Source organism: Paenibacillus sp. Y301 (assembly GCF_059445505.1).
Genome location: NZ_JCAIUL010000002.1, coordinates 1 through 57,671, shown reverse-complemented (window position 1 = coordinate 57,671; position 57,671 = coordinate 1). Strand labels below are relative to the sequence as shown.

The window sequence follows — 57,671 nt, the reverse complement described above, 5'->3', positions numbered from 1 at the left end:
CAGAGACAGTGTATTGCCAAGTCGAATGTTCCTTCTCATTCTGACTTAACAGCTGGGTCCGAGTAAAGAATAGTTCTTTGGGGGGATTGAGCTTAGCGTTAACCTCGGTCGTTATGTTCTTTTCCACAACTGTTTCCGTTACTTGTTTCTTATTCAAGGTTGCATGGTCTGAAGCAGTCTTTACTCCCTTAGGTGTTACAACCGATTGTGGTTCTGGTGTATTAACTAACGTATAGAATGGCTTACTATGTTCTATCGTATATGTTAACAATGGTTGAAAACCATGAATCTGTGTTGCATTCATAGATACCTGCTTGTACAATTCGCCTCTATCTTGTTTACTTTCTGTCTGCAACAGCAGATATATCGCAGAGAAACACACTAAAATAACACCGATTAAGAGTGTAAACCAGCGGTTTTGTCTAATGATATTCATATATACCTCCTAAAATTCCGGCGTTCCCCTAAACATGTAATCGAAAATATAGATTTTAAATAACCCTTTTGATCATTTTCGAAACATTATTGTTGTAGGGTGAACCTTTCCACCACTTCATACATCGGTTGAGAACCCATTCTAGTAGAGAATAGAACAAATTCATTGATGTGCCAAGGTGAAGACTCCAAGGAAGGGATTGCGGCTTGCAATAACTGTCCTTGAAATGCTGTTTCCCCATCGTATTTACGTGCTAAAGTGATGTGGGGCCGGTACTCACGTGCCTCTTTATGAAATCCATGTACTGATGTAGCTTCAGTTACTACTTGTTGAAGTCGTAGAAGTGGGTCTAGATTACCTGTGACACTTGCCCACAACACTCTTGGTGATTCAGTCAATCCAAACGTGGACCAAGGTCCAATTCCAAGTATAAAGGGAGCAACTTGAGTTGCACTTTGTCGCAAAGAATCACATAGAGCTGGAATTTTCTCTACCTCCACATCCCCTAGAAATTGCAAGGTGATATGATAGTCTTCCGAATAGGTCCATTTGCGAAAAGAAGTAGTTTCTTTCCAATCACTACACTCAGCCTCTAACATTCGTCGTAGTGATTCCGATACCCTTACAGCTACAAATAACCTTTGTGCGTTATTATTCGTTAAATTTGTTCTCATTTTATCAGACCCCTATACCATGTCAATCACCCATTTAATCATCGGGAAATGACTAACATTTGTAATTATAGCTGTTTCAGTTCTAATGCTCAAGCCGTCAAATTCATGGGTGTCGGTAAAAAACCCTAGCAACTTCGGCAAAAATATGTGACCTAAATAATTACATTTTTTAACGAAGTCCAATAAACTCAAGGCTTCGGAGTGTTCGTATTTTTTGATAATTTACCATTTAAATGTAACCTTTTAGAATAAATTGGACTAAGATAATATTTTTTATTACTCCTATTATGACCCTTTACGAGGAGTTAATTCTGAATATATCCCAGATAATATGCGATTTACGATGTAATCTGTTATTCTTTTTATGTGATATGTTCATGATCTATTCTTAGGAGGTTGAAACCATGCATCAAATAGTCAGTCTGCATAACTTATCAACCGAGCAACTTGAGCGAATTCAGCGTATTGCTCCGGGTTATACCGTCACCGTAGGAAAGAGTAAGGACCTGGATCCAGAACTTCTGAGGAATGCTGAAGTATTACTAGGTTGGTCTAAAGCCATTGAAGAAGACGTTCTCCATGAGGACAGTCCATTAAAGTGGATTCAAGCTTGGTCTGCAGGAGTAGATAAAATGCCTCAGGAACAATTTTCAAACAAAGGTATCTTATTGACAAATTCGAGTGGTGTACATGCGGTACCCATTTCAGAATCTATCTTTGCCATGCTTCTCACCTTCACTCGAGGTATACAACAATCCATCCATAATCAACAAACAAACCTATGGAATTCAAAGGTTGGTCCCGACGGATCAGCGACATTGCCAGAATTACGCGGTAAGACAATCGCCATAGTTGGTGTAGGTGAAATCGGGAGTGAAACGGCGAGAATTGCAAAAGCTTTTGGAATGAATGTACTCGGGGTACGCCGTTCTGGTAAATCCGATCCACATGTAGATACGATGTATACGATAGATAACTTACATGAGGTACTGCAACAAAGCGATTATATTGTTAATATTCTACCCCTGACCGAAGAAACTCATCACATATTTGATATAGCAGCATTTAACAGTGTTAAACCAGGTGCTTGTTTCATTAATGTGGGACGTGGCCCTACGGTAAGAACCGATGCTCTATTAAACGCATTGGAACAAGGAATTCTTCGGTATGCTGGACTCGATGTTTTTGAAGAAGAACCTTTACCCGCAGATCATCCTCTGTGGACTATGAACCAAGTCATTGTAACTTCTCATATTGCGGGCAATACAGAGCATTACGATGAACGGGTCATTGATATTTTTACAGAAAACTTAAAAGCTTATATAGAAGGAAAAGACCTCCCAAGAAATCTAGTGAATTACAAATTAAAATACTAGAAGATGTAAACATACGAATAGCCGATGGGAACCGCCTCCCTTCGGCTATTTATATAGTGATTTCATCTAAATTGAAATTACTTCATCCACCTTTAAGTCCTCTTGCTCTGCCTTTGTGTTCAATTGTGTGGTATAGAGTTGATAGTATCGGTCTCCCTGTCGCATAAGATCTGCATGGTTGCCACTCTCAACAATCTTACCTTTCTCCATGACAAGAATTCGATCTGCATGTGTGATGGTAGACAACCTATGTGCGATGACCAGCGTCGTTCGACCTTTCATTAATGTGAGCAGAGCATCTTGTACAAGACGTTCACTTTCATTATCCAAGGCTGCCGTTGCTTCATCAAGCAATAACACGGGTGCATCGCGTAATATGGCCCGCGCAATTGAGATTCTCTGCTTCTGTCCACCTGACAGACGAGTTCCCCGCTCACCGATTTCTGTATCCAGTCCTTCCTCCATCTCCATAATGAAATCATACGCATTGGCACTTTGAGCTGCAGCTATAATCTCATCTTCCGACGCATCTGCTTTACCATCGGCAATATTGTCCCGAATTGTACCCGTAAATAGATGGTTTTCTTGAGGAACGTACGCGAAGTAACTTCTTAATTCATGTAGCGGCATATTGCTAATAAGATTACCATCTATTGAAATCTCACCATCTGGAATAGGGTAGAACCCAAGTAATAATCTGAATAACGTGGATTTACCTCCACCACTTGGCCCAACAATTGCAATAACTTCGCCCCCACTGGCATCAAAACTAACAGCGTCAAGAATAGGATGACCTGAACTTGAATACTGAAAGGAAACCTCATTTATAGTTAAGTTACGAAATTCTTTATTCACCTTTTTATCCTCGGGTAGATTCTCAACCTCAGTTGGTGCATCCATTAAAGAAAATATGCGATCCGCACTTCCCAAGGAACCTTGAAAAGAAGCCCATTGCCCAGGCAACTGCATAAACGGTCCCACTAAATAATTCATCAATTGTATAAAAGCTAACATGGCTCCTACCTCTAAAGAACCTTTAGCCACCCAAAAAGCTGCAACTAATATAGCAATTAGAAAGGTAAGATTACCAAAAACGCTCGACACGGAAGTCGCTGCACCCTCAATCTTCCCGCCACGAGTTTCCAAATCAACTAGGTTACCATTTTGACGAGTAAATTTACGTAAAAGTTTGCGTTCCAAACCAAATGTTTTGACGACAGATGTTCCCACAAGAACATCTTGTAGAAAAGCTGACATGCGACCTAGTACTTCCTGGAGTTTCCCTGTGTTCGTTCTCATTAATTTACCAAATATGCCACCGATCAATACTGTAAGTGGACCAATAGACAGACAGATTAAGGCTAATTGCCAATGAATTAGTAGTAGATATACAAACGAAGCAACAATCAAAATAGGATTCTTAATTACCGACATCAGTGTATGCCCACATCCGTCTCCAACAGCCTGATTGTCCGTTGTTAGACGAGATAGTAACTCCCCTGAATGATGATCATCTCGATATGGAACATTCACTTTAAGTAAGTGCTCCATGGTATCGTTCCGCATATCTTGACGGATATTCACAGAAACCTTTGTCTTCCAGTAGTGATCCAAATAAGAATTCAATCCTAACAGGAATAGTGCGACAGCCCCTATAACGATAAAGAATGGCCATCGCTCTATGTCTCCCTTCGCGGCAGCATTCGTCACATTCGACAGAAACCAAGCCATCCATAAATCTAGCGCAACACCTAGCAACATCGTGAATGTCAGACCTGCATACAATAGCCGTTGCCTTTTCATATACAAGAATAGCCTATGCATCGTCGAACCTTGATTCATTTCTCGATTCCCCCTTTTCTAGGAAAGATCGCGCAAAGTCTGTAAAAAACTCTTGATGTCTGGTCGCGCTTTAATAATTCCGAATATCTTAACACTCTTGAAAGTTTCCTTTACTAACTCAAGTGGTACGTTCTCATCAATGATTAGCGTACCGATCACCTTCAGTTCCAGTTTCTTATTTCCCTTTTGCAACACTTCTAGTTCATCCAAGGAATATTTGAACACCCCTAGCGCACTATATTTGTACGTTGATGTTTGCTTGATTTCTCCAGAATGAACGATAAGCTGTTGCCGAATAGCCTGGCGGATAAAGTCAGTACGGTTAGAATAAAACCCCTCGTCTACTAATAGATCGATCTGTCCTAGATCCACTGCTCCTAAGTTAATTGTTACTTTCTCAGATTCTGAAATAACACTCGCCTCCATGGGTTAATATCAAATTTCCATCTCTCAAACATCTGTATACCATCCATATAGATGGTATTGTAATATACATTTCATAATATTACCAGTTATTTTTAATCGAAAATAAAATAAGGATACTGCCCTCTTTTAAAAAGGACACTATCCTTACCACTGTTACGTTATAACCACTCACTGTAATTCATTACTCGCCTAACCACACATTTCGCACAAATGTACCTTTTGAGACTGTGCATTGATCTATCACACGGAATCCAGCTTGTTCAACGAGATGTTGCACAGGAAGTGTAGATACGATGATAGCCCGTTTACTGAGTCTACGCAGACTCCTCAGCATACGAAGTTGATCTTCTTCCGATATCACTGAACATAGATTATAGGGCATATCTAATATGGCTGCGTCATATTTTTCCACTAGATTATTCATATCTCCCAATTTAACAACGTCTGGATATCCGAAGTGAGCAAGATTAACTCTCGCTCCTTTTACAGCTAGCGGATTAATATCACAACCCACCATATCGATCCCCATAGATAAAGCTTCAATCAACACATTTCCCATACCACAACAAGGATCAATGGCTCTCACCTCTGTCGGATTCGGAATAACGATGTTCACTAATGCTCTCGCCACATGTACAGGAAGACCCGTAGAATAATTCTGAGGTTTGTCCTTATGCTTAAGACGAATAGACTCCGAAGGGGACTGACACTCCCCCCATACCCATATACCCTGGATCGCCATCAGTCCAAATAGTACATCTGGTGATCGCATATTAACTGTACCTTTAATACGAGCACCCGTCTTTCTCTCTAAAGAACGTTGTTCATCATAAGTAAAGGGATCCCCAGCCTTCATATACACCACTTTAAAAGAAGCATCGCCGATCTCAACTTCCCCTAACTTTTCGCATAACTGATCCAATGAACTTTGTGCATGCGACACATTTATCCGCATCGATATAAATGCGCTTCTGCTAGGATTAATCTCCTTAGAACTCAAGATATACGTAGAAGTGTCCGCATCCTTGCCAAACAGAGAGCGGATCTCCATCTGACATAAATCAAGCTCTGTTTCGTGACAAGCGTAAGTATAAATATATTTATTTGTAAAATCGGTTATGCCATTCATACTATCCAATTCCAACTAGCCTCTCTTCTCCTACTACGTATGCGATGGCCTATTTTGCTGTATTAATCTAAGTCGTAGATTGATCCAACTTTTAGCCCATACAGTTCATTATATATTTTCTCAGCAAAGGCATCCGTCATCCCTGCAATGTAATCAATGACCATGTGCTCCCATGTCCATATCGGTTTATCCTTCAATTGATCTTTCTCATAACGTTGCAACCAGTCCGACGGTATGATCGATTTCGACACTTCTGGATCTAAGAATGCGTCCCATAGACGCTTGATAATCCATTCGCTTCTTTTTTGCAGACGTTGTACACGTAGATCTTTAATCATCGTGACCCATGCAAAACTCTTCAATACACATACGGTTCGTAACATATCCTCATTCTCGGCGTCGTCTTTCACAAACGTGACTTTCTTCCAATTCCCATCCGCTATAACGCCCAGATTACTCACGAAAAGGCTCACCCAATAGGCTTTCACTTCACGTCTTGTTCGTGAATAGTCATTCTCACACAACGGCATCTTCTCTTTCCATACTTGCAAAAAGGAGGTCAACACTTCTTCCACCTTAGGCTGTATTTGTTCTTTCGTCCATCCGTCCCAGAAGAAATCTTCAAGCGTCGTTATCTTCTCAACGATTAGTCGAATAATAGAGGGGTCAAATAAGAAATGCTCGTGTACCTCGATTTTTCCAGCTTTAATCCCATCCTCCAGGTCATGCGCTGAATAAGCAATATCATCACATAAATCCATCAGTTGAGCTTCCAACGTCTTCTTCCCGTCAGGAATGTCCCAACTTTTCCGAATCTGTGAGATATACTCCCACTCATGTTGATACATCCCCTTTTTAAGGACAGTACCTGGATATGGGTATTTGTTAATGCCTAGCAATACAGCATCCGATAAATTTAGCCCATCCACGTTCTCTCTTTTCTCCAAGAACATAATCAGACGGAAGTTGTGTGCATTCCCCTCGAAATGTTCATATTGTTTCTTTAACCCGCTGCGTACTTTCATGAGGTGTTCTGGCGAAGAATGTTTCCCTTTCGTTGCTGCCTTCAGTTTCTCATCGATAAAACGCTCGAGGATCCCATCCAGCACTTCTTCCCCTTTGTGTCCAAACGGAGGATGTCCAAAATCGTGTGCAATAGATGCACATTCAACGACTTCTGAGTCGATCACAAGTCCTGGATTATCCGCCATTTCAAGAGTGACTTCTGGATAGGAACGTAACAGACTCCTGGAGGCTTCACGGGCAATTTGAGCTACTTCAAGTGAATGAGTCAATCTCGTCCGATAATAATCACCTGTTCCCGCACCAAATACTTGTGATTTCCCTTGAAGTCTCCGAAATGTCGGAGAGTGTATGAGTCTTGAATAATCTCGTTCATAGGTGGCACGTGAAGCATCTAGCTTCGTCTGTTCGGGATATTGCCGATGTTCTCTTTTCTCTTTCAGTGTCATAGGTAGTCTCTCCTTACTCCATCATCCATGTAAGTATATATCTCATTATTATGCTCCATTATAAGCTATTTCTTGCATCGTGTATAAGAATATACCCATATTTGGGCTAAAAAAATCTTTTTTCCTTATAAAAAAAGACGCCTAATCGCGCCTCCATTGAAAAACACTATTATAATGTCAGATTGACTGCCATTCTTCTCGCAATAGACCCATTCTTATAGAATCATAATATTCTCCATTATAATACCGACACTTTCTAAGCCTTGCTTCCATCGTCATACCTAGTTTTTCACCGACCTTGATCATCCTATGATTACCTGACCAAGTCGTATAACCTACTCGTACCAAGGGTAATGTATTAAACAAATGATTAATCCACATTTTAAGTGCTCTTGTCCCATAACCTCCACTCCAATACTGAGGACGGTATATTCCAATCCCCATTTCAAGCCAATGAGAAGGTTCATGTTCCCAATAGTAACTAACTATGCCTATAACTTGACCTTCCATTTCTATGACCCAATAATCATCTTGATCTATTACTTTCGGTTTCTTCTTTAGATATTCTTCATATGAGATGGCTTTGTGTTCATAATAGGGCGCATCCCACTTCTTCCATTCGGGTGCTTTCTCTTTGTATATTAACTCCCAAAGCGTATGTAAGTCTTCCTCCTTAACGGGTCTTATACATAATTCATTATCTTTAAGCATCTTTAAAGTCCCTCTTTCCCTTATTCTTTGTTCCAATCCCAAAGTGTAACTTTACCTATACGGATATTGGATACATGTGGATCATCTTTCAATTTCAATAATTCCTTTGTAGGACCAGTCACTACAGCACCGTATAATCTCACGCCATGCTCCTCAATATATGATATACCAACATCGATATCATAAAAAGGTGCCAACTGCCTCGTAATGGATGGATATTGTTGAATTAACTTCAATGTTTTCATAAAATTAGCGTTACGAAGGTCACCGTTCCCGTAAACGTCGACAGATGGGAAGGTCGATGACTGCATCGTTACCTTCATTCCCCATTGTTTCTTGCTTTCCGTACTGCTCGTAACCATCATATCATCCGAATGCCACATAGGACTGCTAGGAAACCCAATCGGCTCAGTAATGATTCCGTTGTTATTTCCTGATTTATTATTTGGTCCAGTATCTACAGCGAACCATACAACTTCTAAATTCTTGTCCTTGAACTGTGACAATAACTCATCTGTGGTGAAGTATTTACGATAGGACACATAGGCTTCAGCTACTGTTCCCTCAGGTAACATGTTCAGACGCTTCCAGTCAGCATCACTATTGAATCCTTCAGATTCAGGTAACTGAAATATCGCGTTACTATATTGTCCCTGCTCATTCCATGCAAAATCATATGTGCGTAAAGAATTGAAAAAGAATGAACCTGAGAACTCCCCCACACTAAGTCGAGCAGCGCCCACCCGCTTCCGAATCTCTCCCGTAAGTTTCATCCCCTCATAAGGTCCAACACTACTGCTTAAATTCACTTCAATATTAGGTTGGGTAATCTTAATTACAGAGCTAACGATATCTCTATATTGTTCCCCACGATCAGGCTCACCCCATTGATAAAACACCATTGTAATGATCGATGTAATCACCGTAAAGATCAAGAACATACTGATCACAGTGAAAGCAGTGCTCCATCTTGCTTTCCATTTGCCTTTTCGTAGAATCCTCGCTTCATTCAAACGAGGTGAATCTGAATTCCATGATGGATGTTTAATTTCAGTCTTTTCCCCGTCACTCATCATTTCTTCCATATAAGAATGATAAAGCTCCATCTTTTCTAATTCCTGCTCCACAGTGCTGCGTTCCTCTTCTGACAGAGTACCCTCCATATAACTTTTCATCTTTCTCTTGAATTCCTCACTCATGTTGGTCGCCCCTTTCACGGTTTCGCCTCAATTTTTCTCTAGCCCGAAACAGCAATATTTTAAAGTGCGATAAAAGGTTTCTTGCACCAAGTCCTCTGTAGTAGCCTCATCCCGGCATAGTAATCGCAAATAACGATAAACATCCATCATATATTTTCTATATACTTCATCTAATGTGTTGGGCTTCATATTCACTCCTCTCACCCTATGAACGTATGACATTCAAAAAAGTTACAACTTCAATAATGCTTACACCCTAAAGATTTCTCAATAAAAAAAGGAACCTCTCCATTTATAGATGGAAAGATTTCCCTTTAACTATCCCTTATTAATTCTTCATCTTCGGATCCATCGCATCTCTTAACCCGTCACCCATCAGATTAAAGCCAAGTACTGTCAACATAATAGAGATACCAGGAAAAATAACGGTCCACGGTGCTTTTTGAATAAATTGGCGTGAATCTGATAATATCTTGCCCCATTCCGGATCAGGGGGTTGTGCTCCTAAGCCTAAGAACCCCAATGCTGCCGCTTCTATAATCGCCATACCAATTCCTAATGTTCCTTGTACGATGATTGGCGTCATACTGTTCGGAAGAATATGACTAATTAGAATACGTCCATTCTTCATCCCGATAGCCTTCGCTGCTGTAATATATTCTTCCGATTTCAGACTAAGCACTTTGGAGCGAACCAGTCGTCCATACGTAGGAATATTAACAATAGCAATCGCGAGCAATGCATTCTGCAAGGATGGTCCTAAGATCGCAACGATGGCTATGGCCAGCAAGATACTTGGAAAGGCAAGCATAATATCAAACATCCGGGAGATGATCATATCCATCCATTTCCCATAGTAACCTGCCAATATCCCAAGTGCTGTTCCTACAATAACTGAACCAATGACCGAGAAGAAGCCAACCCATAGTGAAATACGAGCTCCATACAATACACGTGTAAATAAGTCGCGTCCCAAATCATCGGTTCCGAACCAATGAGTTAACGATGGAGATTGCAGTCGTTCCATCAATTGTTGCTCTTTATAGTCATAGGGTGCAATCCATGGTGCTAGCAATGCTATTAGAATGAAGAACACGATTAGGCCTAACCCTATCATTGCTGTTTTATTCTTTCGAAAAGTCTTCCACGCATCTCTCCAGGGTCCTGATACCTCTTCTTGTGTCGGAATGTTACTACTGGTTTGGGTGCTAACCGTTGCCTGTGTCATGGTACCCCCTTATTTATACTGGATGCGTGGATCAATGACAGAATAAAGAAGATCCACAATCAAGTTAATGATAACAAAGATAAAAGCGATGATCAGAATACCCGATTGAATGACCGGATAATCACGCGAGCTGATAGCCTCAAATACATATCGTCCCACTCCTGGCCATGCAAAGATGGTCTCTGTTAGTACAGCTCCACCTAGCAATGCCCCAGTCTGTAGACCAATCACTGTCAATAAGGGGATTGCTGCATTCTTCAGCGCATGCTTATACACGACAAGGAATTGAGATAACCCTTTGGATCTAGCTGTACGTATGAAGTCTGAACTCATCACTTCTAACATACTAGAACGCGTCATACGTGCAATAACCGCCATTGGAATGGTACCCAACGCAATACTTGGAAGAATTAAATGTTTCATAACGGTCCACACTTGATTCCAATGCCCAGACAATATGGCATCAATCATGTAAAGATTACTCACCGATTCTATGGGGTTACGTTGATCCATCCGCCCGCCTGTAGGGAGCCAATGCAACTTAATTGAGAACACCCATTGTTCCATGAGTCCTAACCAGAAGATCGGCATAGATACACCTACTAAGGCTATGACCATGCTCATGTAATCGAACCAGGAATTTTGTCGCCACGCACTAAGAATGCCAGCATTCACACCTATGATAATAGCAAACAACATACTAGCAAATGTTAACTCGAGCGTTGCCGCCAGATAAGGCAGGATTTCTTTGACAATCGGCTGTTTGGTACGGATAGAACTTCCCAAGTCACCCTTAACTAGATCCCCAAGATAGTTAAAATACTGCTGGAACCAAGGTTTGTTTAGTCCTAGTTGCTCTCTCAATACTTCTTTAGATTGTTCCGTTGCCTTATCCCCTAATATGGTATCCGCGGGGTCACCAGGTATAGCATGAATAATGGAGAATACGATGATGGTCATCCCCAGCAGTACAGGAATAAGGACCATCAATCGCTTTATCATATAAGAGTTCAAAATTGATCACCCACTCAGGTGTATTGTGTATTATTCAAAATAAATGTTACTGTAGGCTTCAGAACCTGTCGGAGAAGGAACATATCCCTTCAAATTCGCCTTTCCTGCAAGGATTGGTGTAGTATGCACCAACGGAATCCAAGGAGCGTCCTCTTTAATAATCACTTGTGCTTCCATATACATTTCAGAACGTTTACCTTGATCTACTTCTTTCTGAGCATTAACTAAGATCTTGTGAAGGTCTTCATTTACATAAAAACTACGGTTGTTACCGGGAATTGTATCTTTGTCCAACAACGTGTAAATAAAGTTATCCGGATCCCCGTTGTCTCCTGTCCAACCTAGCATATAGATATCATCCTTTTCTCCAGCCTTCAAATCATCTAGGTAGGTTGCCCATTCAGGTGATTCAATTTTGACTTTGACACCAATCTTGTCAAAATCAGCTTGGATCGCTTCAGCAACTTTCTTCCCATCTGGCATATAGGGACGAGATACAGGCATCGCATAAATAGTTACTTCCTCAGGCAGTCCATCCGGGTAACCAGCCTCCGCTAGCAATTGCTTAGCTTTCTCTAGATCATACGGATAATCTTGAATGCTGTCATTGTGTCCCCATAGCGTTGGAGGCATAGGGTTAACCGCTGGTTTCGCTTGACCCGCAAAGAAAGCTTCAATAATTCCTTGTTTGTTAACGGCATGGTTCAACGCCTGTCTTACTTTGACATCGTCAAAAGGTTTTTGTTTCAGATTGAACCCAAGATAAGCCACGTTAAATGACGGTCTTTCAATCTTTTGAAGCGCTGAGTTACTTTCCAATACTGATATATCATCCGGATTCAAATCTTCCATAAGATCGATCTCACCATTCTGTAATGCATTGAAACGTGCCGAATTATCCGGAATCGAGCGGACAACGACTTTACTTAATTTAGGTAGCCCTTCTTTCCAGTAGGTCGGATTCTTCTCAAGTGTAATGGAGTCATTTCGTTTCCATTCTTTAAATACAAAAGGTCCTGTTCCTACAGGGTCACTCTTGAAATTTTCTTTTTTCTCCTGGATCGCCTTCGGACTAGCAATACCGAAGCAAGTCATCGCGATATTTTGGAGAAATGGAGCTTGTGGCTGGTTCAAAATAAATTGAATCGTATACGGATCGATCACCTTTATTTCTTTAATGACACGACTGCCTTCAGTACCAAACATGGAATCATAGTAGTCAAATGAGTCACCTTCGAATTTATATTCACTCTTCGGGTCGTCCCAACGTTTAAAGTTAAAGGCAACAGCATCCGCATTAAATTCGGTGCCATCATGGAATGTTACTCCTTGACGTAGTTTAAATGTATAATTCAATCCATCGGGTGTTACTTCCCACGATTCAGCCAAGGCTCCTTGTACTTCTGTCACGCCTTCCTTGTATTCGAGTAGAGAATCGAATACTTGATGTCCAATCTTCAAAGATTCTCCATCGGTTACAATAGCGGGATCTAGTGCTACAGAATCGCCACCTCGTCCAAAAATCATTGTGTCTTGTCCCTTAGAAGCTGTCGGTTCCGTTGGGGCTGGTTCAGGCGTCGTCTGAGAATTACTTGGTGTCGGTGTGCTACTTTTATTACTGCTACTACAACCAGATAATGCAACCACAGTACTGAATGATAATACCAGTGCAAGTGTCATCCATCTCTTCATCTCTATAACGCCCTTTCTGTAGAACACATAGTATGAATCCTATATTCAGCTGAACATGATGCTCAGCATTGAATAACGCTTGAACTAGATCGTATACAAATGACAAGCTGTACGATGGTCACCTTCCACGTTGTTCCTAGTCACCAGATCTGGGCGATGCGTGGTGCACACATCCATCACTTTCGGACAACGTGTGTGAAATGCACACCCGATGGGTGCATTAGCTGGACTCGGCACCTCACCTTGTAAGATGACTCTCTCTTTCTTTATATCAGGATTCGGCTCAGGAACAGCCGATAATAATGCCTGAGTGTATGGATGCTGCGGATTAGAATACAACGACTCCTTGTCTGCCATTTCCACAATTCTACCTAAATACATCACGGCCACACGGTCACAAATATGCCTGACCACACTAAGATCGTGTGCAATAAATATATAGGTTAATCCGAATTCATCCTGTAGATCCTGCATCAGATTGATTACTTGAGATTGGATCGAAACATCTAGTGCAGAGACGGGCTCATCCGCCACAATCAATTTCGGCTGAAGCGAAAGAGCACGAGCGATTCCTATACGTTGCCGTTGACCACCCGAGAATTGATGAGGGTAACGTTGTAAATGGGATGAGGTCAGTCCAACAACATCAATAAGCCTTTGTATAATGGATTGCCTCTCTATTCGGTTGCCTACCCCATGAACAATGAGAGGTTCCTCAAGGATCCGTTGCACGGAATGGCGTGGATCTAATGAGGAGAATGGATCTTGAAATACGATTTGCATATCCCTTCGCTTCCTTCGTAATTCTTCTGAGGAAAGCTGTGAAATATTCTGACCCTCGAACCATATCTGTCCTTCTGTTGGTTCAATTAATCGCAATAACGAGCGTCCCGTAGTTGATTTGCCACAACCACTTTCCCCGACCAACCCAAAGGTCTCTCCCTTTTTTACGTTAAAAGAAATATCATCTACAGCTTTGACATACGCTTGTGTTCTACTAAATAATCGCTTTGGTAATGGATAGTATTTCTTGAGATTATGTACTTCCAATAAGTTCTCACTCATACAGCATCCTCCTGCGGCTCATCATGAAGCCAACACCTACAACGATGTTGAGTTTCTCGTTCTACTAACTCTGGAAGAGATTCGTGGCATTTCTCCATCACATAAGGACAACGTGCAGTAAATCGGCATCCTGTCATATGACTGCTAAGAATGGGTACATTTCCTGGAATGGAGTATAGTCTTTTTCTAGTCTCGTTCATACGTGGAACAGATTGAATTAATCCCTGTGTATATGGGTGAAGTGGATGATTAAATATATCATGCACACTTCCCTCTTCCACGACCTTACCCGCATACATAACCGCAACACGGTGACACATCTCAGCTACCACACCTAGATCATGTGTAATTAACATAACTGCTGTTCCTAACTCCTCATTTAGACCTCGAATTAGATTTAATATTTGCGCTTGTATGGTTACATCTAGTGCTGTTGTTGGTTCATCAGCGATTAGAACCTCAGGCTGACATGCTATCGCCATCGCGATCATAACACGTTGTCTCATTCCACCTGATAGCTGATGTGGATATTCATCAATGACCGCTTCGGGCCTTGATATTCCTACCTTTTGAAGCATCTGAATTGCATGAAGCCTAGCCTCTTTACGGTTGCTATCCCGATGTAGACGTATCGTTTCCGTAATCTGCTGGCCTATCGTGAACAACGGGTTGAGCGATGTCATGGGTTCTTGAAAAATCATAGAAATAGCATCTCCACGAATTTTTCGCATGTCTCGTTCTTTCATTTGGACAATATCTTTCCCTTTAAACAAAATCGATCCGTCAACGATTCTACCAGGTGGCTCAGGAACTAGCTTCAATATAGAAAGAGAAGTCACGCTCTTACCGCAGCCCGATTCACCCACAATACCTAGAACTTCTCCTTTGTTCACGTGAAGATCTATCCCGTCAACAGCCGGAACCTCTCCGCGCTCCATAAAAAAGTGTGTACGTAAATTTTTAATTTGTAGAATAGGTATATTCATAGGCTAGACCCCTTTTCCGATCTAAATGGATACTTCCTATGTCAAATCTAAGATGATATGCAAATGGGTAAATGTTGTGTGTAGTGTGTGTGGTAGAAGTATGTGTGATTAAATATTTGGTGGGAATGCAGATATATTTACCTTTGATGTTATATGCATGTTATTTAAAATATCATTAATAGATTAAAATATATTTATTTTTCCTTATTTAAACAATAACATAGCATTATAATATGAATATACACAAGATTTTTTTAATTATAATTGAAAACTCAGCAAAATTTGTCTATCTATGTTATTTTAATTGACATATTAGTACAAAGTTTTACTTCCTCGACAAAATTCTCTTCTTACCCTAACCTATCATAATTTTCTCTTCTTACAGAAAGAGCATAGCTTAGGTAGCTACACTCTTTCTAATCCTCTTAAGATGAATTTCAATCATTGGTTCATAACTGTACACTTAATGACGATCATTTTTACCTTTGCGCCGAGATAATGAAACTCCACCAAATCCACTAATGATAGCAATGTAAAAACCAAGATCGTACCACCAGCCAATATTAGCTATTTCGTAGATACGAATATCACTTTTGAATAATCCGATGATTAATGAGATCGGTGCAATCCACCCATGCCATATTCCCCAAAAAAATCCTGCTGGATGATCAACGGTGTTCTCTCCATCTCCAGGAACACAGCCAGTTAAGGGTAATATAAGAAGTAAAGTTAACATTATGAGAATCCAGACTTTCCTACTCTTCATCATAAGGTACCTCCAAATTTCTTTGAATGATCATTCATATATGGTTCTAGGTGGACTCCCCATTATCCTTTCATCCCACCCTGCAGTCCGAACCCTTTGGACATATACTGCTGTGAGAGGATATACAAGACTACTGAAGGAACCGCGTATATCACAGAAAATGCCGCTAACTTACCGTAGTCTGCCATACCATATTGTCCAAAGAATTGGTACAATTTCAAAGAAGCTGGGAAATTCTCAGGTGTCTGCAATAGGATATACGGGACAAAAAAGTTTCCCCAACTTCCGGAGAATGTAAAGATGGCTACCGTGCAAATTCCCGGAACCATTAAAGGTGCGATCACCGTTCGAATGCCCACTAAGACAGAGGCACCATCGATCCAAGCCGCTTCTTCCAAGTCACTTGGTACTGCATCCATAAAGTTTTTTAGCATCCAAATACCATAGGGCATAGATGATGCTACAAAGAATAAAATGACGCCAAAAATGTTATCGTATAATTTTATACTTAAGAACAATTGATAGACAGGAACCATAACAGCTGTAATCGGTAAGGATGTCATAAATAATATCGTTAGCATGAAAGACTTTTTATATTTCAATTGATATCGGGACAAAGGATACGCCGCCAGTAATGCTAATATAACCACGATGACAGCTTGGCCAACTGACATAATAAGACCAATAATGAATGCACGTTGATTCACACCATTCGTGATCACATCAATATAGTTGGCTCCAGTAATACGATCGGGTACTTTAAGAGTTTGCATCGCATTGGGGTCGATGGATGCGACAAGGACCCATAGTAGAGGTAATAAGAAACAGATCCCAATCAAGGCTAGAATCATATACGGCATGAGTCGATAAATGATTAAACGTTGTTTCGTATTCATATGAATTCTCCTCAAAGTTTTGTGAGCGTTACTTCTACGATTATTCTTCGAACAAAACTCACTTCGGAAGCATTATCTTTAGTTTTGTGAGCGTTACTTCTACGATTATTCTTCGAACAAAACTCACTTCGGAAGCATTATCTTTAGTTTTGTGAGCATTACTTCTACGATAATTCTTCAAACAAAACTCCCTTCGGAAGCATAATCTTTAGTTTTGTGAGGTTACTTCAGTTTCATTCTTTCATCGAGCGAATATAGAACAAGCTCAACACAATACCAATAAGCAGTAGCAATAAAGATATCGCGGTTCCATATCCTAATTGATAATTAACAAATGCTTGATTATACATAAAGATAGGCAATGTTGTCGTGGAGTTTCCAGGTCCACCACCAGTCATCGCATAGATCAGTCCGAATACTCCCAGCGTCTGCAGTGTCACAAGCATCATATTCGTGGTAATCGTATCTTTAATATATGGAATGATGATCTTCATGAGAATTTGCCATTTAGAAGCACCATCTACAACAGCTGCCTCTTCAATCTCACTTGGCACATCATCTAGTGCAGCTTGAAATATAAGCATAGAAAATGCCGTACCATGCCAGATATTCGCAAGTATGATAGTGACCATAGGAACGGTATATAGCCAAGTGACTTCAGGAATCCCGAAGAATGTAATGATTGAATTAAGCGTGCCATCATCTCCGAAAAAGCTATATAAACATAGAGCACACACAATCTCAGGGGTTACCCAACCTGCTAACACAATCGTACCGATTACACGCCGAAACATCCTATTTTTATGCTTCATCAAGAGCGCAATAAGAAATCCTAATACTTGTTGACCAATAACAGCTGACCCAATCAGGAAGATCAATGTATTCCATATACTAACTCTAACCGTTGGATCTTCGAACATGCGAATATAGTTATCAAACCCGACAAATTTCAGCTCTTTTGCAGCTTCACCAGTTAACGCTAGATTAGTGAAGGAATAGTAAAACGTTAACAAAATAGGATATATAAAAAACACAAGCATGATAGCTACTGATGGTAGTAAAAAATAGAGCCACGTATATGTTTTTCTTTTCTTATAAGAAACATCAACTGTCAAACTACTCATGCAAAGTTCTCCTCCCGCACGCTGAAGATCAATGAGAAAAAACGGCTTACCTAAGCCCCTATTTACTAGGACAGCTTAAGTAAGCTTAGTCATTTATTTTTCCATCACTTGATCGTTGCCAGCAATTCTTGTTACGTCCTGAGCATATTTTTTCATCGCATCCGCTGGAGACGTACCCGTAGCCACAGATTCAACCATGGTTTGTATTTGTGTAGACACTTCAGGGTATTTGTCCTGTGCTGGTCTGAATTCAGCATTCTTTAAGTATTCCGTCGCAATTTCATTAAACGGCATTTTGGTATATTCCGGATCCTTCGCAACATCTGCCCGGACCGTTATATTTCCGGATGCAATCACAAGTTTCTGAGTATTCTCTTTATTGAGTGCATATGTGATGAAATCAAATGCCTCATCTTTGTGTTGGGCGTTACTTGGAACCGACAATGCCCAACCTCCAGCTAAGGTGATAGATCCCGGTTCTTGCCCTTTGCTGGTTGGCATTGGAGCAAATCCTAATACGTCCTTATATTCCGGCCATGGTGCCGCACCATTCTCAAAATAATTACCTGATATCCATGAACCATCTAATGAAATAGCAAGTTTGCCTTTAGGTAAATATTCACGGGCAGAGGTATTTCCTGCTTGCCCATTCAATACTTTAGATAACGGTGGACCAAGTTTTTCTTTATTAACACGCTCAATAAAGCTCAGTGCATCCAATATCCCCTGACTTTTAATAATCCATTTACCACTCGCATCATCATAGAGTCGATCCCCTGTTCCATAGAGCAACATTTCGTAGGTCTGCATGGAAGTAGCCTCTCCTGTAGCCTTGCCCATGTTCATCCAGATCGGAACAATATCCTGACCTGCCCTTTCCTTGATTGTTCTTGCTGTATTTAAGACATCATCCCATGACTTGGGTTGCCAATCTTCCGGAAGACCTGCTTGTTTAAAAATCTCTTTGTTATACCAGAGTCCTCTGGAATCCGTATTATAAGGCACACCGTATACTTTGCCGTCACTCGCCGTGACTCCCTTTTTCATAGCCTCAATAAAGGAACCATTCGTCCAATCTTCCCAAGCCTTTAATCGTTCATCCAAGGGTTCAAGGAATCCTGCGCTTGCATCCGAATTCAAAATAAAGGTGTCTTCCGTTACAATATCTGGCGCCGTATCCTTCGATTTCAGTGCTAACGCGATCTTCGCGAAATAATCTCCTTCAGATGCCTGAATAGGTGTCGGCTTAATTTCGACATCTTTGTTAGGATAACTGGCCGAGAGTTCTTTAATCCATTTATAGAACACTCCCTCTTCTCCAATTCCGTCATCTCTATATGTAATCGTGATGGTTTTCTTTGTCGTTGTGCTACTCTTCTCCCCTGTCCCTGTATTACCTTCTGCTGTCTTTTCCTTGGTGTTCGTACAGCCAAATAATAAAGAAGTACACAACAAAGTAGTTGCGATAAGTACAAACTTCCTTTTACCGTTTGACATGATATTCCCCTCCTTTTTTGGCTGTTACTAATCGTAAATATGAACACTATCTTTGTATTCGCTTTCTTTATGTGTTATTTAACATATTTATATATCGATACCTTTATTCAAACTATTTATCAGACAACGTATAATTTAGAATTACTCCTCCCTATTCATACAGAGAAATACTATCTAAACAAAAAAAGAGAACCACCTTAATTAAGGCAATTCTCTTGATTATCGCAAATATGAAGTTGGTGTTCTTACAAAGCTGAATATTTGATTATAATGTCTGTTCCTCCACATGACTCTCGGCAAACTTAGGAGGATTGAACCAATTCCCACTTTTTGCCCAAGTAGGGTCTAGAGGGATCCACTGGTTCTTATCCGTTATAAACACTTCATTCCATGCATGTGGTCCATAACCACCTTGCCCATTATACCCAAGCCCAGTAACCACTTTGACTTTGAGACCTTGTGATCGTGCCATCACAGCATACAATCTCGCATAATCGATACATACACCTAGTTTCGTATCAAACGTATCCTTGGGTGTCTGTTCATGCCATATTCCTTTTTGTTCATAATCATCCACTTTACTATAATCATAGGTAACTCTTGTGCCTACCCATTCATATAACAGTCGAGCTTTCTCTTCTTCATTCTTAGACTGACCTGCGATCTTCTCAGCAGCTTGTTCGACATCTGCCGGAACGGATCGATCGATAATGTCATACTTTTGCTGTAGAATGCCGCCTAATTCATGTTCTACTGCCTTCGTAAACACGGGTAGCTTTTCTTTCACTAGATTCCCCGATAAAGGTTCAATAATCATCTGCGCACCATCTTGATAGATTGGCGACGCCTCGACATGTTGGCTGAAAGTACTCGTTGGATATAACGAAACGTAAATAAATAGAATGGCAACAACCACAATACTACGAGCCAGACCCATGATTGCACCGATACCTAATCCCGCTACGCGACTAAGCAAATTGGCTGGTCTCCCTTTATTTTTAGAGAAGAAGGACATTCGCCCACTAAATAATATTGAGATGAGTATACCGAATAATAGTCGGATAAATAAATAACTCACGATAAACAACACTGCGAACCTCATTAATGGAAAATTAGCCATAAACGTCATAAATGTATAATAGACTTGTTCCCACCCATTTAAGTCTCCACTTGGTATCTTTGTACCATAATCCGTAAGCCACAGTTGAACTTTACTGGACAACCAGATCGTGAATGGCACAGATATGGCTAAGCCAAGTAGCGTAAGAACAACTCCACGCAGCATGCTAAACAACCTTCCTGCTGAACTAGAAGCCCCCCTACGCCAACCTTGGAATAATGACCCTATTAGAATACACAATAAAATAATCGTGACTATATTAAAATCTTGCAAACTTTGAAACCATGAATTGAACACGCTATTAATCTCCCCTTTATTTATATACAGGGATGAACTATTTACTTAGCAGTGGTTGATCTGTTACTCTGTGCACTCTCAACGAACGTTATGATCGTATCATTAACTTTCCACTGTCCCAAGGGTACTCCTTTAAACGTAACCTCTACCGTTTCAGTTCCCTTCGTGCCTTCCAATCTTACATTAGGTGTAGTAACCGTATACGTTGTTCCATCAGCATTTTCTGTATACTTAGCATCTTTAGCTTCTTTTAACATCATATTCATAGCTTCACTTTTTACCGTGTTAACCGTCTCATCCTTTACCGTTGTGACAACCTCTCCAATCTGATCTAAAGAGATTCCGCTATAAATAAGCAATCCTGCCACAATAACAATCGCAAGTACCCATTTCACCATGGTCTTCACTAGATTGAGAACGACAAAGAGCACAACGAGGGCAATAATAATAACTAGCCAGTTTTGCTGCAGAAAATCAGTCCATACCTGTACGTCCATTAACTATAACACTCCCATCGACTAAGCTACTTATGACAACCTCTATAGCAGTCATTGTTTAATTATACATGATTCCCATATAACCTGTAACCCTAACCCTACTTGAACAAAAAAAGGGAAATTGTTCTGTTTCAATCCAATTCAACGTACAAGTAGTATAGAACCTTGCCCAATCTTATACAGAGAGGAGTAATGATGTGAAAACTGCTTTTTGGCTTTACTTGTTTTTATTTTTAGCTTTCTTCGATCTACATGCCCAGTATCCCATTCTTACCCCATTTGCCGTTTCACTTGGAGCCGCCCCCGTCTTTATTGGATGGATGATGGGAATCTATGCGCTTACGCATCTCCCAGGAAACATTATTGCAGGAAAAGTGATTGATCGTCATGGGAGCCGTCGTTACATCATCTTCAGCCTTCTGGCTGCTGGAATTATTCTTCTCCTTCAATCATACGTCCAGTTTCCTTGGCAGTTACTAGTATTACGCTCCTTAAGTGGATTTGTATTAGCTTTTCTATCACCTGCTTGTCTAGCACTATTAGCATCACTATCCCAAGACCCTGTCACTCAGGGTAAATATATGTCAGGACACGGCGTCATCCATACTCTAGCTTCTGTTATCTCACCTGCTGCAGGTGCATTTATTGTTGCTAACGCTGGTTATTCCGGAACCTTTCAAGCGCTTGGCTGGTTACTTATCGCGACTGGAGTTATGGCTATTTTCAGTGTGCCTTCATCGGTCTCTATCCCACAATCAACTATAAATGGATCACGAACAACATCAACCGACATCCCTGCGCAACCCCCATTTGTCTCGGTCTCATGGCGTTACTTTACGCTTCCATTCGTCGTATCATGTGCGCAAGGAATTCTCTTTTTTGAACTTCCTCTCCGTAATACGGGAATATCAGGAATCATGTCAACGGGTATCCTATTCTCCATACTAAGTGTGGGTGCATTCTTTACGCTATGTCTATTCTTCCTGAACCATTACTCTCCTGTAAAACGCGTTGTTTCTGGGATTATTCTGATGGCTTGTTGTTTTTTTGGTTTAGCAGCACTACCTACAATTCCTTTAGTGTACATTCTATTCGTGTTAGGCTCTTCAAAAGGGTTGATCTTCCCAGCTATGGCTTCTCTATTCATCAAACTTAGTGGTGGTGGTCGATTAGGTAGAGTCTTCTCCTTTCAATCGATAGCCATGTCCTTAGGTTCCTTTATTGGCCCTGTCGCTGCCGGACAACTCCGTGATCATGTTTCACCCTACTTTATTGCCTTTGTTCTACTAATGCTTGGATTAATGATGCTACCTATTCCTCGTCAACATATAGCATCACTCTATTCAGGAAATCCACATCGTAATCCTGATGCTCCTGTATAGGCGATGACACAAACCACTTGAAATAGGCCTTTGCACAAACCTTTCCCCCCCATCTACATAGGATACTGTGTGGCAAACATCCACGAAGGAAAGTGGGGTGAAATAAATGGGCCAATTCAATAATCAATTTAATAATAATAATAATAACAATCCTTGTTGCCCTCCAGTGCAACAAGCACCCGTTGCTGCCGCTCCTTGTATCGGAGGTCTCGGAGGAACAACAGGTATGATTCTCGTACTTTTTATTTTATTAGTGATTATTCTACGTGCTTTCCCAATCTTTTGTTAATAATCACATAACACTAACCAACCAAGGTCCACCATAATCTTATGGGGGGCCTGTCCTTTTTTTGCATGTAATCCCTAAAAAAAGCTAAACTAGAACTACCCAAACGGATTTCATTCAACATTTCCCGGGGAATTCTGAGGAATATCTCCTCTCATTATGAGGTGAAATACCAATGCCTATCTACATTATTGTCGAAGGAAAAAATGATCGTAGTAAACTACGACGCTTACTTAAGTCAGACATAACGATTCTGTGTACATTCGGCACATTAAATTCCGTTAAAGCGGAGTCCTTACGTAAGGAAGTAAGAGATGATGAAGTCTTCTTATTTATGGATAATGACAGTTCCGGCAAAAAAATACGCGGTGTGTTACGTGACTCTTTCCCTGATGCTGAACATATGTATACTCGTCGCGGGTATGCGGGTGTAGAGGGAACGCCCGATGAATATCTGATTGAACAATTAAAAAAGGCCAAACTTGATGAATATATCCTCTATCCCAACGTACCAGATAATTTATAATCCGATTCATTGAACATTTTTACACACACAAAAAAATCCTCTTCCTATCCTAAAATGGATAAGTTAGAGGATTCGTATATTATTGTGTTCAGTTACTCTTTTGCAAGTGCCTTTATATCTTTCACTAAGATATCCGCTGATACCTCATCCGTGTCATTCGCGTTATATAAGTTCCGGACCTGGTTATCTCGATCCACGAGAGCAATAAGATTAGCATGCGAATAGTTACCTTCTTTATCGCCAACAATCATAATTTTAAATGATTTCTCTGCTAAATCCCAAATCTTTTGTTTATCTCCCCGTAGAAAGTACCACCCATTATAGTCTACTTTGAACTTATCTCCGAATTCTCTGATTTTCTCTACCGTATCCACTTCGGGATCAAATGAAATAGAGACAAATTCAACATCTTTACCGAACATCCCCTCTTCCGCAAGATTCTTCTGTGCTTGCGTAAGCATGAATGTCGTTATTGGGCACACATCAGGACAATTCGTAAAGAAGAAGTAGAACAACCGTACCTTCCCCTTCGTATCATCAAGCGTAACCGTTGTTTTATCTACATTCTCCAATGAGAAATCCTGTACATTTCCAATGACAGGCCATTTTTCCTTGCCCACTCCTAATGAGGTAATCAATAGGTATGCTGCAAAGATGATAATAATGGTGATTGATATCCATGTCCATTTATAACGCTTTAAGGTTTGCATAAGTAACACCTAACCCCACTTTCGTCTAATCAAAATTCACTAGAAATATCGTCCTACATTCTAATGTGTAGTATTAATGATTAATACGATAAGACTTAAGGTTAAGTAGTTAATAGAGAATAAAAAAACTTTCTTAGCCCATACCTCATCACTTTTTGCTCGGAAACCTGTTAAAGAAAGATAAAGCCATATCACGGACAATGCCAGTGAAATGATCATGTAGTAAATTCCAGCATACCCGTACGTATACATGAGAATTGGCACTGGAATTAAAGCTACTAGGTAAGGAATCATTTGGATCTTCGTGCGTTTAATTCCCTTCACTACTGGGAGTAATGGATATCCCGCAGCTCGATATTCTTCCACACGACGAATCCCTAATGCCCAGAAGTGAGGAGGCTGCCATAAGAATAACATGGCGAATAATAACCAGGCTCCCATATCTACGACTCCTGTAACAGCGACATAACCAATGACAGGTGGCATAGCACCGGAGATTGCGCCAACCGATGTACTCCATGTCGATGAGCGTTTAAGCCAAAGGGTATAAATCGGCACGTAGACAACCATCCCTACAAGACCGAACAATCCAGCAAGGACTCCTGAAAAGGTAAATAATACCCCTAATCCTAAGATTCCTAGTATGATTGCATACCACAGAACTACTGATGGCTTCAAACGTCCCATCGGTAAAGAACGGTCACGCGTGCGCTCCATTTTTAAATCAAGTTCTCGGTCAAAATAATTATTAAACACACATGAGGACGCCATGACTAATATGGTCCCCAAGAGGGTCATGATCATCTTTCCGTATTGAAAATCCCATTGGGACGCCAACCAGAACCCTGCAAAAGCAGCAATTAGGTTTGAGCGGATAATACCCGGTTTCGTTATATAATAGAAATCTCTCCATGTTCCTGATTCGCTAGGTGGCGTCTTACTTGCCGAAAAAGATGCTGAATCGGAAGGAGCTTGATAACTCATACGATTGTCCACGCCTAAAGTTCCTCCTCTATATCTATCTTGAAGAGAACAAAAAAATCCTCTGCTATAAAGTTTATCATATACGAAGTGAAAAGTGTTCGACATTCAACGCTATTTCACTTCCAATTTGACAATTTGATGACTTTTGTCATAAACCTTCCTATAGAATAGCTTGAAATTGGGTACTTACTATATAGTATGATAATACAAAGGAGAGAACGCATATGGATACAGGCACACATTTTGTTATGGGATTCACACTTGCTGGCTTAGCATACCTCGATCCCGTCGTAGCATCAAATCCTTCGCTTGCTATAGCTGTAACCATCGGAACCGTTCTTGCTTCACAAGCTCCGGATATTGATGGGATACTTCGCTTGAAGAATAATGCCGTATACATTCGTAATCACCGGGGGCTAACTCACTCCCTTCCATTCTTACTTATATGGACCATACTTATCACTGCAGCGATCACATTGGTGTTTCGCGATGTATCCGTACTCCATTTAGCCTTATGGACCGGTATTGCAGTATGTGTTCATGTATTCAGCGATATGTTTAATACGTATGGTACACAAGCATTGCGACCCTTTACTGAGCGTTGGGTCTCATGGAATATCATTCACATCTTTGATCCATTTATATTTGGAACTCATTTAACAGCGATCTTGCTATGGGTTCTTGGTTTAGTACCGCCTGCTCCTCTATTCACCATTTTGTATAGCTCAACCATTTGTTATTATGTTTGGAGAACAGTCGTACACTATTTAAGAGTTAAGGAAGCAGAACGCTTAGATTCCAGTCACCAAGAAGGAGATACATACTTTGTACTCCCTACCGTATCTTTACATCAATGGCATGTAGTCAAGTTACAACCCAATGGAAGTTACGATATTGGAACCTTGAACCATCGCATTCTTACTTGGAAACAACAGTCCGTAGCTTCGGCACAACATGAAGCTATCGAACATTCTAAAGAGCATACTAACGTGAAAGCCTTTCTGTATTTCACTTCCTTTGCTGTAGCAGATGTTGAAATGATCGTTAATGGATATATTGTTCGTTGGGTTGATGTACGTTACTTGCATCGCACACAGTTCCCATTTGTAGCTGTAGTGGTTATGGACAATCACTTCACGCCTATCAGCTCTTATATCGGTTGGTTGAGCGATGAGAAGATGAATGAACGTTTATCTTCTCATTATTCTTCTTGACAAGAAGAATTTCCCTTAGTCTAATATAAATGTAGAACATTTACCGTCCCTTGTTGGACGGTATCCGTTTTATGCAGGTTGATTTATTTGTATTTCAAGCATAAACGACCTCGCCGTCCTTTACAGCGAGGAAGAAACGTTTAGCGTTGAAATATAAGACTATTTATAAGCGGAAATACTTATAAATTCTTATATTTCAAAAAAACCTAGAGCAAGTGCTCTAGGCTTCACAACTGTATTCATATATCAAGAAATTCGCTACATACGGTGTTCAATTATTTTCCTGATAGAGATTGCTCAGCCAATTGAACCAAGCGTTTCGTAATATATCCTCCGAGAGAACCTACTTCTCTTGAAGTATAGTTACCATAATAGCCATCCTGCGGAATTGTAACACCTAGTTCTTGAGCAGCCTCCATTTTAAGTTGTTGTAATGCTGCTCTTGCTTGAGGAACCACTAGATTGTTGGAACTGGATTGTCCTTGTGCCATAATATAATCTCCTTTCACTTCTGTCTCTGTAATGAAGTGCAAGCTTGCAAGCTTAGTATGGCTACATCGATAGACATTATTCTTTATTTACCTAAATAAAAACTGGAGGTTTTTTACATGAGTAAAAGTCTATCATTATGGTTCGCAACATCCTCAATTCTTATCTTAGCGGCGGCGGCAATTGCCATTAGTTATTCAGGATGGCTCGCCCTACTATTAACGATATTGGGCGTATGTAACATTGGATGGGGATTTGTTGCGAAAGCCAAGCACAGAAAGGCTTCTCTAAGAGATTCCAACTAAAAACTAGCGTCTTTTAGAAGGCAGAAAACCCATTAACTGTTTAACTTGATCTAGGGTCTTTGTTGCAGCTTCACTGGCATTCTCAGCTCCTTGAGCTAGAATGTCATGAATCTCACCCGTTTGACGAATCTCATGATATCGATTCTGTATAGGCTCTAGTGTCGCAACAATGACTTCTGCTAGATCCTTTTTAAAGCCACCGTACATTTTGCCTTCATATTTGGTTTGAATATCATGAAGTGATAGGTCTGAGCATTGTGCATACATACTCATCAGATTACTTATCTCTGGCTTGGTCTCTTCATCGTATCTTACTTCTGCACCTGAATCTGTTGTAGCTCTACTTATCTTTTTGCGAATAATATCCGGTGTATCCAATAAGGCAATATAACTTGCTGGTACAGAACTACTCTTACTCATTTTTTTACTCACATCATCTAGAGACATCACCCGCGCACCTACTTCAGGAATATAAGGATCAGGAATAGTGAAACATTTACCAAAGCGACTATTGAAGCGACCCGCTAAATCACGTGTCAGCTCTAAATGCTGTTTCTGATCTTCACCTACAGGAACCAAATCAGCGTTGTATAATAGAATATCTGCTGCCATCAGAGACGGATACACGAACAGACCCGCTCCAACGGATTCCTTACCTGTTGATTTATCTTTGAACTGTGTCATGCGTTCTAACTCACCCATAGATGTCAATGTAGTCAACAACCAACCTAGCTCTGCATGTTGATGTACTGCCGATTGTAAATAAACATTAGACTTAGCTGGATCTATACCTGCTGCGATATACAGTGCTGCATTCGCTTCTGATCTCTCTCGAAGATCCTCTGGATCTTGCGATACCGTAATGGCATGCAGATCAGCTACCATGAAGTAACACTGATATTGCTCCTGTAGCTTCACGAAATTCTTCATAGCTCCAATATAGTTACCTAGTGTAAGTCTACCGCTAGGTGTTATGCCTGAAAGTACTGTCTTTTTCATTTAGAACCCTCCTAGATTATTAATAAAATAAACAACAGAAAAAGGCCCATCATCCGCAAGGGACGTGAGACCGTGGTGCCACCCTTATTTGTTGCAACAAATTACCATTGTTTCAAGTGAAACAACATCTGTGCAACCTCTAATTTCCGTAACGTGGAAAACACGACCAGCATAATAAGGAATAACTCATTCCTGTTCAACTTGGCACTCAAGGGTCCATTCGGCACATCGGCTCCACCGGTTCACATCAACCACCGGCTTTCTGAAGGTCATCCGTCTATGCTTACTTGTCCCTATCATCGATTTCATAATCTTAATCAAATACTTAAGTGCAATGATAAGACTCTAACCCATACTTGTCAAACTCATTTTAGAATAACCCCATGATACATTTAAAGCCGAACTCTATTTAGATGCATCCGTCGCTCAAAAAATAACAAATAATTACCACTTCTAACTTACTAATTTACCTGTATGATTTTAGATCTTTAGATCCATAATAACCTCATTAAGTACAAAGGAGGTGAACAAACATGGGTAACGCAGGTCAACAAGGTAGAGGTAGTCGCTCCAACAACTTGGTAGTTCCTCAAGCAACAGCAGCTTTGCATCAATTGAAAATGGAAGCAGCGCAAGAACTAGGTGTTCAAATTCCTCAAGATGGTTACTACGGAAACTATACTTCCCGTGAAACTGGTTCTTTAGGTGGATATATCACGAAACGTCTAGTACAATTGGCTGAGCAACAATTATCGGGTCGTTCCAACTCATAATATTGCTTTCCACATCATATTTCAATTTAAACGATACAAAAGGCGGCCTTGTCCTCAAGGTCGCCTTTCCTTGTTTCATTCAAATAGTTCAATAATAATCAATTAATTATAAATTATTATGAGTCCGAGGAAACTTCATGATATGAATGTCGCGAATAACGAATCATCAAATTGGCCATGTTGTAATTGGATTCCAATATAGCATCAACCATAACAGTCCCCTGTCGCACCATGAAGTCGTAAGTAATCTCTCCATGTGTCCAATGGTGCTTATATTTCAGACTCTCGATTGCCATATTCCGAAAGGATAGTTGGTGAACTGCTGTTAGACCTTCTTCGGACAAAGCAAATTCCCCATTGCGACTAGCAATAGGATTGTGACGAATTCCAAATTTGCCAACTGCGTTATTACGAATTTGAATAAACAATGTTCCTGCAGTTAATCCAGCTAATTCTTGTTCTAATTCCTTAAATACAATGTCCAATTGCCTGGCCAACGATAACTGATCAATCTTGATCATTAGATCCCTTCTCCCCTTAATTTCACCCCTAACATAGGGCTTATGACTCATTATAGATGCTCCATCACTAAGGATCAACATATTCAAACAAAATTGGGTATATATTCCTATTATTTGCACATAAATCATTCAGTTTATGATCTTTTTTGATAAAATAATGCCTATTATGACATTCATGTCACATGACCATATAACAAAAAAAGATTCCCATTTCGGGAATCCTCATCTTTTTTCAACTTTATATTCGTATATTTTCACACGACATGTTTCGTCAATTCCATAAATTCTTGGACATCCGCTACACATAAATCAATAGCACTCTGCCAGAATTCAGGACCCGTCAAATCTACTCCAAGATGTTTATTCGCTAGCTCTTCAACCGTCATCACACCCGTATCTTGTAATAAACGGTCATACTTATCTGCGAATGTTGTACCTTCTTGCTGTGCACGTACATAGAGACCTGTACTGAACATGTAACCGAATGTGTATGGGAAGTTATAGAACGGAACGTCTGTGATGTAGAAGTGGAGTTTTGCAGCCCAGAAATGTGGGTGATACGATGAAAGTGCTCCACAGAAAGCTTCCTGTTGCGCTTCTTCCATCAATTGGCTTAACTCCTCTGCACTTACAAGTCCATTCTTTCGCTTGTCATAAAAACGAGTCTCAAATAAGAATCTCGCATGGATATTCATAAAAAAGGCTATGCTATTTTGAATTTTCCCTTCAAGTAAGGCAAGCTTCTCTTGTGGATCTGTAGAAGCCTTAACTAATGCATCCGCCACGATCATTTCCGCAAAAGTTGAAGCTGTCTCAGCTACATTCATAGCATAATTCTGATTAAACATAGGCAGATCTTTCATAAGGTGCTGATGATACCCGTGGCCAAGTTCATGCGCTAACGTTGACACATTGTCAGCTGTACCTGCATATGTCATGAAAATACGTGTCTCTTTACTTACAGAAAGGGAGGTACAGAATCCTCCTGGACGTTTACCAGGGCGATCTTCTGCTTCAATCCACTCATTGTCAAAGGCCATCTCTGTAAATTCCGCTAATTTTGGACTAAATGTGTTGAATTGCTTCACAATATTTTCTGCAGCATCTTGAAATGAGATTTTACCTGATACTTTCCCAATTGGCGCTTCTACATCTGCCCAACTTAACTTATCGACACCTAGTATTTTAGCTTTACGATTCAAATAATCTACAAATACAGGCTTAGTATCAATAATAACATTCCACATGGCATCTAACGTTTGCTGTGACATGCGATTAATCGCTAATGGTTCCTTAAGAATTCCATCCCACCCGCGGCGATCGTACAGTTTAAGACGGAATCCTGCCAAGTGATTTAATGTATCTGCACAGTAATCTTCTGTATCTTTCCATGTTTGTTCCCATTTCGTGAACATTTTCTCTCTTGTTTCACGATTTGGATCGTGAAGCTTATTAGACGCTTGTCCTGCGGATAACATCACTGTTGAGCCGTCTTCTTCAAATGGAATTTGAACATGACTAACAATCGTATCATAGAATTCTCCCCAACCATGATAACCGTCAACAGCCAAATCAAGTGCTAGACTTTCTAATTCAGGGTTTAATTTCTCACGTGCAAGATCCCGGCTCTCATTCAATACAAAGGATAATTCACGGACTTCCTCGCGATCCATCCATAATTTCCATACTTCATCATTTGTACTTCGAAGTAAATTATCAAATTCACCGCTAACACTCATGAGCTGTGCTTGTAAATTTGTAACTTTTCCTGACAGTTGAACTGCCTTCTTATCTTGCTGATCTTGTGCTCCTAAACAAGAAACAAAAGATCCCGCCTCTGAAATTCTCTCCATACAACTTGATAATTGTGTAATGAAACCATCGAATTCCTTAGTCCCTTCAACACTTGTAGGAGCCTTAGCTTCCTTGATATGTTGTTGAACTTCTTTAATATCTTGTTCTAACGTTTGTAAGAATGAAGCAAATGGTTCAGAAGAGGAGCCGCCTGGAAAAATAGACTCTAAATCCCATGTTAACGATAACTGTGATTTCATTTTACTAACCCCTTTTTTATATTTGAATTGGACTTCCATTAGCGATATAACTATAATATACGATTGTATTAGGATATATCTAAATAGGAGGAATAAGACGTATGAGACCATTACAAATTTCACCAGAAACGGCTATCACTTTATCCAAAAAACTAGGCGTTCCCATTGAACACCTTATGCATATGCCACAACATATTTTAATGCAAAAAATTGCGGAGCTTGGCAAAGAGGAAGCCAATTCTGAACCTACCTCTAAGCAGGATCCATCGTGATCCCATTCCAAAACACATGGCCATATGACATTATAATGGGTGATATTTACGTACACCATTGTCCATTTTGCGCAAAGACAAATGTCCTCATTCCTTTAAAACCACAGGAGCTCACGATTATCCATGAGGGAAAGAAGAAACTTCTTATTTTCCCATGCTGTCATAATAAGACTACTATCATTGATACAGACTCTGATTACTTGTTATGTGATCAACCCCTACGTTAATCAACGACCACTTGGAGTGAAACGTATAGAGACAAACGGATGGGCTTTCCCAGTCCCTCCTGTTTGTCCCTATATGTATCATACATATATAATTAGAGACCTGCCATTTCCTCAGGTAGTGCCATTTGTTTTTCCTGCATTTGTTCTCTTAATACACTCCATTGTTCTCGTGAAGCACGAATCATGGCAACATCCATAATTTTTTTATCATTAATAACTCGTGAGAACCACTTAACAGCTTCATTAAAGTTGCCTATTCTTCGGCTAATTTCCCCGATTAAGTACAATAATTTAGCATTATTAGGGCCTACGCCTTCTTTCTCATAAACCAGTATGTAAGAATCCAAACAAAACTTCAGGAACTTCTGCTCCTGTTCATGATCTCCATTATAACGGTATAGCCATGCGATATGCTGAAGGAAACTCGCAGTAATCCGTTCCGTATCTCCAATGGTTTGAGCACAGATCAATGCTAGCTTGTACGTCTCAAGTGCTGTCTCCCACTCACGGTGTCCACCGAAATCACGTTCAATCCATCGTACGGTTATTTTCTCTTTTAAGAGAGTTCTTTGCTTGTCTGTTAGCTTCGTAGCTGAATTCTCAGTAGATGCAAATCCACATTTCGGACATACTCTTACTACATAATAATCAGGATTCTCATTCTTATAATAAGCACAGAAATCAGCATCCGTTCTTACAGCTTTTTTGAAACTAGGGCGAACACGTGAGGTCATAAATTCATGATTACAGTTTATACAAGTTACTTTAATTGAGTAAAGAGGTTCTAGAGTATTCAATAACAAGACTTCCCTTCATTTGTGTCATAAGGTCGATCATATATACTCACTACATCTAACATTAAGGCGTATTAACAAAATGATGAGCAGGACCAGATAGTCTTTTTAGGACGAAGGAATGTAATGGTTCCTCTATCCCAACTTCGGTTAAGGCTTCATTCATACATTTGAGCCAAGCTTCCCCATGGCTCTCTGTAATCGGAAACGGCAGGTGTCTTGCCCGCATCATCGGATGACCGAATTCATCAGAGAACAATGAAGGGCCTCCAAAAAATTGACTTAAGAACATATACTGCTTCTCCATTACTACTGTTATATCAGTGGTAAATAACGGACTCAATAAGGGATCCTTCTGTACCTTAGGATAAAAGGCTTCTACAAGTGCACGTATCGTTTGTGCACCACCCAGATTATCATAAATACTTAGGTTAGGATTCATGTGTTCACCAACTTTCATCTCCATAAATAACATCATTCTATATTATAACAAAAAACAAAAAAAAAGGCGCTAAACGTTGTGTCCGTTTAGCACCTTATAGCCGATTAGTAACTTTTCCATTCCTCTTCACCTGAACGGATTAACGAGGCACGAATGACATACACGAAAGCGCAGACGAGAATACCAGCAACAACACTCATGCTCTCCTCACTCCATCCATTTCATTTAACATCCAAGAAAAGATAAACTTTAATACAGTTATATTAGCACATAATCTAGAAAAAAACACCCTGAATTGTAAACGCTTTCTATACTTTTTAGTACTGTTTGTCCTAGATAGATCATACATCTATGAACAGAAGAATGACGCAAGTTAAAGCAAGCTGGAGGTGCAGATCAATGACATTGAAATCCTTGGGAATTCCATTATTAGTAGCCATGTTAATAGGATTAGCTGTGCTCATGTTGATCTATCCTGTTGCTTATCTAGAAGCTGCCCTACGCGGTTTAGCCATTTGGTGGGATGTCTTATTTCCTTCACTCTTTCCCTTTTTCATCATATCTGAAGTCTTATTGGGATTTGGTATCGTTCATTTAGTCGGAACATTACTAGATCCCTTTATGAAACCTGTTTTTCGGATCCCCGGAAGTGGTGGCTTCGTAGCAGCTATGGGTTATGTGTCTGGCTATCCAATAGGAGCGAAATTAACCGCACAATTATGGCAACAGAAAATGGTAACTCGTCATGAAGGAGAACGTTTAGTTGCATTTACGACATCTTCTGATCCTATTTTCCTCATTGGGGCTGTTTCGATAGGTTTCTTTCACAATCCACAAATCGTACCGATACTAGCCATCGCACACTATGGAGGGGGTTTTCTTGTTGGGATCATTATGCGCTATCATGGTTCAAAAGATTCACAGGAAACACAACACGTATCTCAAGCTCCTACTAAACCTCGTATTAACCGATTAAAGGTTGCATTAAGGGCCATGCACCAAGCTCGTGTCCAGGATGGACGTAATTTGGGAGAACTCCTTCAGGAAGCAATCCTGTCCTCATTAAAGCTCATTATTGTGGTCGGGGGCCTTGTTGTCTTTTTTTCTGTGTTTCTAGAATTGCTCACCCAGGCTAATATCATGAAGGGCTTATATCTAATCATTGAACAAATACTCACCGTTATAGGCATACCACCCGCTTTATCTAACTCATTAGTTGGGGGGATATTTGAAGTCACACTGGGTGCAAGGTATGCCGGTGAATCCGCTATGTCTATTCCTTTATCTTTTAAAGTTGCTGCCGCAGCCTTCATTCTCTCCTGGGGTGGATTATCTGTACATGCGCAGATTGCAAGTATTCTGCATTCGACGAATCTTCGTTATTGGCCCTTCCTGATCGCACGCTTGATCCATGGCATTCTCGCTGCAACTTTGGTACTCTTGTTGTGGAACACACTAGCTGGGGACCTAGATTCACAGAGCACCTTTTTAACCACTGATAACATCACTCTACCTAATTTGCATTCACCTTACGGGTTTATAAATAACCTTTTTATCTTTATTATTCTACTCATTGCCATAGCCCTCTTATCCGTTATGAGTAGCATAATCAAGTCCTTTTGGATGCGATTTCGACACATTTTGGACAAATGAAACATTGTGTTCTGGTCCAATATTGATTATGATCGATATAAACCCATGATAAAGGAGCTTATCATCCTTGAGACCACCCTTAAGATATTATGTTCTGGACCGCGGGGATCAGTTATCTGTTGATTTAGCAGAACAATTCCACAAACTTGCGGCACAACACCATTTCGAAATGGATGCAGAATCACCAGATATCGTTATTTCTATTGGCGGAGACGGCACCATGTTGCACGCTTTTCATACGTTTATAGACCACATACCTGACATTGCATTTGTTGGAGTACACACAGGCCATTTAGGGTTCTATTCCGATTGGAAAGCCGATGAGATACCTGAATTGGTTGAATTAATGAGCAAAAGTTATTTGTCGGAGGTTGCTCCTCGTATCGTAAAATATCCACTTCTGGAACTAACTATTCATCGAAAGTCGGGAACTACCCCTTACATTGCACTTAATGAATTTACACTTAAGGGTGTAGATGGTACACTTGTGGCGCAAATCGATATTAATGACCAACCATTCGAAATGTTTCGAGGTGATGGCATTTGTATCTCAACACCATCAGGAAGTACAGCATATAACAAGAGTCTTGGAGGAGCCATGGTTCACCCTACCATTGACGCTATACAGATTGCCGAGATTGCTTCTATAAATAATCGTATTTATCGTACAATGGGGTCACCACTTCTTCTTCCTAAACATCACCATTCTGATATTTATTCGCGCAAAGAACAGCGTCTTTTACTGACCATTGATCATAATAATTTTACAATTGACGATTTAATATCGGTAAGCTGCCAAGTTGCTAAACAGAAGATTAGTTTTGCAAGATACAGACCTTACCCTTTCTGGAATCGTGTTCGATCCGCTTTTCTGGAATAAAATTTCTTCGTACAAAAAAAGCAGTCCCTTAATCAGGAACTGCTTTTTTCTGTTTCTTTCGGTGGCTGTGGTTCGCGAGTCTTCTGAAGAACAAAGTACGCACATCCGAAATTACAATATTCATTTATATAGTCCACCATACTCGATATGGCAGATTCTTTGGTAGCCTTGGGATGGTTGTCCCGGTAAAATCCTTTTAAACGCAACTGGCTATATCCCCAGTCACCAATAATGTAATCGTATCTTTCCAACACATCGCTGTAACGATCACGGAACGCTTCGGGGTTCCAGCCATCTTTGTGATCTTTCAATATTTCATAGTTTTTTCCACCTGCTAGAATCAAGCACAATTCCCCTGCCTTTCCTCTCGAATCCTCAATATCGATTTATATATGTTTAGCAGCCGATTTCACCTGTTCATGTGCACGATAAGAGCTACGCACCAACGGGGCAGATTCAACGTGACTAAATCCTCTTTTTAGACCTTCTTCTTTCAATAATGCGAAATCCTCAGGTTTAATATACTTCTCTACCTTTAAATGTTTCGGAGAAGGTTGCAAGTACTGACCCAGAGTCAGAATATTGCAATCAACAGACCTTAAATCATCCATCGTTTGTAGAATTTCATCCCATTCCTCCCCAACGCCAAGCATAATACTTGATTTCGTTGGAATATCAGGTTGTAATACTTTGGCATTACGTAACAACTCAAGCGTTCGGCTATATTTAGCTTTAGCACGTACACGATCAGATAGACGTTCCACCGTTTCAATGTTGTGATTGAGGATATCTGGCTTAGCATCCATTACGATCTTCAACGCATCTGGATTTCCCATGAAATCGGGAATAAGTACTTCTACACTGCAGAGTGGCATACGACGACGAACCGCATGAATGCTTGCTGCAAAAATAGAAGATCCTCCTTCTTGTAAATCATCACGCGCTACACTCGTTATGACGCAATGTTGTAAATTCATACTTTCTGCTGCTTCTGCAACCCGTTCAGGTTCTTCTAAATCCAACTCTGTTGGCATTCCTGTATTCACTGCACAAAAGCGGCAAGCTCGTGTACAAATATCACCTAGAATCATAAATGTTGCTGTACGATTAGCCCAACACTCATATATGTTTGGGCAACGTGCCTCTTCACACACGGTATGAAGTGTCTTTGAGCGCATCATGCTCTTAATCTCTTGATAGTTATCATCTGTAGTGAGTTTAATTCGAATCCAATCAGGTTTGGGTTCCTTTGTGGTAGTTCTCGACACTTAAAATGTACCACCCTTCATACATGTTTTGACAACGATTATTCCATATTATATCACGAACCCCAGTCAATTACCTTAATTTCAAGCTTGGAGTAAACATTTTGGATAAAATCATCCAACTTGATAAAACTAAGGATATAAAATTTTGACGATTACAATTCAATGGAGTTGTCTTCATAAATGAGGAGGTACATTGATGTTTTCCCTTAGCTCCAGCTCCAAGAAGAAAAAGACGTGTAACAGGTGGATTTGTACCTCTGTTGCTACCATCCTTGCCCTGTCGTATTGTACACCTACAGAAGCTCTTAAAGTAGTTCCCAAGATATCCAACAGTTCTGCAACTACTCAACAAGACGATATTTACGCTTCAAGAAAATTACTATACGAGAAGATCAGTACAGTCACTCAAATTCCATGGTACCGAATCGCTGCTATTGATCAATATGAACGTACCCTAACGAAGGTTCATCCTAAAGATCGGGCGCATCCTCCCCGCCTTACTGATGTTTATATGACTCCACCTACTTGGGCTGGAGCCCTTAATCCTGATCAGGCTGACACCAATGCTTTATCAATATCTGTTTTTGAAGGCTTAGGTAAGGATGGATCAGGAGATCAAATTGCGGATCCTAATAACGATATGGATGTACTCTACAGTATCGCTAGTTACTTACTTCATTACGGACAGTCTCACAATGATTTCAATATTGCCCTGTGGGAATATTACCATAATAGTCGGGCCGTGCAGCGAATTCAACAATTCTCTAAATTATATGAAAAGTACACCCCACAACAATTAAATATTCATTCATTTCCTCTGCCTCTAAACAGTGTTTATTCGTATAGAAGCACATGGGGTAGTGGTCGTAATTGGGGAGGTTTTCGTATCCATGAGGGCACAGATCTCTTTGCAGGTTATGGCCTCCCCGTCCGTAGTACATGCTATGGTATTATCGAAATGAAGGGTTGGAATTCATTTGGGGGATGGAGAATTGGAATTCGAGATATCAATAACCATTACCACTATTACGCACATCTTATGGGATTTGAAAAAGGTGTGGAAGTAGGCGACGTTGTCACAGCCGGACAAGTTATTGGCTATGTTGGAAGTTCAGGCTACGGTAAACCAGGTACACAAGGGAAGTTCCCTCCACATCTTCATTATGGCATTTATCGTGACAGTGGTTTGATCGAATGGTCATTTGATCCCTATCCCCTTCTACATCAATGGGAACAGGCAGAACGAAGATCACTTACTAAAGGAAAAAAGGGTACCTCATCATGAATTGAGGTACCCTTCTTTTGTAATGGTGCATTTATGGATTAGTTACATCATTCGAATCTGGCTGATTATGGGTGTTCGATGATTGATTATTATTCGTATCCGTTGGGCTGGTGCCGTTAATATCTAATGGAATTGAAATATTAGGAGCATCCCCTTCATTTCCACCAATAGGTTGACCTTTAGAGTTGTAATAATACATAGGAACGTCACCTACAACCATTAGGTATGATATAGGTATTTCCGTCTCTACAGAATCATGTTCCATATCAAAAGGAATGACTACAGCAACGTCTACACTGACGTGGATGTATACCTCCACAAGAATCATATTGATTCCAGCATCCCGTTGCCTCGTTGATAATTCGATCTTAGCGGCTCCCTGAGGCTCTATTTTCACGGGAATTCCAGGACCAATTGAAGCCAGAAAAGGACTTCCTAACGCCATCCCAATAGGAATATGTTCCTTTAACTGATGTACGTCGTTTAATGTAGCTTGAACAACCTTAAACGTATTGGATGTAATCTTCATTTGTTCCGCATAATTCAACATGAACCCTGATACCTTGCCGGACGTATCCATTTTCCAATTCACGAGATCATCGAAATTCTGTTCTTGCGTAACCTGTGCTGTAATCGCCTCATTGATCGCTTCCGTCGCCAGCTGTTTCACTCTAATTTGAGCCAAATTCATAATAGGTGGTTTCAAATTACGATCTATGTACGCGAATCCCTGAAACATTATGATTAAAAAAACGAGAAACCCAACAAGCCACAATCTACGTCTGCTTCTGGGTTTCCCGCTTCGCTGGCTATGCCACCTTGCTCTTCTTTTCATGATCATCCCCCTAATGCCGACAATAAATCTCTATACAAGCATATGATTGGGATTACAAAAAAAGAAGAAGCTCTAATCTAAGATGGCCGGTATGTGTCTTCCACATCTGATAATTCTATTCTAATGTAATGCCACTTTTGCCGATTTCGAGCGTTCAGATTTTACTGGCATTTCAGGCAATTCGTTAACAGATATAATACGATCGGACTTCTTCTCTGGCTGCTTCCAATACTTCTCATTTCCCGGTAAATCATCGAACCACGAGGCATCACTTGGACAATCCAGAACCATAAACTTCCCATACACATCGTCTCTTGATTGGTGATATTTTAAATAAGCCTTACCGTGGTCAATAGCTAAGATCTCAATTTTTCCAGATGTATGACTCATAGATAGACGGACTCGTTTACCCAACCCTGATGTCTTCGCCTTAGCCTCTTCCACAAGTTGATACACCTGCTCCAACGGAAGTACAAAATCTCGGTTACCTGCAACCGGACGATTTATAAAGAAATAATAAGGTGTGACACCAGCCCACGACAATTGATCAAGAAGTTCTGCAAGTACATCGGCATTATCATTGATTCCACGTAAAATAGGCGTTTGGTTTACGACGATTGCTCCTGCTTGATGTAACGCCTCAAACCCCCGTTTGGCTTCAGGCGTTATTTCACGCGGATGATTAATATGGGCCATGACATAGATGCGTTTATCAGCACTTGAGTGCCTCTTGATAAGTTCTAATAACTTCTCGTCTTCGTAGATTCGCATCGGGTTAAATACGGGAATTTTAGATCCTAATCGAATAACTTTGACATGCTCAATATCACGCAATTGGTCAAGAATGATCTCTAGCTTCGAAGTAGCTAGGATTAAGCTATCTCCACCTGTTAGTAATACATTATTTATTTCTGGATGATTCGCAATATACTCAATTCCTGGGCTTACATCGGACATCGCTTCTTTTACGTCATTACGAAATAAGCGCTTTCTAAAACAATATCGACAATAAGCACCACATACCTCGGATACAATTAATAAGGCCGTCGTTCTATATTTATGCTGGCAACCGGGTACAACGTAGTTCGTGTCTTCATCCGATGCATCCCAGCGACCATACTCGGATAGTTCTCCTTCATTCGGAATAACTAATTTCTTGATCGGATCATTTGGATCAGCCCAATTCACTAGCTTTAAGTAATAATCATTAACGCGAAATACGAATTTCTCCGTTATCTGTTTAAGTTTCTGACGCTCATGTTCCGGGATTTCCATGATCTTATCAATATCGGTAATATATTTCGGCTGTGGCATATTACTCCTCCTTGAAGTTTAAAATATGGTTTGTTACATTTGTCCCCCCTTTTTCTTAAAATAAAAATGACCCGTCCCATCACAAAGCGAAGTAAACACTTCACCTTGGGAAGGGTATCGGGCCATAAAGACGCAAAAAGACCCGATAACGGGTCATTAGAACAGTTATAAACCATAAGTTGACCCATCTACTACTGACGAGGTTAGCTGTCGGGCTCGGGAAAGATGGTTCCCTACAAATGTCTCTTGATTCGCCCCAAAAAAATGGTTCCCCCGCTTTTCAGCTACTATGCTGAAAATTAAGCGTAACTTTATAGTACATAAGTCCATTCAATTAGTCAAATGTTGGATATTTTAAATTCCAAAAAAACAAAGAACATTCATCAAGGCATTAGATTAGTTTAATGAATGTTCTTCGTCAAATATTACTTTCCTTCAGCAACTGCCTTTGCAGCATGTTCTCCACTCAAGCGTCCACTAGTTAACGCATACTGAACCGCACTACCTGACATATAGACCTGGTTGTATAAATAGCGATTCGCTGCTTCTCCACCCGCATAAAGATTGTCGATGACTGAGCCATCTTCTTTTACAACACGATAATGTTCGTCGACTTTCACTCCACCAAATGTACCCATAGTTTTAGGATAGTATTTAAAAGCATAGAATGGCCCTTTATTAACAGATACAAGTGTCTTTACTTCTTTGTTGAATTCATCTTTACCTGAAGTTACTCCAGCATTGAAAGTATCCATTGTTTTCACAAGAGCTGCTCCAGATACTTGCATAGTAGAGGCTAATTCTTCCATTGTATTTCCGACAGCGATCTCAGCATTAGGAAGTTTACCTTCAATGGCACCAATTACTTTCGCATTGGCTTCACTTGAATCTATAACCATCCATACCTGTTCGTTAGGAAGCACTTTATTTGTTACAATAGCGTAATGACTATTTTCATCCATAAAACGTTCGCCTTTTTCGTTCACTAATACTTTAGTAGTATCCCATTCAATACCACGTAATTCTGGAACCAAACTTCCCATACCTAGACCAATCACCCACGGATCTTCGTATAACGCTGCGCCTAATTTTTCTGCCATGACTATCCCATCACCTGTACTACCCGCAGCAGCTGCACTGATCCCCATATCGTCAACAAATTGAGGTAAGAAACGCTTCATCATTTCCTCACTCTTAGCAAATCCTCCTGAAGCGATGATGACTTTTTTCGCATGAACGATCAGCTTTCCTTCAGCATTCTCCGCTGCAACACCAATTACGTTACCTTTATCATCCGTGATTAATTCCGTTGCTTTTGTCTCTAAAAGGATATCGACTCCTTTATCTTTAAGGGTCTTATCTAGATTTGCAATTAAGCTAGCACCACCAGCTTCAGGAAAATGAAGGCGAGCTACAGGATCAACACCATATCCTTCCACACGAGTATACTTATGATTCATATAATCAACCAACCAGTGTGTTGTATCTACTGCCTCATCCATAAAGGTTTCTACACGATCATAATCTGGATATATACTATCAGGATTACTTGTACTTTGACGCTCTTTCCACAACTGCATCCATGATTCTGGTGAATCCTCAATGCCTAGTTCCTTTTGGAAACGAGTACCTGTTGCAGAAATACCTCCGCCAGATAACGCTGTAGAACCACCTACCGTTGCCATTTTCTCTAGTACAATAACCTTGGCGCCGTTCTCAAACGCAGATCCAGCAGCTGTGAGACCTGTACCTCCTCCACCAATAACGACAACATCCGTTGTTAGTTCAGTTTCCTTTTGTGCCTTATCATCCGTTATGGCAGCAACCTTAAGGGTAGCTACATCTCCGCCCGCTTGCTTGACACAATCTTCAACCGCAGCAAGGATCGCCTTCGATGAATTAGAAGCGCCTGACACAACATCAACTGCCAATGTCTGTCCCTCAACAATTTGCTGAGGGATACGTTCGAATGGTGTATTGCTAAGACTATCCGTTTCGCTATGCTCTTTAATAGTTACAGATACGATCGCGTTATCATCAAATACAACCTCAACCGTGATATCACCATTGTTACCTTGTGCCTTTGATGTGTAAGTACCTGCTTTATAAGTTGCTGTTCCCGAAGTTGTATTCGAATTTGCGTTAGTATCTTTGGCAGAATTTGAACAAGCAACTACATTTAGTATTAATACTAATCCCAACAGCAAGAAATTTACCCTTTTCCAATTCCTTTTCATGGTTTTCCCCCTTGGCGTATAAAATCATTGTATACATAGATCTTATATGGTTGGGTCATCACGACGTCAAGCAGACTTTGTGAAATTTTGCACGTATAAAGGTGTGGAAAAATGAAAAGTATGGGGTTAACCCGATGTTTACACATTCAGGATATCTTATTTTCTTTTATCTCCTGTTGAACACCTGAAGAGATAACATCACCATTTCTTCTCTTTTTTCCAACATAGAGGGTCAAATATTGCTCCTTATCTCTAAGTTCAATGTACTGGCTTTTTTCAGTAACAGGGCCTAGATCTGCAACATCTAATTGTAAAAAATTTAATTTCTCCAATTTCTCTAGCATTTTATTTCTACTGTAGTAATCTCTTAATTCAATTGGGATATTCATAAACTCCTTACATTTACTCCCTAGATGAGGATAGGCTCCTGTAAGAAGCCCCTCTTCTTGTAGAAAGGGAGATACAACATCCATCAGACATTTGTTCGTTGATTTAGCATATGCTTTGCTCATTCCATGATCGATTATTATATCCACTGATGAATGAATAATCGGTAACTGATCTACTTCACAGCAGAAGAAGATAAAGTGATGATGTGCATCCTGCAGAGCTAAATTTTTTTGAGTATTCATGAGCCTTTCTTTATCCTGACAAATAAGAATGTAAGTACTATTCTTGGGGATGAAATCAATATATTGCATTAAAAATCTGCCAACACAATGATCTAATTCTAATATGTATTTAGGTTCATTTGCGTGATTCTGTATGTAGTCAATTAATGTTGTTGTACCGTTATACATAAAATTAATATACTTCGGTGAAGTCGCTTCCAAAAACTCCTGTTTCGTTGGTATCACTTTTTTATGACTTACTACCTTTTTATCTATATATATGCCATCCTCAATTACTGCAGCATAGCCACATTCACACTGAACCATAGCTTCTAATATCATATTCTTCTCAATCGTTCCATCACTGAAATCTAACGTTGCTGAACAATAGGGGCAATGTAATAATCCTATTGAGGATATTGGAAATCCTAATCTTTTTCTTTTACCCATATCATTCATTTTCAATTCATGTATTCTGTCACTTAATAAGGAATCAATCACTTTTAATTTTTGCTGTTCTTTCATGATCTGATCCTTTTTCTTTTCCAATACAGATAAGTAAAATTTACGGTATTCATCTGTTTTGTCACCTTCAAGCCGATTAAAGCATAGAATTTCCTGAATTTCAGTTAAAGAAAGATCTAATTGCTTTAACATATATATTTTTTCAAGATCGCCATGATCCTCGTCGCTAAATTTATACTGACAACCATGCTTTTCTACAACGAGTAGTCCCATATCTATATAATGACGGATGGCATCTTGGGTAATATTATTTTTTTTGGAGAACTCACCAATTTTCATTTCACATTACTCCTTTTTCATTCGTGAAAATTATCACAATATAAAACAAGACGGAATACGCCTTTATATCGCTATCGTACCCGATGATTACATACGGCGCAACTATTTGAACAGCTTTATGTAGTACTATTATTTTATAGACTTCAAACATTGAGAACATTCTATAAAAGCAATTTCTCTCTCCTATTCACTAAGATAAATCAAATGGCAGAAAGAATCCTGTGGTAAGGATCCTTTTCTGCCATTATAGTCGTCTTTTTAATTCGAATTCTGATTGCTATAGTGTCTCTGTCTCATCGCCTCAAACATTAATACAGAGGAAGCCATACTCACGTTCAGTGACTCCGCTTGTCCTCGCATAGGGATGATGAGCGTATCATCTACTAACTGACGAACTCCTTCTGACACGCCTTTCGCTTCGTTTCCAACCAGTAGCCAAGTAGATCCTTTGAATTCGTACTCATAACAATTATAGTCTGCTTGTAGACTAGTGCTAACTAGGCGTGCACCGCCCTCTTTCGCTTGTGGTAGGATATCAAGTAAATCCCCTTCCACCACAGGTAGATGAAAGATCGACCCCATCGTAGAACGAATCGTCTTGGGATTGTACAGATCTACACATCCTCGACCTAATATAACCCCATCCGCTCCTGCTGCATCTGCGCTACGAATAATCGTACCTACGTTCCCCGGATCTTGTACACCATCCAGTACCATCACTAGACTGTTCTCTTTGGCTAGTAAGACAGCAAGATCAACCGTTCGTTTGCGAACAACTGCAAATACAGGTTGTGGCGTAACCGTATCGGTACATTTACCAATAATCGCTTCCGAGACACCAATCCACTCGGCATCATTTGAATTTAAATGCTTCAATTCCGCTGGAATTCCCTTGTCTATATCATAAGCAACACATTCAATGTCCGCTTCATACTCGAAAGCTTCCTGAACTAAGTGTATCCCTTCTACAATAAACTTATGTCCTCGATCCCGATGCTTCTTTTCCAACAATTGCGTCCATTCTTTCACACGCGCATTGTGCAGGGATGTAATATCCATCTTAACCCATCCTTATCCTGTAACCCTATTTGGGGAATTCCAGTTCCAATTTAATCAAATCATCTTTTTGTCCTAATATAACAAGAACATCGTCTTTATCTAAAGGTTCATTCGCATCCGGTGAGATGTTCATCTTACTTCCCGTCTTAATAGCCATCACATTGCATCCGAATCGAGCTCTAACATCCAGTTGTTTCAGATTCTTTCCAATCATCTTATCTGAGGTTCTCATCTCCACAATGCTGTAATCATCGGATAGCTCAATGTAATCCAGAATATTAGGAGATGTCAAATGATGAGCAACCCGAAGTCCCATATCGCGTTCAGGAAAAATAACCTTATCTGCACCGATTTTGTGTAGTACTTTCCCATGAAGTTCATTCTGTGCTTTAACAATAAGGGTAGGTATACCTAAGTCCTTTAATATCAATGTGGTTAAAATACTGGATTGAATATCTTGTCCAATGGCTACAACAACCACTTCAAAATTACGAATACCTAATGCACGCATAGCTTCTTCATCGGTAGAATTCGCCGATACCGCATGCGTCACAATGTTGGATATTTCCTGAATTCGCTGTTCACTGGAATCGATTGCTAACACATCAAAACCCATATCCGTCAGTGCTGTTGCGACACTTGATCCAAATCTACCCATTCCAATGATGGCGTACTGCTTCTTAGCCATTGATTAACCTCCGCTATTCAAATATATTCAATGATTATATCATATTGGTAACAAAACTTGAATTTCAGCTGGGCAAGAGGGGAATATTAAACGTTGATTACACTAGGTAGGAGGGAATACAAACATGCCGATCGTACTCGACTTACGTCAAGCCATCGTACACAAGGTTCACAGTAAGACTGATACTGAGCTACGCGAGATGATTGAGGGATCCGTTGATGGTCCAGAAGCTGCATTACCAGGACTAGGAGCCATATTCGAAATGATATGGAAGAACATTGATTCCAAACAGCAAGATGAACTAATTCAAGTTGCTCAGAAACATTTACAATCTGTCACCCCTGCACCACTGTCCTAGAAAAAAAGTAAATCCCTCTCCCACAAAGGGTAGAGGGATTTTGCTATACATATGAAAGCATGTATATTATGGAGCAACTTCAAGGAACTTAGCATTTGGATTTTTCTCCATCGCCGTTCTCATCGCGTACTCGTTCTCGAACAGTACGACATAGTTCCCTTTTTTATCTTGTACAAGCGTCGAGTTGATTCGGAATTTACTTGAATCGATATTATCATCTATGATCCATCTAGCGAACTGATATTGCATGCGCTGCAGTTGCACATCCACGCCATATTCGCCTTTCATCCGATATTCAAATACTTCGAATTGAAGTTGACCAACAACCCCAAGAATCGTATCATCAAAGCTCACGGTTTTGAATACTTGAATCGTACCTTCCTCCGTTAGCTGGTCAATCCCCTTTTGATATTGCTTGTGTTTCAGGGCATTCTTAACGGTTACCTTCGCGAATATCTCAGGTGAGAATGTTGGAAGCTCTTCGAACACCATATCACTATCTTGGCTAAGGGAATCCCCAATTCTAAAAATACCTGGATCAAACAATCCGATAATATCTCCAGGATATGCTTCCTCTACAATGTCACGGTCTTGCGCGAGAAACTGTTGTGGTTGCGACAGTTTAATGTCTTTGCCTACACGGATGTGCTTAACACTCATCCCGCGATGGAACTTCCCAGAGACGATCCGAAGGAATGCAATTCGATCTCGGTGAGCTGGGTTCATGTTCGCTTGAATTTTGAAAACATATCCAGAGAACTTCTCGTTCGTTGGTTGCACTAGACCACCTGCGCTGCGGCGAGGTTCTGGCTTAGGAGCAAGTTGTAAGAAGTTTTCTAAAAATGTTTGTACCCCAAAGTTGTTAATTGCGCTCCCGAAAAATACGGGTGTTAACTCCCCGTTATTGACCTTCTCAAGATCAAATGGATCTCCAGCCACATCCAGCAACTCTAGCTCCTGACATAGTTGGTCATGTAAATATTCCCCAGCCATTTCGCGAATGATTGGATCATGGTAATCTTTTACCTTCTGTACTTTGATAACAGAATGGTCATTACCTTGAAATAGCTCCACTTGATTGTTCATCCGATCGTAGACTCCGCATAAGTCGCGGCCCGTACCGATTGGCCAGTTCATAGGTACCGAACGGATACCTAATACCTGTTCCAGCTCTTCCATCAATTCAAACGGGCTTCGACCTTCTCGGTCAAGCTTATTGATAAATGTAAAGATTGGAATCCCTCTTTGGGCGCATACTTGGAACAATTTGACCGTTTGGTTCTCTACCCCTTTAGCCACGTCAATAAGCATGACAGCACTATCTGCTGCTGTCAGTGTCCGATAGGTGTCCTCACTGAAATCTTGGTGACCTGGTGTATCTAGAATGTTAATCCGATGTCCAATATAATCAAATTGCATAACCGAAGAAGTTACCGAGATTCCACGTTGCTTCTCAATTTCCATCCAGTCACTCGTAGCATGCTTACTTGCCTTACGGGCTTTAACTGAACCCGCTAGACGAATAGCGCCCCCGAACAAGAGTAGTTTCTCTGTTAAAGTTGTTTTACCAGCATCCGGGTGAGAAATAATCGCAAAAGTTCTGCGCTTATCTACTTCCTTCTGCAAAGTTGGGTCAATTACTTCGCTCATTTCACATTTCCCTTCATCACTAAAGTCATGTCTATTATTGTACCACATTCTGTACGCAAATCATCCTCATGTATTGCTACATGAGGATGATTTATGAAAGATTTTTTTTATATTATTTTTTCCACACGACGTTATCTTCATCCTGACCATTCACAGGCCACCAATGGAAACCGTCATTTCCCAAAAGTTTATCTGCCTTTTCTGGACCCCATGATCCCGCTGGATAAGTTGAAAGATTACTTGGATCTTGTGCCCAAGCTTCAGCAATGTGATCTACAAAAGTCCATGCTGATGCGACTTCATCCCAACGTGTGAAATAAGTCGATTCACCACGTGCCGCATCATGTAGAAGGCGCTCATAAGCTTCAGGAGAGTTAATACCAACCATACAACTCTGGCAGAAATCCATCGCTACGGGTTGAATATCCGTCTCAGATCCAGGTTTCTTCGCATTAATCTTAACGTAGATCCCTTCCATTGGATTCACTCTGATCACCAATAAGTTAGGTTCAAGTTTATGTTTTTGACCTAAATATACATTTGTAGGCATGCTACGGAATTCAACCACAATCTCAGTAGTTTTTACAGGCAATCTTTTTCCAGTGCGAATATAGAACGGAACACCTGCCCAACGGAAGTTATCCACAAATAAGCGTGTCGCGAAGTAAGTCTCGGTATTCGAAGCAGGATCTACTTTGTCTTCGTCACGGTAGGCTGGCAGTTCGTTCCCATTAGCACTACCTTGAATATATTGACCTCGAACAACATTGTTCTCCACTTCTTCGGCATTTAGATATGGGCGTAAAGAACGTAGAACCTTAACCTTCTCGTCCCGGATGTCTTCTGGTAACAAACGACTTGGTGGTTCCATTGCAATCATTGTTAACATCTGAAGCATGTGGTTCTGCCCCATGTCCTTCAATGCTCCTGCATGATCGTAATATCCCCCACGCTCTTCAACGCCAACGGTTTCACTTAACGTAATTTGAATGTTAGCAATGTGCATATTATTCCATAATGGCTCAAAGAAAGCATTCGCGAAACGAATGACTTCAATATTTTGCACCATTTCCTTACCTAAATAATGATCGATACGATATATTTCTTCTTCTTTGAACACTTGTCGAATTTGTTCATTTAGCTTCTCAGCTGACTTCAAGTCATATCCAAAAGGCTTCTCAATAACAAGACGATTCCATCCTGGACCTACCAGCATGCCACCTTTTTCTAAATTGAAAGACACATTACCGAATAACTCAGGTGCCAATGCCAAATAGAACATACGGTTACCAGGAATTTGATAACGCTCTTCAATCTTCTCTGTTTGTTCCTTTAATTCACGGAATCCATTAACATCGTTAATATCTAGAGATTTATATTCAAAATGCTGAGCAAATGTTTGCCATTCTTCGTTTTCTTCCGTTTTATAACGGCAAAACTCACGAATTGATTGATACAGATCATCCCTGAATTCATCCTGTGTACGTGGACGACGTGCTACGCCAATCACTGCAAAATCTTCTGCTAATTTTCCTTCACGATAAAGACTATAAATAGCAGGGAATAGCTTTCTTCTTGCCAAATCTCCGGTTGCACCAAAGATAAAAAACACCGCACTTGGGGTTTGAATTTCTTCAAGATTTAAGTTATCAGCCATGGCTCCTCATTCTCTCTCTATGTAATATAGTGTATATTTATGAATTTTATCATTTACAACTTTGTAAAAAGTATGAAGCATCAAATGTTGTGATGCTATTTTAGCACATTGTTCTGCATCATGCCATCTTATTCCTGACAAAACTACTGTGATTTCACGAACCCCTCAAATGATATGCATTTAATATTCAATCGTGATGATTGGAAACCCAAGGGTAACTCGATTCTGCCCGCTAAGTTCATCATGATGAACTGCAATTTGAAGATCTATGGTATGGTCACCACTAACAAGATTGAAGCCAAGGGAGGGTGCTACATAAGAGTGGCTAAGCGTCATATCATCCGCATACGTCTCTACTTGTTTTAATTTTAGATGGGACTGTATTGTGGTCTCTACATCCTTCATAGTCGTTGTTATAGATTGTTCCTCTTTAACGTTCCCCTGAACAGAGGCATTCCATTCAGCAGCCATATTCATAAGATCCAATTGAGCGTGGAATTTGTCCTGCAAATGTTGGATTGCAGATGAATGGACTGCATCTAGCGACTCCATTGTGACGATGAAATAGCTCTGATCTTCTGAAATAACCTGCCAGTTCAAGTTAACTCTAATTCCGTCAACTATGGTGAGCGAACGATAAGATTCATGTTCTGTATTCGTTACTGATTGAAGGTTAGATAGCCCCAGAAGTTTTGTCAGTTTTTGAGCGGCTTCTTGGGAACTTAACTTGCCATCATTGCTCCATTCCCCTTGCCATTTAACGACGACTTTCAGTGGAGTCTCCATGATCTCTTGACCCCATTGAATTAAGTCAGCAAGTCTCTTATCTTCTTTATTTATTTTTTGAGCTACAGAAGCATCCCGACCAAATCCTATAAATATAACGATTATACATAATAGCATGATTCCAATTTTTCCAAGACCTCTTTTATTACTCATGATTGAATTCCTACCTTTCGACTCTAAATCTATGAATCTACTAAATAGGGTTGCCCATTTACTATCTTTTATACCTAAATCCAGATTTATAAGACAAAAGAACCCAAGAAGCTCTTTATAACTTAGCTTCTCAGGTTCCTTATTTAAATGATCATACCGCTTATATTACTCTGCTAATCCGTTTTTATATGCATAGATTGCCGCTTGAGTACGATCATCTACATTTAACTTAGATAATATATTCGTCACATGAAATTTGACCGTCTTGATCCCTATGATCAGATCATCCGCAATTTCTTGATTAGACTTACCTTTTGCCATCAAGCGTAACACATCCATCTCACGCTCGGTTAGTTCTTTATGAGCAGCCGTCTCGATCTGAGGATGGCGTAACCGATTCATCATTTTAGATGCCACTTGTGACTCTAATACAGATTGACCACGTGCTGCAGCTCGAATGGCTTCTGCAATCTCAGTAGCTCGTGACGTCTTAAGTAAATAGCTGAATGCTCCAGCCTCTATTACCGGATACATTTTCTCATCATCTAAATAACTTGTCAGTACAATTACCTTACAATCAGGATATAGCTTTAACAATTGCCGTGTTGCTTCGATCCCATCCATACCATCCATAACAAGATCCATCAGCACGACATCTGGTTTATACTCCCTAGCCAGTTTGATGCCTTCTTCTCCGCTTCCGGCTTCTCCAACTACTTCTATCCCATCTTCCGTTCCTAATACGGCAGCGAGACCTATACGTACCATTTCATGATCGTCTACCAACAGAACCTTTATTTCTGATTCATTCTCCATGTATCATTTCCCCCATATCTTCATGCACAATTGGAATTGTGATTTCAATACGTGTGCCTTTATTTAATGCTGTTATAAATTGAAGCGAACCGCCAATCTCCGTCACACGTTCATTCATATTCGATAGACCATAGGAAGTCTGCTTTTTGTCACCTAATTCAAACCCAACCCCATCATCATGAATCATAACCCTTACCGTCTCCTGTCTAAGGTGAATACGAATTTCCATCTTATTTGCCTTAGAATGACGTAGTGCATTGGACATTGCCTCTTGGACAATCCGAAATAAATGATTCTCGATGCCTTTTACTAAATGGATACCCTTATCCATTTCAAACACAATTTCCATAGGAACCTTCTGTTTCAACTCATTCACTAACTCCATGAGACCTTGTTCTAAAGGTTTACCCTCCAAATAAACAGGACGTAGATGCAGGAGAAGCGCACGCATTTCTGATTGAGCAACAGCAGCCATTTCCTCAATTAAAGCTACCTGTCTCTGGGCTTTGTCAAAATCCTTATCCAGTGTTCTACCCACAGCCGTAGCCGTCATAGAGATCGCAAAAAGTTGTTGTGACACAGCATCGTGTAATTCGCGAGCTAACCTCTGTCGTTCCTCTACGATCGCCGATACTCTAGCCTGTTCTGCCAGTTGTGCATTATGGGTAGACAAACGTTGTAGTGATGTAACCTGATCTTCCCATTTCTTACTAATACGTCTCAATTGTTCGCCAAGCCGTCCAACTTCATCTTCTCCAAGAGCTGGCATAGAGCGAGCAACAATCCCTTTTTCCCAGGAAAGTAAGGTTTCACGTAAGAGTTCTAATTTGCGTTTCATCCGGTAGCTCTGATAGAAACCACTTATCATACCGATACAAATTGGAACAAGTACTAATGTGGCAACGGTCTTAAACCCTAATTCCCAAGAATCAAATGGCGCCAAATAACCATATGTATACAATAAATAAAGAATAACAAGAAGCAAAATAAAAGAAAGAAGGGCTCCTTCGCCCATGCTTTTAGATAGCATGTTCACAGACTTCTTGGTGTTCACTCAGGAACCCCTCCTATGTTCAGATTAATCGTATGTCTATATCTCCTACGATATATGACACCGCTACTTTTACTTTATAGTCACTGTTATCATAATTAGCTGACTTCCAGGTCAATCGGTTCATCATGCCACTGTCCTTTTTACCATCGAAATCAATAGACCCGAAGAGAACAAAAGCTTCTATCTCAACCCCATAATAATCAGGTATATTTAAATCCATATCTCCCATAACACCTTGAAACATAATGGTGGTCTCTCGCTCTTCTGGCATACCTAAAGATAAATCTAGGTCACTCTCACCGAGCACATGCCATACGCTCATACTTCTCATCACCCAAGGTGATTGATCCCAATCAAAGTTAGTCATAAAACTCATCTTTTGTATGAAGCCCTCATTCGGATGTAACCTCTTTGATTTCCCATAAAATAAACCCAGAGAGATCAGGCTAATCGCTACAACAAGAATCAGATGATCTAAGAGAATTAGAACAGCTCCAATTCCCAGAAAAATATTTCCCTTTTTGATATCACCATTACGAATTCTATATATGCCTAATAACAGTAATAAGAGAGCAACAATGGTAAGAAAACTCATCCACTTGCCAAATAACATAAGGAAACCTATGCATATCAATCCTATAGCTATGATTCGATTTCTTTTATCCATGGCGTTGCCCTCCTCTGATTAGTAAATTTCATAAGTGGTGGAGTTAGAAAAGCCATAGCAGTATGAAATCATACTGTATGGCTTCGCCTATCATAGCATATCATAACATTCGTTAATACGAGTAGAACTTATTTAGAACATTTTATTTACTTTCGTTCTTAGTCACAGCTGGCCCATTCATTTTGCTCTTCAATGCTTTTAATTGTTCATCAACCTTCAATTGTTTCTCAGCATCTACTGGATTAGCAAATCCTGCATGACTTGAACGGTAAGGGGCTTGCATCACATCAGCTTCAGCTTCTAATTGCATAATCTTTTCTTCCATACGGTGGAATCCAAGTGAAGCACTTCCACTCTCAATATTATGCAAGCTGTTTACTTGATTCATTTGTTTTTTAGCTTTAGCCATCTGTGCACGTGATACTAACTCATTACGTTTGTTGCGCATTTTGTAGAATTCATCTTTCATTTCATGCAGTTGCTGTACTAATTCTTTCGCTTGAGTCTCAGATTGCATGTGAAGCCCTAGATATTCTGTATGCTTTTGATCAAAATAAATTTTCTCTTCCAGTAACTTACGTGCAACTTCTTCCTGTCCGTTCTTCAAAGCTAGTTCAGCTTGCGCTTCACGTTGTCCACCCATCTTCACAGCTTCTTCTACACGTTGTTTCATTCGACGTTCGTTCGCCATTTGTTTCGCAACTGTAACCTCTGCTTCGTGAATTTCAGCCTCCATATCGCGTAAATACTGGTTCAACATTACGATTGGATCTTCAACTTTATCTAGTACCTCATTTACTGATGCCTTTGTCATATCTTTTAATCTTTTGAATACTCCCATATCTTACACTTCTCCCTTCTCATACTTAGAAAGTTTAATTTTCAATTCTTCTACTTCTTTTTTCAAAGCCTTTTTCTCAATATCCTTCATCATGTCATCCAATTCAGAGGACTGAGCATGATTGTAACCACCTGGATTTACATTGTTGTTAAATTCGGAATTAAATCCTGTATGGTTGCTGTTATTGTTGTAAGAACCACTATTATTATAGTAACCACCAGCACCTTGATTCGGATTACCATTCCCATTTCCATAAGGATTAAACGGAGGTACATATTCTTTCGGAACAACTAATGAAGCGATAAAGTATATGAACAGTGTAGTACTTGCACTAAAAGGAATGCTGATCAACACAAGGATTCTCAATAGTGTAGCATCAATGCCCATCACTTCCGCTAAACCACCACATAAACCTGTGATCATTTTATTGCGTGATGATCGGTATAACTTACTCATGAGGTTACTCCTTTCCGCTGTTGTTCAGCTTTTGTTTCAGTTTTGCCATTTCTTTTTCCAAAATGTTGGATACGGAAGATCCAGCTTGATCAATGTAATCTTGACCCGCCCGACGTAATTCTCGTAAGCTTCGTGCTTCTAATTCCCAATCTGTTATACGATCTTCCAGTCGATTAAACATTTTGGGAACATCCTTACCACCAAACTCACCCATACGTTGATTCATACGTTGCTGTAATCGTATGTTCTCCATACGGGCAGCATAATATTGACGTTTACTATATACAGTCTGATATTCCAACTTAAGTTCATTCATTTGATTCTCTAATTCACGAAGAGACAATCTGCTATCCTCTAGCAGTTCCCCATATTGTTCTAACTTTTCCTCATATATAATCTTCTCTTGAAGTGCAAGCTTCGCTAAATGATCCTCACCTGCTTTGAGCGCCAAAAGGGCCTGTTCTTCTCGTTTATCCTTCATGGAGGATGCTTGATCTACTTGCTGTTTCAATTGCTTCGTATGTGAAGCATACTGTTGAAATAATTTCTCAACTTCTGTAATATCGTCCCGTGTTGACATTAGAAATTGATCAATTAATTTAACCGGGTCCTGACTTTGTTCTAAACGTTCATTCAATGTTGCTACGGTTATATCTCTCATCCGGCGAAAAACACTCATATTTACATACTCCCTCCTTAAGAATCTGTCTTCACTTATTTAATATACGTTAGTAAGTACTTCTTTTCTTTTTGAGAAGTGATATTCCAAAGATAAGTAGTGCGATTCCGAGTAGAGGTCCAATGATCCATGATAACTTGGCTATTAATGACAGAACCCCGATCACCAAGATAATCCATCCTATTAGTACTTTCCCACGACGCACACCATAATAACCGAGAGCGATTAAAATGATTGGGAATACTAATCCTAACAACCTTCCCACCAACGGTCCAAATACTCCTAGTAACATCAATGCTCCAATAGCGATTAATACAACTGCTAAACCATTACCTCTTTTCATGCATTCTCACCGCCTTTCACTGCATCACCTTATGTACTTATTGTAGGTTAATCCGAGAAGTTTCAAAACAGACCAGAGGCGGTTTTTGTTCCTAGACCTAAGGCGGGGTAACGCTAGTCTTAAGGAGGGTAAATCACATAAAAACAGAAAAAGGTTTATAAGATTGCTTAGATAAGCAATCTTATAAACCTTTATGCTGTATACCGATGGCCGGACTCGAACCGGCAAGCCTCGCGGCACCGCATTTTGAGTGCGGCGTGTCTGCCAATTCCACCACATCGGCAAAACTTAATGGTGCGCCCTAAGAGATTCGAACTCCTGGCCTTTTGATTCGTAGTCAAACGCTCTATCCAGCTGAGCTAAGGGCGCAAACATCTTAAAACTAATTGGTGCGGAAGACCAGACTTGAACTGGTACGATAGTCACCTACCGCAGGATTTTAAGTCCTGTGCGTCTGCCGATTCCGCCACTCCCGCACAATTAATGGAGGCGCCACCCAGATTTGAACTGGGGATAAAGCTTTTGCAGAGCTGTGCCTTACCACTTGGCTATGGCGCCATGTATGAAATGGAGCGGACGACGGGAATCGAACCCGCGACCCTCGCCTTGGCAAGGCGATGCTCTACCGCTGAGCCACGTCCGCATATAAATGGCTGGGAATATAGGATTTGAACCTATGCATGACGGAGTCAAAGTCCGTTGCCTTACCGCTTGGCTAATTCCCAACAACTTAGATAAAAATGGGGCGACTGATGGGACTTGAACCCACGAGTGCCGGAACCACAATCCGGTGCGTTAACCCCTTCGCCACAATCGCCATAATTAAATTAGTACAAGATGTTAATTCAAAAAATATGGGGCGACCGACGGGAATCGAACCCGCGAAATGCCGGAACCACAATCCGGTGCGTTAACCACTTCGCCACGATCGCCATATTGATGAATAACAGATTTCTTTTTGGCAGGGGCAGCAGGAATTGAACCCACACCAACGGTTTTGGAGACCGTTGTTCTACCTTTAAACTATGCCCCTATAAAAGAAATGGTGGAGGATGATGGATTCGAACCACCGAACTCGTAGAGAGCAGATTTACAGTCTGCCGTGTTTAGCCACTTCACTAATCCTCCATAAAACATGGTGCCGGCGAGAGGACTTGAACCCCCAACCTACTGATTACAAGTCAGTTGCTCTACCAGTTGAGCTACACCGGCGCACCTATAAAACATTGGTTAAATCAATGGTGGCTCGGGACGGAATCGAACCGCCGACACGAGGATTTTCAGTCCTCTGCTCTACCGACTGAGCTACCGAGCCTTATAAGGTAATAATGGCGGAACCGACGGGATTCGAACCCGCGATCTCCTGCGTGACAGGCAGGCATGTTAGGCCAACTACACCACGGTTCCATAAAAAAATAATTGGTTGCGGGGGCAGGATTTGAACCTGCGGCCTTCGGGTTATGAGCCCGACGAGCTACCGGGCTGCTCCACCCCGCGTCATTGATAATAAGCATATTGAGTTAAATGGTGGAGGCTGAGGGGATCGAACCCCCGACCCTCTGCTTGTAAGGCAGATGCTCTCCCAGCTGAGCTAAGCCTCCACGAGAAAGACATTTACTATCATAACAGATATATTGTCATAAAATCAAGTGCTTATGCAATATTTCTTTATTTAAAAATGGTGACCCGTAGGGGAATCGAACCCCTGTTACCTCCGTGAAAGGGAGGTGTCTTAACCGCTTGACCAACGGGCCTTGTAAATATAATGGCGGAGAGAGAGGGATTCGAACCCTCGAGACGCTTGTGGCGCCTACACGATTTCCAATCGTGCTCCTTCGGCCAGCTCGGACACCTCTCCATATGGCTCCCCGAACAGGACTCGAACCTGTGACAACTCGATTAACAGTCGAGTGCTCTACCAACTGAGCTATCAGGGAATAATCAAGGTTTAATCCTTGAAAACTAGATACGAATGAATTTGCAGTTCGAAACTTTCATTTGCTTCTGAAGCCTAAACTTCAGAATATTAGGATAAGCCCTCGACCGATTAGTATTGGTCAGCTCCATGCATTGCTGCACTTCCACCTCCAACCTATCTACCTCGTCGTCTTCAAGGGGTCTTACTAATTGGGAAATCTCATCTTGAGGGGGG

General features: G+C 40.5%; 59 protein-coding genes, 18 tRNA genes, 1 rRNA gene, 1 riboswitch and 1 other annotated feature (1 of these 80 running past the window's edge). Of the genes, 13 read left to right on the top strand and 65 right to left on the bottom strand.

Going from position 1 to position 57,671, the window contains the following annotated elements; all coding sequences use genetic code 11:
- On the bottom strand, positions 1–436 hold the 5' portion of the coding sequence (locus AC1D69_RS03720; RefSeq protein ID WP_495454819.1) for a cell wall hydrolase. Its footprint begins 359 nt before the window's first position; the window shows 436 of its 795 coding nt (coding positions 1–436); the start codon lies at positions 434–436; its stop codon lies beyond the left edge, outside the window.
- 86 nt (positions 437–522) lie between these two features.
- Entirely contained in the window at positions 523–1,110 is a 588-nt protein-coding gene (gene thpR, locus AC1D69_RS03715) for an RNA 2',3'-cyclic phosphodiesterase (RefSeq protein WP_495454818.1), read from the bottom strand.
- Positions 1,111–1,514: 404 nt separating this feature from the next.
- On the opposite strand from thpR, the gene AC1D69_RS03710 reads away from it, so the two are divergent.
- A complete protein-coding gene (locus tag AC1D69_RS03710) occupies positions 1,515–2,486 on the top strand; it encodes a D-2-hydroxyacid dehydrogenase (RefSeq protein ID WP_495454817.1) in 972 nt (323 codons plus the stop codon).
- A gap of 66 nt (positions 2,487–2,552) precedes the next feature.
- Here AC1D69_RS03710 and AC1D69_RS03705 read toward each other — a convergent pair whose 3' ends face one another.
- The 18 genes from AC1D69_RS03705 to AC1D69_RS03620 all read right to left on the bottom strand — a co-directional run bounded on the left by AC1D69_RS03705 (position 2,553) and on the right by AC1D69_RS03620 (position 21,447).
- The gene (locus AC1D69_RS03705) at positions 2,553–4,328 is read right to left on the bottom strand and encodes an ABC transporter ATP-binding protein (RefSeq protein ID WP_495454816.1); all 1,776 of its coding nucleotides are present in this window, start codon (positions 4,326–4,328) and stop codon (positions 2,553–2,555) included.
- An 18-nt stretch (positions 4,329–4,346) separates the two neighbouring features.
- Positions 4,347–4,754, bottom strand: coding sequence for a CopG family transcriptional regulator (locus tag AC1D69_RS03700; protein ID WP_495454815.1), 408 nt, complete (start codon positions 4,752–4,754; stop codon positions 4,347–4,349).
- Between the two features lie 181 nt (positions 4,755–4,935).
- Complete coding sequence (locus AC1D69_RS03695; RefSeq protein ID WP_495454814.1) at positions 4,936–5,898, bottom strand: TRM11 family SAM-dependent methyltransferase; 963 nt, start codon at positions 5,896–5,898, stop codon at positions 4,936–4,938.
- A 47-nt stretch (positions 5,899–5,945) separates the two neighbouring features.
- Positions 5,946–7,355 carry a deoxyguanosinetriphosphate triphosphohydrolase family protein gene (locus AC1D69_RS03690; RefSeq protein WP_495454813.1) on the bottom strand — a complete coding sequence of 470 codons (1,410 nt, stop codon included), beginning with the start codon at positions 7,353–7,355 and terminating at the stop codon, positions 5,946–5,948.
- 177 nt (positions 7,356–7,532) lie between these two features.
- Complete coding sequence (locus AC1D69_RS03685) at positions 7,533–8,066, bottom strand: GNAT family N-acetyltransferase (protein ID WP_495454812.1); 534 nt, start codon at positions 8,064–8,066, stop codon at positions 7,533–7,535.
- 20 nt (positions 8,067–8,086) lie between these two features.
- Positions 8,087–9,265, bottom strand: coding sequence for an anti-sigma factor (locus AC1D69_RS03680; RefSeq protein WP_495454811.1), 1,179 nt, complete (start codon positions 9,263–9,265; stop codon positions 8,087–8,089).
- Positions 9,266–9,292: 27 nt separating this feature from the next.
- Positions 9,293–9,454 (bottom strand): sigma factor, encoded by a 162-nt coding sequence (locus AC1D69_RS03675; RefSeq protein ID WP_495454810.1) that lies wholly within the window; start codon positions 9,452–9,454, stop codon positions 9,293–9,295.
- A 139-nt stretch (positions 9,455–9,593) separates the two neighbouring features.
- Positions 9,594–10,493, bottom strand: a complete 900-nt coding sequence (gene nikC, locus AC1D69_RS03670; protein WP_495454809.1) for a nickel transporter permease — start codon at positions 10,491–10,493, stop codon at positions 9,594–9,596.
- Positions 10,494–10,502: 9 nt separating this feature from the next.
- A complete protein-coding gene (locus tag AC1D69_RS03665) occupies positions 10,503–11,507 on the bottom strand; it encodes an ABC transporter permease (protein WP_495454808.1) in 1,005 nt (334 codons plus the stop codon).
- Positions 11,508–11,537: 30 nt separating this feature from the next.
- Positions 11,538–13,199, bottom strand: coding sequence for an ABC transporter substrate-binding protein (locus tag AC1D69_RS03660; RefSeq protein WP_495454807.1), 1,662 nt, complete (start codon positions 13,197–13,199; stop codon positions 11,538–11,540).
- Between the two features lie 84 nt (positions 13,200–13,283).
- Positions 13,284–14,264, bottom strand: coding sequence for an ABC transporter ATP-binding protein (locus tag AC1D69_RS03655; protein WP_495454806.1), 981 nt, complete (start codon positions 14,262–14,264; stop codon positions 13,284–13,286).
- Entirely contained in the window at positions 14,261–15,250 is a 990-nt protein-coding gene (locus AC1D69_RS03650) for an ABC transporter ATP-binding protein (RefSeq protein ID WP_495454805.1), read from the bottom strand. The genes AC1D69_RS03655 and AC1D69_RS03650 overlap by 4 nt, the downstream gene beginning before the upstream one ends.
- 463 nt (positions 15,251–15,713) lie before the next feature.
- A complete protein-coding gene (locus AC1D69_RS03645) occupies positions 15,714–16,019 on the bottom strand; it encodes a hypothetical protein (protein WP_495454804.1) in 306 nt (101 codons plus the stop codon).
- A 59-nt stretch (positions 16,020–16,078) separates the two neighbouring features.
- Entirely contained in the window at positions 16,079–16,912 is an 834-nt protein-coding gene (locus AC1D69_RS03640; RefSeq protein WP_495454803.1) for a carbohydrate ABC transporter permease, read from the bottom strand.
- Between the two features lie 233 nt (positions 16,913–17,145).
- The gene (locus AC1D69_RS03635; protein WP_495454802.1) at positions 17,146–18,036 is read right to left on the bottom strand and encodes a carbohydrate ABC transporter permease; all 891 of its coding nucleotides are present in this window, start codon (positions 18,034–18,036) and stop codon (positions 17,146–17,148) included.
- Positions 18,037–18,129: 93 nt separating this feature from the next.
- Positions 18,130–19,533 (bottom strand): ABC transporter substrate-binding protein, encoded by a 1,404-nt coding sequence (locus AC1D69_RS03630; protein WP_495454801.1) that lies wholly within the window; start codon positions 19,531–19,533, stop codon positions 18,130–18,132.
- A 265-nt stretch (positions 19,534–19,798) separates the two neighbouring features.
- Positions 19,799–20,950: a transglutaminase domain-containing protein gene (locus tag AC1D69_RS03625; RefSeq protein ID WP_495454800.1), complete on the bottom strand. Its 1,152-nt coding sequence runs from the start codon at positions 20,948–20,950 to the stop codon at positions 19,799–19,801.
- A 41-nt stretch (positions 20,951–20,991) separates the two neighbouring features.
- On the bottom strand, positions 20,992–21,447 hold the full coding sequence (locus AC1D69_RS03620) for a hypothetical protein (protein WP_495454799.1): 456 nt from the start codon (positions 21,445–21,447) through the stop codon (positions 20,992–20,994).
- A gap of 197 nt (positions 21,448–21,644) precedes the next feature.
- Between AC1D69_RS03620 and AC1D69_RS03615 the strand changes: the two genes are divergently transcribed.
- The 3 genes from AC1D69_RS03615 to AC1D69_RS03605 all read left to right on the top strand — a co-directional run bounded on the left by AC1D69_RS03615 (position 21,645) and on the right by AC1D69_RS03605 (position 23,641).
- Positions 21,645–22,829 carry an MFS transporter gene (locus tag AC1D69_RS03615; RefSeq protein WP_495454798.1) on the top strand — a complete coding sequence of 395 codons (1,185 nt, stop codon included), beginning with the start codon at positions 21,645–21,647 and terminating at the stop codon, positions 22,827–22,829.
- Between the two features lie 106 nt (positions 22,830–22,935).
- The gene (locus AC1D69_RS03610) at positions 22,936–23,118 is read left to right on the top strand and encodes a hypothetical protein (protein ID WP_495454797.1); all 183 of its coding nucleotides are present in this window, start codon (positions 22,936–22,938) and stop codon (positions 23,116–23,118) included.
- 172 nt (positions 23,119–23,290) lie between these two features.
- Positions 23,291–23,641 carry a toprim domain-containing protein gene (locus AC1D69_RS03605; RefSeq protein ID WP_495454796.1) on the top strand — a complete coding sequence of 117 codons (351 nt, stop codon included), beginning with the start codon at positions 23,291–23,293 and terminating at the stop codon, positions 23,639–23,641.
- 92 nt (positions 23,642–23,733) lie between these two features.
- Here the strand turns inward: AC1D69_RS03605 and AC1D69_RS03600 are convergent, their stop codons facing one another.
- Complete coding sequence (locus AC1D69_RS03600) at positions 23,734–24,351, bottom strand: SCO family protein (protein ID WP_495454795.1); 618 nt, start codon at positions 24,349–24,351, stop codon at positions 23,734–23,736.
- Between the two features lie 60 nt (positions 24,352–24,411).
- Positions 24,412–25,347, bottom strand: coding sequence for a heme o synthase (gene cyoE / locus AC1D69_RS03595; RefSeq protein ID WP_495454794.1), 936 nt, complete (start codon positions 25,345–25,347; stop codon positions 24,412–24,414).
- A 212-nt stretch (positions 25,348–25,559) separates the two neighbouring features.
- On the opposite strand from cyoE, the gene AC1D69_RS03590 reads away from it, so the two are divergent.
- Positions 25,560–26,549 carry a metal-dependent hydrolase gene (locus AC1D69_RS03590; RefSeq protein ID WP_495454793.1) on the top strand — a complete coding sequence of 330 codons (990 nt, stop codon included), beginning with the start codon at positions 25,560–25,562 and terminating at the stop codon, positions 26,547–26,549.
- A 275-nt stretch (positions 26,550–26,824) separates the two neighbouring features.
- Here the strand turns inward: AC1D69_RS03590 and AC1D69_RS03585 are convergent, their stop codons facing one another.
- Entirely contained in the window at positions 26,825–27,040 is a 216-nt protein-coding gene (locus tag AC1D69_RS03585; RefSeq protein WP_495454792.1) for an alpha/beta-type small acid-soluble spore protein, read from the bottom strand.
- A gap of 117 nt (positions 27,041–27,157) precedes the next feature.
- Between AC1D69_RS03585 and AC1D69_RS03580 the strand changes: the two genes are divergently transcribed.
- Complete coding sequence (locus AC1D69_RS03580; protein ID WP_495454791.1) at positions 27,158–27,343, top strand: hypothetical protein; 186 nt, start codon at positions 27,158–27,160, stop codon at positions 27,341–27,343.
- A gap of 3 nt (positions 27,344–27,346) precedes the next feature.
- Here AC1D69_RS03580 and trpS read toward each other — a convergent pair whose 3' ends face one another.
- Positions 27,347–28,342 carry a tryptophan--tRNA ligase gene (trpS, locus tag AC1D69_RS03575; protein WP_495454790.1) on the bottom strand — a complete coding sequence of 332 codons (996 nt, stop codon included), beginning with the start codon at positions 28,340–28,342 and terminating at the stop codon, positions 27,347–27,349.
- A 55-nt stretch (positions 28,343–28,397) separates the two neighbouring features.
- Positions 28,398–28,651: a binding site (T-box leader), on the bottom strand.
- A 224-nt stretch (positions 28,652–28,875) separates the two neighbouring features.
- Between trpS and AC1D69_RS03570 the strand changes: the two genes are divergently transcribed.
- Positions 28,876–29,115 (top strand): alpha/beta-type small acid-soluble spore protein, encoded by a 240-nt coding sequence (locus AC1D69_RS03570; RefSeq protein ID WP_495454789.1) that lies wholly within the window; start codon positions 28,876–28,878, stop codon positions 29,113–29,115.
- Positions 29,116–29,231: 116 nt separating this feature from the next.
- Here AC1D69_RS03570 and AC1D69_RS03565 read toward each other — a convergent pair whose 3' ends face one another.
- Both AC1D69_RS03565 and AC1D69_RS03560 read right to left on the bottom strand, forming a co-directional pair.
- Positions 29,232–29,636: an O-methyltransferase gene (locus AC1D69_RS03565; protein ID WP_495454788.1), complete on the bottom strand. Its 405-nt coding sequence runs from the start codon at positions 29,634–29,636 to the stop codon at positions 29,232–29,234.
- Positions 29,637–29,890: 254 nt separating this feature from the next.
- Positions 29,891–31,690, bottom strand: coding sequence for a M3 family oligoendopeptidase (locus AC1D69_RS03560; protein ID WP_495454787.1), 1,800 nt, complete (start codon positions 31,688–31,690; stop codon positions 29,891–29,893).
- A 101-nt stretch (positions 31,691–31,791) separates the two neighbouring features.
- Here AC1D69_RS03560 and AC1D69_RS03555 point away from each other — a divergent pair, with 101 nt between their 5' ends.
- Positions 31,792–31,962: a YycC family protein gene (locus tag AC1D69_RS03555; protein WP_495454786.1), complete on the top strand. Its 171-nt coding sequence runs from the start codon at positions 31,792–31,794 to the stop codon at positions 31,960–31,962.
- Positions 31,959–32,189 carry a hypothetical protein gene (locus tag AC1D69_RS03550; RefSeq protein WP_495454785.1) on the top strand — a complete coding sequence of 77 codons (231 nt, stop codon included), beginning with the start codon at positions 31,959–31,961 and terminating at the stop codon, positions 32,187–32,189. The genes AC1D69_RS03555 and AC1D69_RS03550 overlap by 4 nt, the downstream gene beginning before the upstream one ends.
- Before the next feature lie 92 nt (positions 32,190–32,281).
- Here the strand turns inward: AC1D69_RS03550 and AC1D69_RS03545 are convergent, their stop codons facing one another.
- On the bottom strand, positions 32,282–32,986 hold the full coding sequence (locus tag AC1D69_RS03545) for a DUF2225 domain-containing protein (protein WP_495454784.1): 705 nt from the start codon (positions 32,984–32,986) through the stop codon (positions 32,282–32,284).
- Between the two features lie 61 nt (positions 32,987–33,047).
- Positions 33,048–33,425 (bottom strand): globin domain-containing protein, encoded by a 378-nt coding sequence (locus tag AC1D69_RS03540; protein WP_495455280.1) that lies wholly within the window; start codon positions 33,423–33,425, stop codon positions 33,048–33,050.
- 399 nt (positions 33,426–33,824) lie between these two features.
- On the opposite strand from AC1D69_RS03540, the gene ylbJ reads away from it, so the two are divergent.
- Both ylbJ and AC1D69_RS03530 read left to right on the top strand, forming a co-directional pair.
- Positions 33,825–35,078 (top strand): sporulation integral membrane protein YlbJ, encoded by a 1,254-nt coding sequence (ylbJ, locus tag AC1D69_RS03535; protein ID WP_495454783.1) that lies wholly within the window; start codon positions 33,825–33,827, stop codon positions 35,076–35,078.
- A gap of 67 nt (positions 35,079–35,145) precedes the next feature.
- Positions 35,146–35,958, top strand: coding sequence for an NAD kinase (locus tag AC1D69_RS03530; protein ID WP_495454782.1), 813 nt, complete (start codon positions 35,146–35,148; stop codon positions 35,956–35,958).
- A gap of 32 nt (positions 35,959–35,990) precedes the next feature.
- Here the strand turns inward: AC1D69_RS03530 and AC1D69_RS03525 are convergent, their stop codons facing one another.
- Both AC1D69_RS03525 and lipA read right to left on the bottom strand, forming a co-directional pair.
- The gene (locus AC1D69_RS03525) at positions 35,991–36,302 is read right to left on the bottom strand and encodes a YutD family protein (RefSeq protein WP_495454781.1); all 312 of its coding nucleotides are present in this window, start codon (positions 36,300–36,302) and stop codon (positions 35,991–35,993) included.
- A 42-nt stretch (positions 36,303–36,344) separates the two neighbouring features.
- Positions 36,345–37,226 carry a lipoyl synthase gene (lipA, locus tag AC1D69_RS03520; RefSeq protein ID WP_495454780.1) on the bottom strand — a complete coding sequence of 294 codons (882 nt, stop codon included), beginning with the start codon at positions 37,224–37,226 and terminating at the stop codon, positions 36,345–36,347.
- Positions 37,227–37,422: 196 nt separating this feature from the next.
- Between lipA and AC1D69_RS03515 the strand changes: the two genes are divergently transcribed.
- A complete protein-coding gene (locus tag AC1D69_RS03515) occupies positions 37,423–38,511 on the top strand; it encodes a M23 family metallopeptidase (RefSeq protein WP_495454779.1) in 1,089 nt (362 codons plus the stop codon).
- 31 nt (positions 38,512–38,542) lie between these two features.
- On the opposite strand, the gene yunB is transcribed toward AC1D69_RS03515, so the two are convergent.
- The 6 genes from yunB to AC1D69_RS03485 all read right to left on the bottom strand — a co-directional run bounded on the left by yunB (position 38,543) and on the right by AC1D69_RS03485 (position 46,059).
- The gene (yunB, locus tag AC1D69_RS03510; protein ID WP_495454778.1) at positions 38,543–39,346 is read right to left on the bottom strand and encodes a sporulation protein YunB; all 804 of its coding nucleotides are present in this window, start codon (positions 39,344–39,346) and stop codon (positions 38,543–38,545) included.
- A gap of 120 nt (positions 39,347–39,466) precedes the next feature.
- Positions 39,467–40,660, bottom strand: a complete 1,194-nt coding sequence (locus tag AC1D69_RS03505) for a KamA family radical SAM protein (RefSeq protein ID WP_495454777.1) — start codon at positions 40,658–40,660, stop codon at positions 39,467–39,469.
- 177 nt (positions 40,661–40,837) lie between these two features.
- Positions 40,838–40,976, bottom strand: a riboswitch (cyclic di-AMP (ydaO/yuaA leader).
- A gap of 109 nt (positions 40,977–41,085) precedes the next feature.
- Positions 41,086–42,897 (bottom strand): FAD-dependent oxidoreductase, encoded by a 1,812-nt coding sequence (locus AC1D69_RS03500; RefSeq protein ID WP_495454776.1) that lies wholly within the window; start codon positions 42,895–42,897, stop codon positions 41,086–41,088.
- A 146-nt stretch (positions 42,898–43,043) separates the two neighbouring features.
- On the bottom strand, positions 43,044–44,312 hold the full coding sequence (locus tag AC1D69_RS03495) for a MerR family transcriptional regulator (protein ID WP_495454775.1): 1,269 nt from the start codon (positions 44,310–44,312) through the stop codon (positions 43,044–43,046).
- A 258-nt stretch (positions 44,313–44,570) separates the two neighbouring features.
- Positions 44,571–45,371, bottom strand: coding sequence for a TrmH family RNA methyltransferase (locus AC1D69_RS03490; protein ID WP_495454774.1), 801 nt, complete (start codon positions 45,369–45,371; stop codon positions 44,571–44,573).
- Between the two features lie 25 nt (positions 45,372–45,396).
- Complete coding sequence (locus AC1D69_RS03485; RefSeq protein ID WP_495454773.1) at positions 45,397–46,059, bottom strand: potassium channel family protein; 663 nt, start codon at positions 46,057–46,059, stop codon at positions 45,397–45,399.
- A 124-nt stretch (positions 46,060–46,183) separates the two neighbouring features.
- On the opposite strand from AC1D69_RS03485, the gene sspI reads away from it, so the two are divergent.
- Positions 46,184–46,417, top strand: a complete 234-nt coding sequence (gene sspI / locus AC1D69_RS03480; RefSeq protein WP_495454772.1) for a small acid-soluble spore protein SspI — start codon at positions 46,184–46,186, stop codon at positions 46,415–46,417.
- A 66-nt stretch (positions 46,418–46,483) separates the two neighbouring features.
- On the opposite strand, the gene AC1D69_RS03475 is transcribed toward sspI, so the two are convergent.
- The 29 genes from AC1D69_RS03475 to AC1D69_RS03335 form a co-directional block, all read right to left on the bottom strand.
- The gene (locus AC1D69_RS03475) at positions 46,484–48,067 is read right to left on the bottom strand and encodes a peptide chain release factor 3 (RefSeq protein WP_495454771.1); all 1,584 of its coding nucleotides are present in this window, start codon (positions 48,065–48,067) and stop codon (positions 46,484–46,486) included.
- Positions 48,068–48,179: 112 nt separating this feature from the next.
- Entirely contained in the window at positions 48,180–49,724 is a 1,545-nt protein-coding gene (gene zwf / locus AC1D69_RS03470) for a glucose-6-phosphate dehydrogenase (protein ID WP_495454770.1), read from the bottom strand.
- Between the two features lie 180 nt (positions 49,725–49,904).
- On the bottom strand, positions 49,905–50,663 hold the full coding sequence (locus AC1D69_RS03465) for a YwmB family TATA-box binding protein (RefSeq protein ID WP_495454769.1): 759 nt from the start codon (positions 50,661–50,663) through the stop codon (positions 49,905–49,907).
- A 165-nt stretch (positions 50,664–50,828) separates the two neighbouring features.
- Positions 50,829–51,479, bottom strand: a complete 651-nt coding sequence (locus AC1D69_RS03460) for a response regulator transcription factor (protein WP_495454768.1) — start codon at positions 51,477–51,479, stop codon at positions 50,829–50,831.
- On the bottom strand, positions 51,469–52,533 hold the full coding sequence (locus tag AC1D69_RS03455; RefSeq protein WP_495454767.1) for a sensor histidine kinase: 1,065 nt from the start codon (positions 52,531–52,533) through the stop codon (positions 51,469–51,471). Before AC1D69_RS03455 ends, AC1D69_RS03460 begins: the two co-directional genes overlap by 11 nt.
- A gap of 19 nt (positions 52,534–52,552) precedes the next feature.
- Complete coding sequence (gene liaF, locus AC1D69_RS03450) at positions 52,553–53,200, bottom strand: cell wall-active antibiotics response protein LiaF (RefSeq protein ID WP_495454766.1); 648 nt, start codon at positions 53,198–53,200, stop codon at positions 52,553–52,555.
- 142 nt (positions 53,201–53,342) lie between these two features.
- Entirely contained in the window at positions 53,343–54,041 is a 699-nt protein-coding gene (locus tag AC1D69_RS03445; RefSeq protein WP_495454765.1) for a PspA/IM30 family protein, read from the bottom strand.
- 3 nt (positions 54,042–54,044) lie between these two features.
- Positions 54,045–54,497 (bottom strand): PspC domain-containing protein, encoded by a 453-nt coding sequence (locus tag AC1D69_RS03440; protein ID WP_495454764.1) that lies wholly within the window; start codon positions 54,495–54,497, stop codon positions 54,045–54,047.
- A 4-nt stretch (positions 54,498–54,501) separates the two neighbouring features.
- Complete coding sequence (locus AC1D69_RS03435; protein WP_495454763.1) at positions 54,502–55,176, bottom strand: PspA/IM30 family protein; 675 nt, start codon at positions 55,174–55,176, stop codon at positions 54,502–54,504.
- Positions 55,177–55,225: 49 nt separating this feature from the next.
- Positions 55,226–55,519, bottom strand: coding sequence for a LiaF transmembrane domain-containing protein (locus AC1D69_RS03430; protein ID WP_495454762.1), 294 nt, complete (start codon positions 55,517–55,519; stop codon positions 55,226–55,228).
- Positions 55,520–55,720: 201 nt separating this feature from the next.
- Positions 55,721–55,802 (bottom strand) — tRNA-Leu (locus tag AC1D69_RS03425).
- Between the two features lie 9 nt (positions 55,803–55,811).
- Positions 55,812–55,888, bottom strand: a tRNA-Arg gene (locus AC1D69_RS03420).
- A gap of 18 nt (positions 55,889–55,906) precedes the next feature.
- Positions 55,907–55,995: transfer RNA gene (locus AC1D69_RS03415), tRNA-Leu, on the bottom strand.
- Between the two features lie 8 nt (positions 55,996–56,003).
- Positions 56,004–56,077: transfer RNA gene (locus AC1D69_RS03410), tRNA-Cys, on the bottom strand.
- Positions 56,078–56,087: 10 nt separating this feature from the next.
- A tRNA-Gly gene (locus AC1D69_RS03405) sits at positions 56,088–56,162 on the bottom strand.
- Between the two features lie 7 nt (positions 56,163–56,169).
- Positions 56,170–56,244, bottom strand: a tRNA-Gln gene (locus tag AC1D69_RS03400).
- Positions 56,245–56,260: 16 nt separating this feature from the next.
- Positions 56,261–56,336, bottom strand: a tRNA-His gene (locus AC1D69_RS03395).
- Positions 56,337–56,374: 38 nt separating this feature from the next.
- Positions 56,375–56,451, bottom strand: a tRNA-His gene (locus AC1D69_RS03390).
- Between the two features lie 27 nt (positions 56,452–56,478).
- Positions 56,479–56,552, bottom strand: a tRNA-Trp gene (locus AC1D69_RS03385).
- A gap of 10 nt (positions 56,553–56,562) precedes the next feature.
- Positions 56,563–56,647 (bottom strand) — tRNA-Tyr (locus tag AC1D69_RS03380).
- Between the two features lie 8 nt (positions 56,648–56,655).
- A tRNA-Thr gene (locus AC1D69_RS03375) sits at positions 56,656–56,731 on the bottom strand.
- 27 nt (positions 56,732–56,758) lie between these two features.
- A tRNA-Phe gene (locus AC1D69_RS03370) sits at positions 56,759–56,834 on the bottom strand.
- Between the two features lie 14 nt (positions 56,835–56,848).
- Positions 56,849–56,926, bottom strand: a tRNA-Asp gene (locus AC1D69_RS03365).
- Positions 56,927–56,939: 13 nt separating this feature from the next.
- Positions 56,940–57,016 (bottom strand) — tRNA-Met (locus AC1D69_RS03360).
- A gap of 28 nt (positions 57,017–57,044) precedes the next feature.
- Positions 57,045–57,120, bottom strand: a tRNA-Val gene (locus tag AC1D69_RS03355).
- A 78-nt stretch (positions 57,121–57,198) separates the two neighbouring features.
- Positions 57,199–57,273 (bottom strand) — tRNA-Glu (locus AC1D69_RS03350).
- 12 nt (positions 57,274–57,285) lie between these two features.
- Positions 57,286–57,377, bottom strand: a tRNA-Ser gene (locus tag AC1D69_RS03345).
- A gap of 3 nt (positions 57,378–57,380) precedes the next feature.
- Positions 57,381–57,456 (bottom strand) — tRNA-Asn (locus AC1D69_RS03340).
- Between the two features lie 90 nt (positions 57,457–57,546).
- Positions 57,547–57,671: ribosomal RNA gene (locus AC1D69_RS03335) — 23S ribosomal RNA — on the bottom strand; the annotation flags it as partial.

Coding starts and splice junctions, on each gene's coding strand:
- thpR (WP_495454818.1), bottom strand. CDS start 1,110: ATGAGAACAAATTTAACGAATAATAACGCACAAAGGTTATTTGTAGCT.
- AC1D69_RS03710 (WP_495454817.1), top strand. CDS start 1,515: ATGCATCAAATAGTCAGTCTGCATAACTTATCAACCGAGCAACTTGAG.
- AC1D69_RS03705 (WP_495454816.1), bottom strand. CDS start 4,328: ATGAATCAAGGTTCGACGATGCATAGGCTATTCTTGTATATGAAAAGG.
- AC1D69_RS03700 (WP_495454815.1), bottom strand. CDS start 4,754: ATGGAGGCGAGTGTTATTTCAGAATCTGAGAAAGTAACAATTAACTTA.
- AC1D69_RS03690 (WP_495454813.1), bottom strand. CDS start 7,355: ATGACACTGAAAGAGAAAAGAGAACATCGGCAATATCCCGAACAGACG.
- AC1D69_RS03685 (WP_495454812.1), bottom strand. CDS start 8,066: ATGCTTAAAGATAATGAATTATGTATAAGACCCGTTAAGGAGGAAGAC.
- AC1D69_RS03680 (WP_495454811.1), bottom strand. CDS start 9,265: ATGAGTGAGGAATTCAAGAGAAAGATGAAAAGTTATATGGAGGGTACT.
- AC1D69_RS03675 (WP_495454810.1), bottom strand. CDS start 9,454: ATGAAGCCCAACACATTAGATGAAGTATATAGAAAATATATGATGGAT.
- nikC (WP_495454809.1), bottom strand. CDS start 10,493: ATGACACAGGCAACGGTTAGCACCCAAACCAGTAGTAACATTCCGACA.
- AC1D69_RS03660 (WP_495454807.1), bottom strand. CDS start 13,199: ATGAAGAGATGGATGACACTTGCACTGGTATTATCATTCAGTACTGTG.
- AC1D69_RS03655 (WP_495454806.1), bottom strand. CDS start 14,264: ATGAGTGAGAACTTATTGGAAGTACATAATCTCAAGAAATACTATCCA.
- AC1D69_RS03650 (WP_495454805.1), bottom strand. CDS start 15,250: ATGAATATACCTATTCTACAAATTAAAAATTTACGTACACACTTTTTT.
- AC1D69_RS03645 (WP_495454804.1), bottom strand. CDS start 16,019: ATGATGAAGAGTAGGAAAGTCTGGATTCTCATAATGTTAACTTTACTT.
- AC1D69_RS03640 (WP_495454803.1), bottom strand. CDS start 16,912: ATGAATACGAAACAACGTTTAATCATTTATCGACTCATGCCGTATATG.
- AC1D69_RS03635 (WP_495454802.1), bottom strand. CDS start 18,036: ATGAGTAGTTTGACAGTTGATGTTTCTTATAAGAAAAGAAAAACATAT.
- AC1D69_RS03630 (WP_495454801.1), bottom strand. CDS start 19,533: ATGTCAAACGGTAAAAGGAAGTTTGTACTTATCGCAACTACTTTGTTG.
- AC1D69_RS03620 (WP_495454799.1), bottom strand. CDS start 21,447: ATGGACGTACAGGTATGGACTGATTTTCTGCAGCAAAACTGGCTAGTT.
- AC1D69_RS03610 (WP_495454797.1), top strand. CDS start 22,936: ATGGGCCAATTCAATAATCAATTTAATAATAATAATAATAACAATCCT.
- AC1D69_RS03605 (WP_495454796.1), top strand. CDS start 23,291: ATGCCTATCTACATTATTGTCGAAGGAAAAAATGATCGTAGTAAACTA.
- AC1D69_RS03600 (WP_495454795.1), bottom strand. CDS start 24,351: ATGCAAACCTTAAAGCGTTATAAATGGACATGGATATCAATCACCATT.
- AC1D69_RS03590 (WP_495454793.1), top strand. CDS start 25,560: ATGGATACAGGCACACATTTTGTTATGGGATTCACACTTGCTGGCTTA.
- AC1D69_RS03585 (WP_495454792.1), bottom strand. CDS start 27,040: ATGGCACAAGGACAATCCAGTTCCAACAATCTAGTGGTTCCTCAAGCA.
- AC1D69_RS03580 (WP_495454791.1), top strand. CDS start 27,158: ATGAGTAAAAGTCTATCATTATGGTTCGCAACATCCTCAATTCTTATC.
- trpS (WP_495454790.1), bottom strand. CDS start 28,342: ATGAAAAAGACAGTACTTTCAGGCATAACACCTAGCGGTAGACTTACA.
- AC1D69_RS03570 (WP_495454789.1), top strand. CDS start 28,876: ATGGGTAACGCAGGTCAACAAGGTAGAGGTAGTCGCTCCAACAACTTG.
- AC1D69_RS03565 (WP_495454788.1), bottom strand. CDS start 29,636: ATGATCAAGATTGATCAGTTATCGTTGGCCAGGCAATTGGACATTGTA.
- AC1D69_RS03560 (WP_495454787.1), bottom strand. CDS start 31,690: ATGAAATCACAGTTATCGTTAACATGGGATTTAGAGTCTATTTTTCCA.
- AC1D69_RS03555 (WP_495454786.1), top strand. CDS start 31,792: ATGAGACCATTACAAATTTCACCAGAAACGGCTATCACTTTATCCAAA.
- AC1D69_RS03540 (WP_495455280.1), bottom strand. CDS start 33,425: ATGAATCCTAACCTAAGTATTTATGATAATCTGGGTGGTGCACAAACG.
- ylbJ (WP_495454783.1), top strand. CDS start 33,825: ATGACATTGAAATCCTTGGGAATTCCATTATTAGTAGCCATGTTAATA.
- AC1D69_RS03515 (WP_495454779.1), top strand. CDS start 37,423: ATGTTTTCCCTTAGCTCCAGCTCCAAGAAGAAAAAGACGTGTAACAGG.
- yunB (WP_495454778.1), bottom strand. CDS start 39,346: ATGAAAAGAAGAGCAAGGTGGCATAGCCAGCGAAGCGGGAAACCCAGA.
- AC1D69_RS03505 (WP_495454777.1), bottom strand. CDS start 40,660: ATGCCACAGCCGAAATATATTACCGATATTGATAAGATCATGGAAATC.
- AC1D69_RS03500 (WP_495454776.1), bottom strand. CDS start 42,897: ATGAAAAGGAATTGGAAAAGGGTAAATTTCTTGCTGTTGGGATTAGTA.
- AC1D69_RS03495 (WP_495454775.1), bottom strand. CDS start 44,312: ATGAAAATTGGTGAGTTCTCCAAAAAAAATAATATTACCCAAGATGCC.
- AC1D69_RS03490 (WP_495454774.1), bottom strand. CDS start 45,371: ATGGATATTACATCCCTGCACAATGCGCGTGTGAAAGAATGGACGCAA.
- AC1D69_RS03485 (WP_495454773.1), bottom strand. CDS start 46,059: ATGGCTAAGAAGCAGTACGCCATCATTGGAATGGGTAGATTTGGATCA.
- sspI (WP_495454772.1), top strand. CDS start 46,184: ATGCCGATCGTACTCGACTTACGTCAAGCCATCGTACACAAGGTTCAC.
- AC1D69_RS03475 (WP_495454771.1), bottom strand. CDS start 48,067: ATGAGCGAAGTAATTGACCCAACTTTGCAGAAGGAAGTAGATAAGCGC.
- zwf (WP_495454770.1), bottom strand. CDS start 49,724: ATGGCTGATAACTTAAATCTTGAAGAAATTCAAACCCCAAGTGCGGTG.
- AC1D69_RS03465 (WP_495454769.1), bottom strand. CDS start 50,663: ATGAGTAATAAAAGAGGTCTTGGAAAAATTGGAATCATGCTATTATGT.
- AC1D69_RS03460 (WP_495454768.1), bottom strand. CDS start 51,479: ATGGAGAATGAATCAGAAATAAAGGTTCTGTTGGTAGACGATCATGAA.
- liaF (WP_495454766.1), bottom strand. CDS start 53,200: ATGGATAAAAGAAATCGAATCATAGCTATAGGATTGATATGCATAGGT.
- AC1D69_RS03445 (WP_495454765.1), bottom strand. CDS start 54,041: ATGGGAGTATTCAAAAGATTAAAAGATATGACAAAGGCATCAGTAAAT.
- AC1D69_RS03440 (WP_495454764.1), bottom strand. CDS start 54,497: ATGAGTAAGTTATACCGATCATCACGCAATAAAATGATCACAGGTTTA.
- AC1D69_RS03435 (WP_495454763.1), bottom strand. CDS start 55,176: ATGAGTGTTTTTCGCCGGATGAGAGATATAACCGTAGCAACATTGAAT.
- AC1D69_RS03430 (WP_495454762.1), bottom strand. CDS start 55,519: ATGAAAAGAGGTAATGGTTTAGCAGTTGTATTAATCGCTATTGGAGCA.